Consider the following 49482-nt stretch of genomic DNA (forward strand, 5'->3'; position numbering starts at 1 on the left):
GATAAACTACCCAGCACCGCCCCCCGTCTCGGGGTGGGGGGGGAGGTTTGTCTGTGACAAGAACCCCTCAACCCCCGGAGGGGGGCGTGTCGGTTTCGCGCGAAACCGCCCTGATTTCCAGGCGGTCACGGACCGCACGTGCCCGCACCGCGTTCCTAAGGTGCGCGCTCCGGGGCGAGCGGGTGTGCGAGCTCGTCGGCGGGCAGCCTGCCCAAGACGCTCGCCGCCACGGCCGCGAGCGCCGGCACCGTTCCGGCGAGCAGGAAGGTCGCCGGCGTCCCGATCAGCTCCGCGACCGGGCCCGCCACCGCCATCGAGACGGGCAGGAACGCGATCGACACGAAGAAGTCGAGGCTGGTGATCCGGCCCAGCAGGTGCGGCGGAACCCGGCGCTGGAGCAGCGTTCCCCACAGGACCATCGGGCTGGAGAACATCGCACCGACGGCGAACGCGGCCGCGACGATGATCCAGAGCTCGCCCGCGAACGCGATGGCCACGAGCGGCAGGCAACTCACGCCCCACAGCCCGATCAGCACCGTCAGGTAGCGGCGGGGCATCCGCAGCGAGCCCATGACCAGCGAGCCGACGGCGCCGCCGATTCCCCACGCGGCCAGCACCAACGCGTGCTGCTCCGCCCCGCCGCCGAGCCGGTCCTTGATGAGGAACGGCAGCACCACCTGCAGCGGGCCCATCAGCATCATCACCATGAGCGAGGCGAAGAGCAGCGACGCGAGCAGCCACCGCGTGGCCACCATGTAGCGGAATCCCTCGGCGATGTCGGCGACGACGCTGCGCGCATCGTCCCGTCTGCGCACCGGAGTGCGCGGAACCGCCAGGAACGCGCAGAAGGCGGCGAAGGCCGTCGCCGCGGCCACGGCCATCGCCGCGCCGGGGGAGGCGGCGGCGATGATGACGCTGCCGACCGCGGGCCCGGCGGCCTGCTGGATGGTCGGCCGCAGCATTCCCTCGAACCCGTTGACCGCCATGAGCTCGTCCTCGGCCAGCAAGGCGGGCAACCACGCGGAGTACGCGGGGAAGTAGAACGCCGTGGCGGTGCCGCCCAGGAACGCGACCACGACGAGGTGCCACAACCGAAGCTGGTCGGTCAGCGCCAGCACGGCTGCGGTGGTCAGGACGAGCGCGTGGGCGCCCTGGACGACGATCAGGATCGTCTTCTGCGCCACCCTGTCGGCGACCGCGCCGCCGAGCAGGAGGGGCAGCAGCGCGCCGAGCGACGCCGCTGCCGCGACGAAGGACAATTCGCTGGCGCCGCCGCCGATCCGCACCACTTCCCAGACCTGCGCGACCACCCACAGCCCGCTCGTGCACAGCGCGAAGAACAGGGCGGCGGCGAGCCTGCGATATGAGGAACGGCGGAAGGGCAGCAGCACGCGGGGAAATCCGGGCGGCGCGGGCGTCGGTGCCACGGTGTCGTTCTCCATCATGGCCGCTCACGACCCCGGGAGTCCGCGGACAAGTTCTCGATCATGCGGTCGACGCTAGAACCTCGACATTGCTGGAGGTCAACATCGCGCCCCGGAAATCGGTCCGGTGGCAGGTGGGGCGGCGATTTCGCGCGAAATCGCGCCCCGCCCTCACATGGAGCGTCGATTTCGCGCGAAATCGGCGGCGTGGTCGAGGGCCCAGCGCCCGAAGGTGCCGGGCGGCCGGCCGGTCAGGCGCTCCACGTGGTCGGTGATGAGGCCCGACTCCGGGCGGTGCGCCGAAGCGGCGACCAGCGCCTCCACCAGGTGCTCGGGACGGCCGTCCGCGAGCATCCGGGATCGCGCCAGATCCGGGGGAACGGCCTCGAAGCGCAGGCGGCGCCCCAGCGCAGCACCGAGCAAGGCGACCTGATCGGCACGACCGAGGATCTCGGGGCCGGTCAACACGTGCGGTCCACGTTGCTCGTCGTCCCCGAGCAGCACGGCCGCAGCCGCTTCGGCCACGTCGCGCTCGTCCACGACGGCCGTCCGCGCGATGTCCGGGCCGGACACCACGTCACCCGCCTTCAACTGGGCCGCCCAGCCCCGGGCGTTGGACGCCAACGTGTCGCTTCGCAATGCCACCCACCGCAGGCCGGAATCTCCGAGCATGGCCTCAACGTCCGCATGCACCTGAACGATGGGATCGCTCTGGCGGGCGGCTTCGTCGTCGATGGCCGTCGAGGACACGTAGACGACGCGAGGCGCCGCAGCGGCGAGTTCGGCGACCAGGTCGTGGGCAGGGGCCGCATCGAGCAGCGGCCACACGAGGAGCACGGCGTCCACGCCTGCGAGCGCGGAGCGGACGACGGCGGGGTCGGTGAGGTCGCCGCGCACCGACTCGACTCCCGGCAGGGGACGGCGCGAAAGGCAGCGAACCCGCACACCGCGGGTTCGCAACCGGTCGACGACTTCCCGGCCGAGGTTGCCGGTGGCGCCGGTGACCAGGACCGATGAGGTCCGCTCGCCGACCGCGGGGAGAATGGTTCCTGACATGCCGCGGACACTAGGGGTTCAGGTCGACATGAAGGCAAGGTGCGCGTGGTGAGGACCATCGGGGAAGCGGCCGCGGAGCTCGGCATCGAGGCTCACGTGCTGCGGCACTGGGAACAGGCCGGCGCGTTCGCCGTGCCCCGCGACGGCAACGGCTACCGCATCTTCGACGACACCACCCTGGAACAGGCGCGCACCGTGCTGAAGCTACGGCGCGTGGGACTCTCGTTGCCGGAGGTCACCGCCGCCATGGCGCCGAAGAAGTCGGCGGCGCAGGCGGTCGTGCGGGCGAAGATCGCCGCCCTCGAAAGCGAAGTCCGCCGCACGCAGCAGGCCATCACGTACCTCCGGCACACCGCCGACTGCCGGCACCGATACCTGGACGAATGCCCGGACTGCGCGGCTTTCGCCCGCGAGCTCTGAGCCGTCAGGCGCCGACGACGCGCAGCGCGATCGCCACGTAGCGGTCGGCGAGTTCGGCCGCGCCCACATCGCTTTCCGGGTCGTACCACTGCGGGATCGCGTTGCAGGCGGCCTGGATCGCGCGGCGGGCCTCGGCGGGGTGCTCGCAGCGGAATTCCCCGCGTCGCACGCCGTCGTCGATGATGTCCTGGAACAGCCGGGTCGCCGACTCGCGCAGCGCGCCGAGCCGACGCGCGTGCTCGTCCTCCAGGTTGCGGATCTCCCGCACCGCGATGGTGCTTTCCACCCGCCGCCGCACCCGGTAGTCCACGGTGGCGCGCACGATCGCGCTCAGCCGCTCGACCGGATCATCGCCGCAGTCGTTCAGGGCCGCGTCGCAGGCCTGCACGTAGTCGTTGACGCTGTCCTCCAGCAGTCCGGCGAACAGCTCCTGCTTGCTGGAATGCCAGTAGTACAGCGCGGACAGGCTCAGCCCGGCCCGCTTGGCGATGTCCCGGATGGACGCGCCGTGGTACCCGCGTTCGGCGAAGATCTCGCGCGCCGCGACGGAAAGCGCGTCGCCGCCCTGGCCGCGCGGGATGGCGGAGCCGTTGTGGGCAGAGGATTCGGATGCCGCCGTCACGCCATCAGAATACGGGCTGCGGCCCGGCACCGGGCATGGTGCAGGGGCGGGCAGTCCGGCTTGCCCCTTCGGGCCGGTCCGAACCCGGGCAGGCGCGGTTCTGGCACGGTCGTGCACGTGGCCCTGCCAGCGCGCCTTTCCCTGCCCGAGGAGTTCGTCCTGCTCGCGCACCGCGACAACGGCACGGTGCACGACGCCGGCCAAGTCGTGGCCGGTTGCGCCGCAGCCGAACTCGCGGAGCTCGCAGTGCGCCGCAGGCTGCTCGGTCCGGATCCGGAAGAGCAAGAAGTTCGGCTTCGACGTCTACTTCCCGTCGGATGCCGCGATCCGGTTGCTCGACGCCTCGCCCACCGGCCTGGGCTGGGCGGACGCGCTGCTGGCCGAGCTGGCGCAAGGCAGCGCCGCCGAAGGCGGGTCGGTCCGCCTGCGCCGCTGGGTCCGGCGGCGGGGCCGCGCCGCCTTGACCCTGCACCGGTCCGCGCTGGTCGAGCGCGGTTTGTCGCGCCACGAGCCGGGCAAGGGCCTCGCCGGGATCTTCCGCGGCGAACGCCATTGCCCGGACCTCGCGGCGCGCGGCGTGCTGCTCGCCGCGGTCCAATCGGCCATCGGCCAGGACCGGTACGACGAGCGCATGCTGCTGTTGTGCGGCCTCGCCCAATCCGCCGACCTGGAGCTGGGGGTCCGGCCGACCGTTCGCCAGCGCCTGGACCGCGGCCGTGGCATCGGCGCGGTGGCGGCCTTTCCCGAAGAATTGCGCGACACCAGCGTGGCGCTCGACTCGGCGGTGCCGATGAGTTCCAGGGGCGGGTGACGGCGGCTCAGGCGGTGAGCTGCTCCCACAGCCCGGTCTCGCCCGCCGAGAGCGCCGCCCGACCCAGCTCCGCCGACCAGTGGCGCTCGCTGCCGTATTCGTCGCGCCACGCCCACAACTTCCGCGTGACGTGGTGCAGCGAGTGCTCGCGGGTCACGCCCATCGCCCCCTGCAGCTGGTGCGCGGCACGGGCGATGCTGGTGGCCGTCCGGGCTGCGGTGATCTTCGCGGCCGCCGACGCGGCGAAGGCGCGTTCCGCGGAGTCCTCCTCGTGGATCCGCACCGCCCGCGCCACCGCGGCTTCGGTGGCGACCAGGTGGGTGCTCATCTCGGCCAGCCCGTTGGCCACCGCCTTGAGCGCGACGAGCGGGCGACCGAACTGCTCCCGCTGCGTGACGTGCTCGCGGGTGCGCGCGTACGCGCCGCGCGCGGCGCCGAGCAGCGCGGACGCGTTGAGCACAGCGGCGCGGGCGAGCACGGCGTCGTGCGGGGGAGCGGCGGGGAGGGGAGTCGTGGCCCCCGAAACCCGGATCGTGTCGCGCGGTTCACCGGCGAGGTTCTGCCCTTGCTCGACGTCGCCGTTCGGCTCGACCAGGTAGGCGGATTCCCGCTCGGGGCACACCACGACGTGGTCGGCGTGCCTGGCCCACGGGACGTTGTCGACGCCGGTGGCCGCGACGACCAGCCCCGCCGGGAGCTGCTCGCCGAGAATCCACTGCGCCAACGACGTTTCCAGCAGCGGCACGCTCACGCCGCTCGCCGCCGTCGCGGCGATCAGCTCCGCCAGGTCGCCCAGGGTCCCGCCGGCTCCGCCGCGCTCCTCGGGGATGCCGACCTGCGGCCAGCCCAGTTCGACAAGCGTCGGCCACAGCGGGTGCAGCGCGCCTTCCGGCGCCTCCGGCGACGCCCCGGACAGCACGTCCGCGGCGACCTCGGTGATCAGCGAGTTGCTCAACGTCGGGCCTCCTGCTTGGCGAGGATGGACAGCAGCACCTCCGAGGAACCGCCGCGAATGCTGAAGCCGGGCGAGGCGAGGATGGCCTCGCCCAGTGTGCTCTCGGACGAGACGATCCCGGAATCCATTGCCCGGCGGGCGCATTCGAGCACGTCGCGTTCGAAAGCGGTGCCGAGGTACTTCAGCGTCGCGGCGGCCTGCACGGGAGCCTCGCCCGCGTCGACCGCCGCGGCGACCTGCGCGCACAACGACCGCAGCGTCGCCAGCCGGGCCACCAGCTCGCCGACCTCGGCCGCCATGTCTTCGTTGCCGCCGCCCAGCAGCTCTTCCAGCACCGGATACGTGGACAGCACCCGCTCCGGCCCGCCGCGTTCGTAGGCGAGCTGCTCGGTGACCTGCCGCCAGGCGTTGCCCTCGACGCCGATCACCCGCTCCTCGGGCACGAAGACGTTCTCGAACACCACCTCGTTGAAGTGGTGCGAGCCGGCCATGTCGACGATCGGCGACACCGACACCCCGGGATCGCTCATGTCCAGCACGAACTCGGTCAGCCCGGCGTGCTTCACCTCGGACTTCTCGGTGCGCACCAGCAGGTAGGCGTGCGTGGCGCGGTGCGCGTGACTGGTCCAGATCTTCCGGCCGTCGATGCGCCAGCCGCCCGCGACGCGGGTGCCGGTGGTGCGCACCGCGGCGAGGTCGGAGCCGGCGTCGGGTTCGCTCATGCCCAGGCAGAACACGAACTCTCCTGCGGCGATGTCGGGCAGGATCTCCTGCTGCAGCCGGGGCGTGCCGTGCCGCAGGATCGACGGGCCGATCTGCCGGTCGCCGATCCAGTGCGCGGCCACCGGCGCGCCCGCCCGCAGCAGTTCCTCGGTGACCACCAGCCGCGCCAGGTTCGACCGCTCGGCGCCGCCCACCGAACGCGGCCAGGTCATGCCCAGCAAGCCGCGCTCGGCGAGCTCCTTGCTGAAGTCGAGGTCGAAGGACCGCAGCCAGGCGTCCGGCCGCGGCCGGTACCGGCCGTCGGCCCGCCAACTCCGGCACAGGTCCCGCACTTCCTGGCGCAGGTCGGACAGCGGACTCATGCGACGGTCTCCTTTCCGCTGCTCTGCAGCTCCTGCTCGGCGCGGCTCAGCGCCGCGGTCCCGGTCTCCGGCATCAGCAGGTAGGTCAGCAGCGACACCAGGCCGCAGGCCGAGACGTAGAAGAAGAAGTAGTTCTCGACGCCCGCGTCGCGGAACGCCAGCGCCACGTACTCCGCGGTGCCGCCGAAGATCGCCTGCGCCAGCGCGTAGGGGATCGCGACGCCGACCGTGCGGATGCCGGTCGGGAACAGCTCGGCCTTCACGCAGGCGTTCACCGACGAGTACCCGGCCACGATCGTCAACGCCAGCATGGTCAGCGCCAGCGCGACGCCGAAGCTCGGCCAGCGCTGCATCGACGTCATGATGGGGTAGGTGCCCAGCGTGGTGCCGACGCCGAAGAAGATCAGCACCGGCCGGCGGCCGATCTTGTCCGAGATCGCCCCGCCCAGCGGCAGCAGGACCGTGAACACGCACAACGCGATGAACATGACCCGGGCCGCGTCGGGCTTGCTCAGCCCCACGGAGTTGCTCAGGTACTTCGTCAGGTACGTGGTGTAGGTGTAGAACGCCACGCTGCCGCCGAGGGTCAGCGCGAACACCAGCACCGCGGCGCGGCGGTGCTTCCACACCTCGCGCAGCGTGCCCCGGCGCATCTGCGCGTCGTGCGATTCCTCTTCGACGTAAGCCGACGTCTCGTGCATCCGGCGCCGCAGGTAGAACACCACGAGTGCGGCGATCGCCCCGATGACGAACGGGATGCGCCAGCCCCACGAGGTGAGCTGCTCCTCGGTCATGACGGCCTGCAGCACCATCAGCACGACGAGCCCGATCAGCTGCCCGATCGTCACCGACACGTACTGGAAGCTCGAACCCAGGCCGCGCCGGCCCCGCTGCGACACCTCGGTGAGGTACGCCGCGCTGGCCGCGTACTCGCCGCCGACGCTGATGCCCTGCATGATCCGCGCGATCAGCAGCAGCACCGCGCCGAGGTAGCCGGCGTGCTGGTGGGGCGGGGCGATGGCGATCAGCAGCGCGCTGAACGACATCATCGTCACCGACAGGGTCAGGCCGAACTTGCGGCCCCGCCGGTCGGCGATCCGGCCGAGCACCCAGCCGCCCAGCGGGCGGGCCAGGAAGCCCACCGCGAACACCGCGGCGGTGTTCATCAGCTGCGCGGTGGGATTGCCCTTCGGGAAGAACTGCCCGGCGAAGTACAGCGCGAAGTTCGCGTAGACGAACCAGTCGTACCACTCGACGGTGTTGCCGATCGACCCGCTGAGCACCGCGCGGGCGTGGGTGAACCGGCGGGGCTTCGTCGACCCGCGCATCTGCTACCTCCGGGTTCTTCCGGTCACGACGAGGTCGGCGGCGACCGCGCCGGACCCGTGGACCACGAGCGGGTTGATCTCCAGTTCGCCCAGCCGGTCGCCGAGTTCCACGGCCGCCTGGGAAATCGACGCGATGGCGGCGGCGGCCGCCGCCACATCGCAGCGCGGACGACCGCGGAAGCCGTCCAGCAGCGGCCAGCCGCGCAGCCGCCGCAACAACGCGGTGGCCTGCTCGGAGTCCACCGGGCCGAGGGCGGAGACGACGTCCCGGTACAGCTCGGTCGTCGTGCCGCCCATGCCGACGGTCAGCACCGGCGGGTAGCCGTCCTCGCCGCCCTGCACGCCGACCAGCAGCTCGACGCCACCGGGCAGGAGTTCCTGCACCAGCACGCCGTCGATGCGGGCCTGGGGCGCGTTCGCGGCGACGGTTTCGAGCATGTCCTCGGCGGCGTCGCGAACCCGCTCCGCCGGAACGCCGACCACGACGCCGCCGACATCGCTTTTGTGCGCCAGATCGGGGGATTGGACCTTCAGCACGACCCGGTCGCCGAGTTCCCCGGCGACCGCGGCGGCCTCGGCAGGGTCGGCTGCCAGCCGTCCGCGCGGCCGGGCGATCCGCATCGCGTCGAGCAGCTCCGCGCCACCGGCCTCGGTGAGCGCCGGCCGGTCCAGGAAACCGGCCAGGCCGCGCGGCGCGGCGACGGCGGCGCGCCGCTCGTCGTGGGGCACCAGGTGCGCGATGAGGCGCAGCGCGGCGGTCGTCGTGCCCAGCACGGAAACACCGTTGCGGCGCAACAACGAGGCCGCCTCGGCGATCTGGTCGTGGGAGTAGATCCAGGCCACGACAAAGGGTTTGGCGGAGCGCTTCGCGGCTCGCAGGATCGACTCGGCCACCGCCACCGCGGGCTCGCCGCCGATGGTCGTCAGCGCCACCAGCACGGTGTCCACCTCGGCGGATTCCGCGACGGCCTCGCACACCGCGCCCAGCTGCGCGTGGTCGTTGATGACCTGCGCGGTGACGTCCACCGGGTTGACGACGCTGCCGAACGACGGCACGAGCGGCGCCAGGGCCGCTTGCGTCGCGGCGTCGAGTTCGGGCAGCGCCAGGCCGTTGCCCTCGGCCTGGTCGGCGGCCAGCCCGCCCGCCCCGCCGGAGCTGGTGATGACGCCGATGCGGCCCGCCCGCAGGCTCGGGGCACCGGTCAACGCGACCGAGACGTCCAGCAGTTCGTCGAGGTCGTCGACCTGGATCGCGCCGGATTCCCGGGTGAGCAGGTCGAAAGCGGCCCCGGAGCGCACCAGCGCGCCGGTGTGCGAGGCGATGGCGCGCTCACCCGCCGAGGAGCGGCCCGAGCGCAGCACGACGATGTGCTTGCCGAGCTCGGCGGCGCGCGCCGCGAGCCGGGCCCACCGCGTCCCGTCGGGCAGTTCCTCCAGGTAGCAGGCCAGCACCCGGACGTTCGGGTCGGCCACCAGCAGTTCGGCGGCGTCGGTCGCGGTCAGGTCGGCCTGGTTGCCGACGCTGATCCAGGCGGTGAGCCCGATCCCGCGATCCCGCGCCAGCCCGAGGAAGCTGCCGCCGAGCGCGCCGCTCTGGCCCACGTAGGCGATGCCGGATTCGCCCGGCTGCTCCCCGTCGGCGGCGGCGGTGAACGTGGCGGTCAGCCCGGTGGGCCGGTAGATCAGGCCCTGGCAGTTGGGGCCGATGACCCGCAGCCCGTGCCGCTTCGCGGCCGCCACCAGCCGGTCCTGGAGTTCCCGGCCGTCCGCGCCGATCTCGGCGAACCCGGACGACAGCACCACCACGCAGGACGCGCCCGCGCGGCCCGCTTCCTCGACCACCGGCAGCACGCGCGACGCCGGAACCAGCACCAGCACCAGGTCGACCGGGCCGGGCAGTTCCAGCAGCGACGGGTAGCAGGGCAGCCCGTGGATCTCGCGGTGGTTCGGGTTGATCGGGTAGACGGCGCCGTCGAAGTCCCGCAGGTAGCGGGTGAGCCGCCCGGCCATCGCGGAGCGCTCCGAGGCGCCGACGATCGCCACGGACCGCGGCCGCAGCAGTCCATCCACAGTGGTCACCGGCCCCGGAACTCGGGCTTGCGCTTCTCCTTGAAGGCCTGCATCGCCTCTGCGGAGTCCTCAGTGGACTGAACGACGGCCATGTGCGAGGAGATCAGGTCCAGCGAGGTGCGCAGGTCGGTTCGCGCCGACTGGTACACGGTCCGCTTGATGGCCCGGATGGCCACCGGCGGGCCGTCGGCCAGGCGCCGGGCGAACGCGTAGGTCTCGTCCATCAGTTCGGCGTCGGGCACGCACCGGCTGGCGATGCCGATGTCCACCGCGGTCTTGGCATCTACGAAGTCGCCGGTCCACAGCAGCTCCAGCGCCTTCGCGGTGCCCACCAGTCGCGGCAGGTAGTAGCAGCCGCCGTCGCCGGGGACCAGGCCGACGCGGACGTAGCCCTCGGAGAGCCTGGCCGACTCGCCGACGAACCGGATGTCGCACATCAGGGCCATGTCCATGCCGGCGCCGACCGCGACGCCGTTGACCGCCGCGATGACCGGCTTGTCCAGGTCTTCCAGGGCGAGGGCGACCTGGTGGATCCGGTCGGTGAGGACGGTCTTGTGGTCCAGCACGGACTTCTCGCCCGAGGTGAAGGCGTCCAGGTCGACGCCCGAGCAGAACGCGTCGCCGGCGCCGGTGAGCACCAGGACCCGCACCTCGGGGTCGAAGCGAGCGGAGCGGATGGCCGCGGCCCACTCGTCGATCATCTCCATGGTGAAGGCGTTCTTGCGCTTCGGGCGGTTGAGCAGGATCGTCCCGATCCCGTCGCTGACCTGGTACTCGAGATCCGCCATGTCCGTCCCTTCCCGTCGCCTGCGTCGGGCCCGAGTTAAGCACTCGACGCGCACGGAGTCCATACAAAATTGTATTCAATTTCTGGGACCGCCTAGCCCGGCGGAGGAACCGGTCGCGCCCGCCCGCGATGCGCGCGGACATGGGCGTGGTCAGGTGGTGGGCAAGGTGTGCGTCGTCGCGGTCGCGGCGGCGGCGTAGTCGCCGAGCCGTGGCTTTTCCGGGCGGCGAGCGACCAGCAGTGCGAGCAGCACGCCCGCTGCGGAGAATGCCGCGAGCGCGATCGACGCTCGCGACAGGCCGGTCGCGAGGGCGTCCGCGAGCGGCTCGCCCCCGGTTGCGCTCTTCACGGCGACCTGCGCGTAGATCCCGGCGACGACGGCCGTCATCACCGCGCCACCCACGTAGCGCGCCATGTTCGAGATCCCGGACGCCGCACCCACCTGCTCGCGCGACACGGACGCGGTGGCGACCGACGACGCCGGGCTGTTGGAAAGGGCCAGCCCCACGGCGATGCCGAGCAGCGGGAGGACGAAAGCGCCGTAATCCCACGACGGCCGAACCGCCGCGAGTGCCACGAACGCCGCCGTGAGGATCGCGAAACCGGCCACGACGACCGGGCGCGCGCCGAAGTAGTAGGCCAACGGCGCGACCACCGGCGCCACGAGGACCACCACCGCGGCGACCGGCAGCGTCGCCAGACCCGCTTGCAGGCTCGTCATCCCGAGGGTTTGCGGGGCCTGGAAGTACAGGCTCACCAGGAAGCTGAGCGCGGCGATCGCCCCGGCCCCGATCAGGATCGCGCCGGTGGAACCCACCAGCAGGGCGTTGCGCAGCAGGCCCAGGTCGACCAGCGGGGCGGCCACCCGGCGCTCGACCACCACGAACCCGACCACGGCCAGCGCGGACAGGACCAGGCACAGCAAGGTGGGCGGCGACAGCCATCCCCAGGACGAGCCCTCGGTCATGGCGAACACGAACGGCACGAGCGCGGCGGCGACCAGCCCGGTGCCCGCCAGGTCGATCGTGCGGGCGCGGTTCGGGTCGCGGGATTCCGGCACCGCGCGCAGCGTGAACGGGATGCACACCAGCGCGATCGCCGCGTCGATCCAGAACAACCCCTGCCAGCCGGTGAGTTCGTTGAGCACGCCGCCGACCACCGGCCCCGCCGCGGCCCCGGCCGCGGCGGCAGCGCCCCACAGGGCGACGGCCTTCATCTGCGCCGCCCCGGACGAGTTCACCGAGAGCAGGCTCAGCCCGCTGGCCAGGATCGTCGCGCCGGCCGCGCCCTGGATCAGGCGCCCCAGCACGACCAGCACCCCGGTTCCGGCGAGGGCGATGAGTGCGCACGACACCACGAACAGCGCGAGACCGGCCAGGAACAGGCGCCGCCGACCGAAGATGTCGCCCAGCGCGCCGGAGGTGACGATCACGGCGGCCCCGACCAGGAGGTAGCCGGTCACCGCCCACTGCAGCACGTTGATCGGGGTTCCCAGGTCCGCGCTGATCGAGGGGATCAGGATGCTCACCGCGGAGGTGTTGGCGTTGACGACGAACGTGGACAGGCACGCGGTGGACAAGACACCCCATCCCGCGCGCACGCCGAATTCCGCATCACCCACCGGAGCGCTCATACCGCCACGATCGCCCGGAACCGGCGCCGCCCACAGAACCGAAGGACCCGGAAGGTGCTCACGAGGAGCCCGAGGATTTAGGCGAACTCCGCGCCGGACTGGGCGAGCCGGGCAGCGAGCTGCGCATCCGCCGGATCGCCGACGGCCGGATCCTGATGCGCTACTTCCCGGGCGACCACTTCAGCGGCATGGCGTGGTCGCCGGCTCGTCATCGGCCTGCCGCAGGAAGCCCCCGAGGACCTGCGACCGCCGAGCCGACGCTGGCTCGGTCTCGACCGCCGTCCATCAGTCCTAAGTGGACGTATCGGATTCGTCCACGGGACCGAGGAGTCGTTCCGGAAATGAGGGCGCGCGAGACGCGGCCGTCAGGAACGCGGGGCGCTGATTTCGCGCGAAATCGGCGACCTGTCAGGCGCCGGGCGCCTTCGGGATGAGCTTGCCCGGAGCCTGTGGAACGACCTCCGGCTCACCCCGGCAGCGGCAGGCTGACGCCGAGCGCGGGGGCGAGCTGGGCCGGGGTGGCGTCGCGGTGCGAGTCCATGATCTGGATCGCTCGCTCGGTCTGCCCGCGGCGCAGCGCGTTGATCAGCTGCCGGTGCTCGCGGACGATCCGGCGGCGCGCCGACTCGTCGTAGATGTACACCGCGCGGTACGCCTCCGTCATCTTCCAGATGCGTTCGATCTCGTCGACGATCAGGTTCAGCCCCGAACTGCGGAAGATGACGAAGTGGAAGTCGTGGTTGAGCTCGATGATCCGCAGGACGTCGACCGCTTCGGCCGCCTCCGCGATGCGCTCGTTGATCTCGGTCAGCTCGATGATCTGCGCCGTGCTCAGGCGCGGCAGCTCGCGCAGCACGACCGCCTCCAGCGCGGCGCGCATCAGGTACGCCTGGCGCAGTTCCTCCGCCGAAAGCCGGGCCACCGTGTAGCCGACGTTCGGCTGGTGGCGCACCACGCCCTCCGCTTCGAGCGCCTTCAGCGCCTCGCGGACCGGCACGCGGCTGACGCCCAAGCGTTCGGCGAGCGCCTCCTGGCGCAGCGGCTGCCCCGGCAGCAGCTCCTGGCTGCGCATCATCTGCCGGATCAGTTCGACGGCGCGGCCCACCGAAGTCTCCGCCATGCCCTCACCTCACGCTCCGCTGGATCGGTGCTCGCGAGAGTAACGCACCGTGGTGATCCGACTTCGGGCGCAACGTATTGACAATCCCGCTGGCCGGGCGCACCGTATCCCCCAACGCGGTGCGCAAATAGCGACAGCGTTGTGCATATCGCAACACTCTAGGTTTGGAGGCCGGTTTGGCGAGCTCGGGACTCCTGCAGACCGCGGATCGGGCCATGCAGGTGCTGCTCTCCTTCTCCGACCAGCGGCCGGAGTGGGGAGTCAGCGAGCTCGGGCGCGAGCTCGGGCTCGACAAGTCCGTCGTCCAGCGGCTGCTGGCCACGCTCGCCCATCGCGGCTTCGTCCTCCCCGACCCCGAAACCCGGCGGTACCGCCTCGGGCCGGCGATTTCGCAGCTCGCCCGGGTCGCCGAGCGCAGCGGCGCGCTGAGCCTGATCGCCAGGCCGGTGCTCGCGAAGCTGGCCCGGGAGACGGGGGAGAGCGCCGTGCTCAACGTCGCGCACGGCGGCTCCTACCGCACAGTGGCCGCGGTGGACGCGCGCGGGCCGTTGAGCTACTCGGCGATCGTCGGGCACGTGATGCCCGGTCACGCTGGGTGTTCGGGGCACGCGTTGTTCGCCGGGCAGCCGCTGGAGGAGGTCAGCGAGCTCTTCGGGCCCGAGCCGCTCACCCGGTTCACCCCGAACACCCCCACCACCTACGCCGAGCTGGCGCAGCGGTGGCAGGAGGTCGCCGACACCGGGATGTCGGTGTCCGACGGCGAGTTCGACGCCAACGTCGGCGCCGTCGCGGTGCCGCTGCTGCTCGCCGGCGCGACCGTCGCCTCCCTGACGCTGATCGGACCGGCCGAACGCGTGACCGGCCGGATCGACGAGCTGACCGCCCCGCTGCGCGCCGCAGGCGCCGACCTGTCCAGCCGACTCGCGCCCGGCGATGCCGGGTCGCCCAGCTGACCGACCGCTTTCCGGAAAGGCTGCTCATGACCATCAGCGACCCCGTGGCCGGCGCCGAACGCGCGCATCCGCGGGCCTTCGAGCCCACCGTGCTGGTGATCACCATCGTGCTCTCCGTGGTCGGGGCGATAATCGGCCTGCACCTCATCACCACGCTCGGGATCTCGGCCAACACGTCCGTCATCGGCGCGCTGATCGCGATGATCATCGGCCGGATCAACATCGCCGCGCTGCGCAAGATGCGCTCCGTGCACCGCCAGAACCTGGTGCAGAGCGCCGTTTCCGGCTCCACCTTCGCCGCCGCGAACTCGCTGCTGGCGCCCATCGCGGTGCCCTTCGCGTTCGGCCGAGCCGACCTCGTGTGGCCGGTCTTCGTCGGCGTCGCGATCGGGTTGTTCGCGGATTCCTTCGTGCTGTACCGGCTTTTCAACTCGCGGCTGCTGCCCGCGCAGGCCGCCTGGCCGCCCGGCATCGCCGCCGCCGACACCATCATCGCCGGGGACAAGGGCGGCCGGCGGGCCGCCGTGCTGGCCGGCGGTGCCGTCCTCGGGTTCATCGGCGCATTCTTCAAGCTGCCGGTCTCGGCGGCGGGCGTGGCCTTCATCGGCAACGTCTGGGCGCTCGCCATGTTCGGCATCGGGCTGCTGTTCAGCCAGTACAGCCCCACCTGGTTCCACATCAACATCGGCAGCCTCTACATCCCGCACGGCGTGATGATCGGCGCCGGCCTGGTCGCCCTCGGGCAGGCCGCCTACCTGATGTTCCGGAAGAAGGACGGGAAGGCCGAGCGCACCACGTCCATCGATCCGAGCGAGGTGCCGCAGGTCGACGAGAAGGCGCTGCGCAAGGGAGTCCTGCAGGGCTACGTGCTGTTCGTGATCGGTGCCGCCGTCGTCGCCCTGGCCGGCGGGTTGATCTCGGAGCTGTCGGTGCCGGCGCTGATCCTCTGGATCCTGGCCGCCGCGCTGGCCGCGATCATCCACGAGATCATCGTGGGCCTCGCCGCGATGCACTCCGGTTGGTTCCCGGCGTTCGCCGTGACGCTCATCTTCCTGGTGCTCGGCCTGATCCTCGGGGTGCCGCCGGTGGCCCTGGCGCTGTTCGTCGGCTACACGTCCGCGACCGGGCCCGCGTTCGCCGACATGGGCTACGACTTCAAGGCGGGTTGGCTGCTGCGCAAGGAACACCGGCCCTACGACGCCTTCGAGCGCGCCGGCCGGTTCCAGCAGTACCTCTCCTCGCTGGTGGGCTTCGCGGTGGCGACCGTCGCGGTCGCCGTGTCCTGGCAGGCGTTCTTCGGCGACGGACTGCTGCCGCCGGTCGCCAAGGTCTACGCCGCCACCATCCACGCCGGGCTGTCCGACCCGAACGTGCTGATGACGTTGCTGCTGTGGGCGATTCCCGGCGCGCTGATCCAGCTGCTCGGCGGCGCGAACCGGCAGATGGGCGTGCTGCTGGCCACCGGCCTGCTGATCGCCACCCCGCAGGCCTGCTGGCTGGTCTTCGGCGCCCTCGTGGTGCGGATCGTCTACCGCTGGCGGCGCGGCGACAAGGCGGACGAGGACCTCAACCTCGTCGGCGCGGGCCTCATCGCGGGCGACGCGCTCTATTCGACCAGCCGGATCTTCGAGTCCAAGTGACCCGGTCCGTTCGTGCAAGTGCAATGAGGTTTTCCAACCTCGTTCTGCGTGGCGGTGCGGGTAGCGGAACCTCAGAGGCTCCCTGGTCTGTGGGTGCCCTGACTTGTGTATGTCCAATACGCGGCGTCAGGGCCGTCCTCGCCAGGAAGCCTCTGAGAACCCGCGGCGGTGCCGGTTGCAAGGGTGGGCTATGCGCCTGCGGCGCATGCGACACCTCATCGACGTGCAGCTTTGCGACCCGCGGTTGCGGGCCGACCAGGATGAAAAACGCTCAATGAGAGAAGAGGAGTTGTCGTGGAGGTTGTGAGCCGAGTCGAGTCCCGGCCGGAGTACCTGTCGTGGGAGGCCGCGATCGGCGCCCGCAAGCTCGTCGAGCAGGTCATGCTGGTCAAGCCGGGGGAAGAGGTGGTGCTCACCGGTGACACCTCGACCGACCGGCGCGTCGTGGAGCTCACCGCGCAGGCGGTCGCCGCGGCCGGGGCCACGCCCACCGTGATCTGGTACGAGACGCGGCCGAGTTCGGCGATGGAACCGCCGGCCCCGGTGGCCGGCGCGATCGCCAAGGCCGACGTGTGGATCGAGTTCAGCGTCGCCTACATCATGCACAGCGACGCATTCCGCGCGGCCATCGCGAACGGCGCCCGCTACACCAACCTGACCGGCATGGACATCCCGATGCTGGTCGACACCGTCGGCAAGCCCGACTTCGAAGGCGTCATGCGGCTGGGCCGCGCGCTGGTCGCGCTGCTGGAGCAGGCCGACGAGGTGCGCATCACCGCCGCCAACGGCACCGATCTGGTCGGCCGCAACCAGGGACGCCCGATCAACCTGCGCGGCAAGCCCGCCGAGAAGCCGGGCGAGACCGTGATGCTCTCCGGCCAGATCTCCTGGAACCCGATCGAGGAGACCCAGAACGGCACCCTCGTGTTCGACGGCGCGCTGTGGCCGCCGGCCGAGATCGGGCTGCTGCGCTCCCCGGTGCGCTGCAAGGTGGAGAACGGCGTGGTCACCGAGATCACCGGCGACCGCGACGCCGAGGTGTTCCGGAACTGGATGGAGTCCTTCGACGACCCGAACATGTTCCGGCTGGCGCACTGGTCGCTGGGCTTCAACCCGGGCGTGCTGGTGCCCACCGGCCGCATCGTGGAGGACGAGCGGGTGTTCGGCTGCGTGGAGATCGGCATCGGGACCAAGGGCGCGTGGATCGGCGGCGAGCCGTGGGTGGCGGCGGCGCACACCGACGGCAGCGTGCTCGGCCCGTCGATCTACCTCGACGGCGAGGCCATCGAGCTCGACGGTCGTTACGTGCACCCGGAACTGGTGCGGATCTGCCGCGAGATCGGCGCCCCCGGCTACTGATCCGCGACCGGCCCGCACGACGGCGCGGGAGCGGATCCCGAGTCCTCCGCAATTTCCATTGAAATCGAACCTTCGGTTTCAATGGAAATTGCGGACCCCGGTCCGACGCGCGGTGCCGGACCGGCCTCGCCGGGAGATCCGCGGGCCGCTCCCGTGCCGCCCCTGGAATATTGGTCCACTGTGGAGGAATCGCGATGTCCGATGTCACGTACCGCCGTCCGGGCCTGGTGGCCCGGGACCACGTCTTCCGGGTGCCGTTGCGCCACGACGACCCGGGCGCCGGGGAGATCGAGGTCTTCGGCAGGGAGGTGGTGGCCCCCGGCAAGCAGGACCAGGCGCTGCCGTGGCTGGTCTACTTCCAGGGCGGACCGGGTGGCAAGGCGGAACGGCCGCTGAGCACCAGCGCGTGGCTGGGCCGCGCCCTCCAGGACTACCGCGTGCTGCTGGTGGACCAGCGCGGCACCGGGCGCAGCACGCCCGCCAACCGCCAGACGCTGGCGGGCCTGTCGGCGGCAGAGCAGGCCGAGCACCTGAGCCTGCTGCGCGCCGACTCGATCGTCCGGGACGCCGAGGTGCTGCGCAAGCAGCTGATCGGCGACGAGCCGTGGTCGGTGCTGGGGCAGAGCTTCGGCGGCTTCTGCGCGCTGACGTACCTCTCGCTGGCGCCGGAGGGGCTGCGCCAGGTGATGATCACCGGCGGCATCCCGACGCTGACCGGGCACGCGGACGACGTCTACCGAGCCGCGTATCCGCGCACGTTGCGCAAGAACGACGCCTACTTCGCCCGCTACCCGGAGGACGCCGCCATCGCGCGCCGCGTCGTCGACCACCTCGCCGAGCACGAGGTGATCATGCCGACGGGGGAGCGGCTGACCCCGGAGCGTTTCCAGGCGCTGGGCATCCAGTTCGGCCAGGCGTCGCGGTTCGACGCGCTGCACTACCACCTGGAGGAGGCGTTCGCCGGCGACGTCCTGTCGGACACCTTCCTGCGCGGCGTCGACGCGGCGCTCTCCTTCGCCGAGCGCCCGCTGTACGCGGCGCTGCACGAATCCATCTACTGCCAGGGCACCGCCTCGAAGTGGTCGGCGCAGCGGGTGCGCGCGGAGTTCGACGAGTTCGACTGGTCCCGGAGCGGTCGCGTCAACTTCACCGGCGAGATGATCTACCCCTGGATGTTCGAGCAGGACCCGGCGCTGGTGCCCCTGCGGGACGCCGCCGAGCTGCTGGCCGCCAAGTCCGACTGGCCGCACCTCTACGACCTCGACCGGCTGGCCCGCAACGGCGTGCCGGTCGCCGCGGCGGTCTACCACGACGACATGTTCGTCGACCGCGACCAGGCGCTGGAGTCGGCGCAGCAGGTGCGCGGCTCTCGGGTGTGGGTGACCAACGAGTACGAGCATGACGGGGTCAAGGCGTCACCGACCGTGCTGGACCGGTTGCTGGCGATGAACCGCGGCGACGCCTGACGAGCACGGTGGGCCACCACGCCGATGCGTGCCGCGGTCCCGCCCGCTATGGTTCGGTTCTCATGTCCCCCTCGGAGCCGAATTTCGCCGCTGGCGTGCCCTGGCAGCGCGTCTTCGACCAGGCGGCGTCCGCGATGGCGATCCTCGACTTGCAGGGCCGGTACCTGTACGTCAACGAGGCCATGTGCCGGATGCTCGGCTACCGGCGGGAGGAGCTGGAGGGCCTGGACTACCGGACGGTGACGCACCCCGACGACATCGACCCGGAGGGGCCGATGGAGTCCCCGGACCTGCTGGAGAAGCGCTACATCCGCTCCGACGGCAGCGTCATCTGGGCCCTGGTGGCGCGGTCGTTCATCCGGGACAGCCACGGGCGGGCGATCCACTTCCTGTCCCAGATCCAGGACATCACGCGGCGCCGGGAGGCGGAGCTGCTGTGGCAGCGCAGCTTCGCCAACGCCCCGATCGGCATGGCGCTGCTGGACCTCAAGGGCGCGTGGACCGCGGTCAACGACACGCTCTGCACCATGCTCGGCTACACGCGCGAAGAGATGCTCTCGATGTCGTTCACCGACATCACCTACGAGGAAGACGAAGAGCAGGGCATGGCGGTGCTGTCCGAACTGGTCGAGGGCCACGTGGACAGCGCCAGCGTGGAGAAGCGCTACCGGCACAAGCAGGGCCACCCGATCTGGATCCTGATCCGGGCGACCACGGTGCCGGGTGCCGACGGAACCCCGGCGTACGTGGTCAGCCAGTACGAGGACATCGGCGAGCAGCGCCTGGTGGACGCCCGCCTCGCGCACCTGGCGCTGCACGACCCGCTGACCGGGCTCGCGAACCGCGCGCTGCTGTCCGACCGGCTCGACCACGGCCTGCAGCAGCTGGCGCGCGGCAACGGTGTGCTGGCGGTGGTGCTGGCGGACCTGGACCAGCTCAAGCCGGTCAACGACCGCTTCGGGCACGCGCTGGGGGATCAGCTGCTGATCGCCGCCGCGCGGGAGTTGCAGCTGGCGGTGCGCGCCGGCGACACCGTCGCCCGCATGGGCGGCGACGAGTTCGTCGTGGTCAGCCTGCTGCCGGACGAGGACGCCGCGCGGGCGCTGCGGGATCGCGTCGAGCGGCACCTGAACACCGATGTGTCGGTGCACGGGGTCCGGATCCGGCTGCGCGCCAGCGTCGGCTACACCGCGACCGCCGACCCCGCGATCGCGCCGGACATGCTGCTGCACGCCGCCGACCGGGACATGTACGCCAGCAAGCGGCGCCGCCGCGAGTCGCACGGCGGCGGGGGCCGCTGACCGGCGCGTCAGGCGTCCAGCTCGACCAGGGCCGCTTCGATCGCCCGGTGGAACGTCGGGTAGGCGAAGATCATCTCCCGCAGCCGCCGCACCGGCACCTCCGCGTGCACCGCCACCGCGAGCGCCCCGATGATCTCGCCGCCCGCCGGCGCGACCACGGTGGCGCCGACCAGGACGCCCCGGTCGGCGTCCGCGACGAGCTTGATGATGCCCTCGTTGCCGACCTTGTGGATCCAGCCCCGCGTCGACGCGGGGATCTGGGTGATCGCGGTGCGCACCTGGATCCCGGCGTCCCGGGCCCGGGATTCGGTCAGCCCGACGGTGGCGACCTCGGGGTCGGTGAAGATGACCGAGGGCATCGCGCGGTAGTCGGCGACCTCGGTGCCCTGGCCGAGGACGTCGGCGGCCGCGATCCGCGCCTGGTAGACCGAGGTGTGCGTGAAGGCCCCGTGGCCGGTGATGTCGCCGATGGCCCAGACGCCGTCGGCGGCCCGCATCCGCCCGTCGACCGGGACGGTCCGCGCCTGCTCGTCCAGCCCGACGGCCGCGACGCCCAGCGCGCGCAGGTCGGTGCGCCGCCCGGTGGCGACCAGCAGGCTTTCGCCGGTGAACACCTCGCCGGACTCCAGGTGCACCTGGAACTGGTCGTCGTGCTTGACGCGGTCCACGGCGCAGCCGGTGCGGACCTCGATGCCGCAGGCGTGGAACGCCGCGGTCAGCACCTCGGAGGCCTCCGGTTCGGCCATCGCCAGCAGCCGCGGCCGCGACTCCAGCACCGTCACCGAGGCGCCGAAGCGGGCGAAGACCTGCGCGAACTCCACGCCGACCGGCCCGCCGCCGAGCACCAGCAGCGACTCCGGCACCCGGGTCGCGGGCACCGCGTCGCGATTGGTCCAGTACGGGCTCTCGGCGAGGCCGTCGATCGGCGGGACCAGCGGGTCGGTGCCGGGGTTGAGCACGATGCCGCGGCGGGCCCGGAACACCTGGTCGCCGACGGTGACCTCGCCGGGCGCGCTGATCCGCCCGACGCCGCGCACCAGCCTGCCGCCGGTGTCCTCGAAGCGCCGCACCGCGATCTCGTCGTTCCAGTCGGTGGTCGCCTCGTCGCGGATGCGGTTCGCGACCGGCGTCCAGTCCGGCCGCACGGTGGCCTGCCCGGCGAGCTCGGGCACCCGCTGCGCCTCGCCGAGAGCGTCGGCGGCCCGCACCATCATCTTGGTCGGGACGCAGGCGAAGTACGGGCATTCGCCGCCGACCAGCCGCGATTCGACCGCGATCACGTCCAGGCCCGCGTTCGCCAGCCGGGCCGCCACGTCCTCGCCGCCCGGGCCCATGCCGATGACGACGACGTCGACCTCTTCGGGCACCGCACCCACCCCTTTTCAGCTTCCGGTGTCGGTTCCAGCCCAACACCGCAGCCCCGCCCGCGCACGTCGAATGAGGTGAATGATCATCGCCGCTCCGGCGACCACGATTGTCCCGTGTGCGGTGATGGTCGCGCTGACGACCACTGCCACTCACGAGTGCGCACGGGGTGTTCCGCAAGCGCATCGGCACGAAGCACATCCGCGGTGCCCGGGCCCAGTGCCCGACGGTGAAATCGCGTGGCTTCCGGGTGTCAGCACCAGATCAGGGCCTCGTCGAGCGGCTTGCGGGTCAGGTCGGGCACCTCGCAGTCGGCGGCCGGGTAGCCGATCGGGAACACGATGTACGGGCGCTCGTTGGTGGGCCGGTCGAGGATCTTGGTCAGGAACCCCATCGGGTTCGGCGTGTGCGTCAGCGTCGCCAGGCCCATGGTGTGCAGCGCGGTGATGAACAGCCCGCAGGCGATCCCGACGCTTTCGTTGACGTAGTAGTGCTTCTGCCGCCCGGCTCCGGTCACGCCGTACTTCTGGGCGAACGCGACGACGATCCACGGCACCACGTCGAGGTAGTCCTTGTTCGCATCGGTCTCCAGCCGCGACAGCGCGCCGTGCCACTGCGGGATGTCCTCGCGTTCGTAGAACGACTTCTCCTCGGCCTCGGCGGCCAACCGGATCTGGTGCTTGAGGCCCGGGTCCTGCACCGCGACGAACGTCCACGGCTGCTGGTGCGCCCCGCTGGGCGCGGTGTTGGCGACGCGCACGGCCAGCTCGATCGCCTCGCGCGGCACCGGATCGGAGCTGAAGAACCGCACGCTGCGCCGGGCATCCAGGTGTTCGAAGAGTTCCTGCCCGCGGCGCAGGCCGTCCGCGATCGGCAGTCGTTCCGGGTGGTAGGGCACGAACGGATGGGAGTGCGGGCGCGGCGACGGTGCGGTCATTTCTCCTCCGGTATAAGAGCTTCCCGCAGCACGCGGTGCACCTCGGCCATCGCGGCGCCTGCGATCGGCAGCAGTTCGGCGCCGCCGGCGAAGCCGTGGAACAGCCCCGGGCAGTGCTGGACGCTGGTTGCCACGCCTGCCGCCTTCAGCCGCTCGGCGTAGCGCTGGCCTTCGGTGCGCAGCGGGTCGCGGCCCGCGGTGAGGACGTGCGCGGGCGGCAGCCCGGCGAGGTCGGCGGCGCGCAGCGGCGAGACGTGCGGGTGGTCGCGATCGGCGGTGCCGGGCACGTACTGGTCCCAGAACCACATCATGTGCCGCGCGGTCAGCAGGCAGTCCGGCCCGCTGTCCACATAGGATTCGGTGGTGAAGTCGTGGTCGGTGACCGGGTAGACCAGCATCTGGAAGGCGATGTCCGGGCCGCCGGTCTCGCGGGCCCGCAACGCCGTGACCGCGGCCAGGTTGCCGCCGGCGCTGTCCCCGGCGACGGCGAGGCGCGCCGGGTCGCCGCCGAGCTCCGCGGCGTGCTCGGCGGCCCACCGCGTTGCGGCGAAGGCGTCGTCGGCGGCCGCCGGGTAGCGGTGTTCCGGTGCGAGCCGGTAGTGCACGGCGATGACGATCGCGCCGACGCCGTTGGCCATCGCGCGGCAGACGCCGTCGTGGCTCTCCAGATCGCCGAGCACCCAGCCGCCGCCGTGGCAGTACACGACCACCGGCAGCGGCTCGCCGTCGACGCGCGGCCAGTAGATGCGCACCGGGATCTCGACGCCGGTCGGTCCGGGGACGAGCCGGTCCTCGACCCTTGCCACCGGCTGGCGCGGCCGCTCCGCGGCGCCCGCGTTCATCATCGCGCGGGCCTCGGCGGCGTCGGTGACCGCGCCGCCGAGATCGGGGAAGTAGTCCTGCATGAGCGCGACGAACGGTTCGGCGTCCGGGTGCAACGGCATTGTTTTCCTCCAGCGCGGATGGAGCGTCGCAGTGATGTAAACCGACGGCGAGGCGCCGAAGGTATCGGCCGTTCCGGCGAACGTGCTCTCGCATCATGGGAAACGTGGCGAAGTGGCACGGATCACACGACACTCGACGGATGGGGTATGGCCGAGGTCACACGGCCCGATTTCGGTTCCGCGGCCGGTTGTCCCGGTCGGACACCGGGTACCTCGATACAGGGGTCGCCACCTGCGGCCGAATCTGGAACGCGATCGTTCCGGTGAAGATCGAGGTGGTCGGGGGGATTGTGTGCGGGCGCGTGCGGACCGTGGCGGCGTGGGGCCCGGTTGTGATCGGAATAAAAACCGGGGCTGTATCGTTCGCCACAGGATGAGCGTTGCCTGCAGGTGAAGGGGAACGGGTCAATTGAGTACGACGAACGGGCACCGGCCCAACGGAACCCGGAAGCTGAACCGGGTCGTGATCCGGTTCGCGGGTGACTCCGGCGACGGGATGCAGCTGACCGGCGACCGGTTCACCTCGGAGGCGGCGGCCTTCGGGAACGATCTCGCGACGCTGCCGAACTTCCCGGCCGAGATCCGGGCTCCCGCCGGCACCCTGCCCGGCGTCTCCAGCTTCCAGCTGCACTTCGCCGACTACGACATCCTCACCCCCGGCGACCGCCCGGACGTGCTGGTGGCGATGAACCCGGCGGCGCTGAAGGCCAACATCGGCGACCTGCCGCACGGCGGCATCCTCATCGTCAACACCGACGAGTTCAGCAAGCGCAACCTCACGAAGGTCGGCTACGACGCCAACCCGCTGGAGACCGGCGAGCTGGAGCACTACGCGGTGCACCAGGTCGCGATGGCCACCCTGACGCAGGGCGCGCTCGAGGGCACCGGGCTGGGCAAGAAGGACGCCGAGCGCTGCAAGAACATGTTCGCCCTCGGCCTGCTGTCGTGGATGTACCACCGGCCGACCGAGGGCACCGAGCGGTTCCTGCGGGAGAAGTTCGCGAAGAAGCCGCAGATCGCCGAGGCCAACGTCCTGGCCTTCCGGGCGGGCTGGAACTACGGCGAGACCACCGAGGCGTTCGCGGTCACCTACGAGGTCGCGCCCGCGAAGCTGCCGGTGGGGACCTACCGGCAGATCACCGGCAACACCGCGCTCGCCTACGGCATCGTCGCCGCCGGGCAGCGCAGCGGCCTGCCGGTGTTCCTGGGCACCTACCCGATCACGCCGGCCTCCGACGTCCTGCACGAACTGGCCAAGCACAAGAACTTCGGCGTCACGACCTTCCAGGCGGAGGACGAGATCGCCGGTGTCGGCGCCGCGCTGGGAGCCTCCTTCGGCGGCGCGCTGGGCGTGACCACCACGTCCGGGCCGGGGCTGGCGCTGAAGTCCGAGACGATCGGCCTGGCCGTGACGCTGGAACTGCCGCTGCTGGTGTGCGACGTCCAGCGCGGCGGGCCGTCCACCGGGCTGCCGACCAAGACCGAGCAGGCGGACCTGCTGCAGGCGCTCTACGGCCGCAACGGCGAATCGCCGGTGCCGGTGATCGCCCCGCGCTCGCCCGCGGACTGCTTCGACGCCGCGCTGGAAGCCGCGCGGATCGCGCTGGCCTACCGGACCCCGGTGCTGCTGCTGTCCGACGGCGCGATCGCCAACGGCTCCGAGCCGTGGCTGGTCCCGCAGGTCGACCAGCTGCCCGACCTGGGCGTCGAGTTCGCCACCGAACCCAACGCCCCGGACGGATCCGGCGAGTTCTGGCCCTACGTGCGCGATCCGGAGACCCTGGCCCGCGACTGGGCGGTGCCGGGCACGCCGGGGCTGGAGCACCGCGTCGGCGGCCTGGAGAAGGCCGACGGCAAGGGCAACATCTCCTACGACCCGGACAACCACGACAAGATGGTCCGGCTGCGCCAGGCCAAGATCGACGGCGTGCAGGTCCCGGACCTCGCCGTCGACGACCCCGACGGCGACGCCCGCGTGCTGGTGCTCGGCTGGGGCTCGTCGTTCGGGCCGATCGGCGCCGCCTGCCGCCGGGTGCGCGCCCAGGGCATGTCGATCGCGCAGGCCCACTTGCGCCACCTCAACCCGATGCCGGGCAACCTCGGCGAGGTGCTGCGCGGTTACGACAAGGTGATCGTCCCGGAGATGAACCTCGGCCAGCTGGCGATGCTGCTGCGCGCCCGCTACCTGATTGACGTGCAGTCCTACACGAAGGTCGCCGGACTCCCGTTCCGGGCCGAGGAGCTGCAGAACGTGCTCACCGATGTTGTGCAGGGGGTGCCCGCGTGACCACGACCGATCTGGGAATCCCGGTCCTCGGCGGGTTGGCCGGCGTGCCGACCGCTGACGAACCGCAGAAGGCCAAGGACTTCAAGTCCGACCAGGAGGTCCGCTGGTGTCCGGGGTGCGGCGACTACGTCGTGCTCAACGCGGTGCAGAGCTTCTTGCCGTCGCTGGGGCTCAAGCGGGAGAACATCGTGTTCATCTCGGGCATCGGGTGCTCGTCCCGGTTCCCGTACTACATGAACACCTACGGGATGCACTCCATCCACGGCCGCGCCCCGGCGATCGCCACCGGCCTGGCCACCAGCCGGCCGGACCTGTCGGTGTGGGTGGTGACCGGTGACGGCGACGCGCTGTCCATCGGCGGCAACCACCTGATCCACGCCCTGCGCCGCAACGTGAACCTCAAGATCCTGCTGTTCAACAACCGGATCTACGGGCTGACCAAGGGCCAGTACTCGCCGACCAGCGAGGTCGGCAAGGTCACCAAGTCGACCCCGGTCGGCTCGCTGGACCACCCGTTCAACCCGGTGTCGCTGGCCCTGGGCGCGGAGGCGTCGTTCGTGGCGCGCGTGATCGACTCGGATCGCGCGAGCGTGACGGAGACGCTGAAGGCGGCGGCGGAGCACCGGGGCAGCGCACTGGTGGAGATCTACCAGAACTGCCCGATCTTCAACGACGGCGCGTTCGACGTGCTGAAGGACAACGACGAGAAGCAGCGCCGGATCGTCCCGCTCAAGCACGGCGAGCCGATCGTGTTCGGCCCGGAGGACGAGCGCTTCGGGGTGGTCCAGGATCGCGACGGCTTCCGCGTCTCGAAGCTGTCCGAAGTGGACGAAGCCGAGGTCGTGGTCCACGACGCGAACCGGGAGGACCCGTCCTACGCCTTCGCCCTGTCCCGCCTCGGCGGCCAGGACCTGAACCCGGCGGTGACGGGCATCTTCCGGGCGGTCCAGCGCCCGACCTACGACGACCTGGCCCGTGCCCAGGTGGAGGAGGCCCAGCAGGCGAAGCCTGCGGACCTCCAAAAGCTCCTCACGGGCAACGACACCTGGACGATCTGACCGGTCGGGGCATCGTTCGCACTGCCCGGGCATCCGCCGTCGTGAGACTGCGGATGCCCGGGCAGTGGCCGGTTGCTCCGGAAGTCGAGATCTCGTCCGGATTGCTGCGATAGCCTTCCCGAATGGGAGAAGGCCGCGACCCCGATGCCGTTGAGCCCGATATCGACAACACGATCTCGGGCGGGAATTTCAACGGTCCTGTAGGGCAGTTCGGCTTCGTCCACGGCGACGTGCACTTGAACCCCCCGAGAAGTCCTGAAGAGGCGGCGTTCCGCGCGCGCTACATGAAGAAGATGCAGGAAGAGTGGGACGCGCAGGAGAAGGCGAAGAGGGACGCCGAGAACAAGCCGGTGGTTGGGGGGTGCGCCATTCTCTACGGCATCGTGTTCATCGTGGCCTTCGGCTTCCTGGCCTGGAGTGCCTGGAAAGCTTACGACAATTTCCATCGCGAGAAGGAGTCGAGCTGCGTCTACATGGAGAACGGCGGCCCTCCGCAGGAGTGTCCGTGGTGAACGTCAAGCACACTGCCTTCGGGCACTAGCAGCTTCTGCGCGGGGCCGCGCTTGCCAGAATGGAAGCGCAAATCATGATTTCCGGTCGGCTGCGGCGTGCCGCTCGGAGATCGACTCGTCGCGTGCGCAGCGCAACTCGACCTCGTGTTCGTCGAGGCAGGCCATTTCAGTTTCCGGCAGCAACCAGCGGTGCGGGCAGACCGTTGTCACACCGCGACTCCAATCTGCCCGCAGGCAAGCGTGTTCCGCCCAGGCTCGTGAGTGTTTTGGGTCGCTGTAGCAGGACAGGGCGCTGTAGCACCTCAAAACACTCACGAGACGGGACGCTACGGCCGGTCGAAGAGCCCGGCCTTGAGTCCACAGATGAAGCCGTTCCATAACTCCTGGTCGAACGCGAGGATCGGCCCGCGACCACACTGCTTGGAGTCCCGGACACCAGTCGTGCCCAGCGCCGAAGCAACTTCGACGCAGGCGTTCGCTTCGTTGCTATAGGTGCTCTTGCGCCAGCGGGCGCTCGTGAAGTCTGGCGCGGCCATCCTGTGACTCCTCGTCTCTACTTCAAGTGCTCCCGGAGTTCCGCGATCCGCTGGATCGATGCCTCCGGGCTGAGCGCTCTTTCCGCTAGACGCTCGAAAGTCAGCGTATAGACCTGGATCTCTGCGTCATCCTCCAAGTAGAGGCCGTCGTGCAGGTTTTCCAGATACACGCCTTGGACGTCGTCCGGGCCGGATGTGACCAGGTGGTACGCGGATCCGAGACCTGGGTACGCGCCCACGTCGATCGGAAGGACTTGGAGCGTTACGTTCGGCAGTTCGTTCCGGGTGAGCAGGTGCTTTAGCTGATTTCGCATGACGTCGCGGCCGCCGATCGGCAGGCGTAGCGCCGACTCGTGGACGATCGCGTGGTAGCCCAGCGGACTATCCGCATCGAGTCTGGCTTGCCGTTCCTGGCGAAGCTGGCGACGTGCGTTCAACAGCGCTTCGTGCGAGCCCTTGACTGCTTCTCGAAGGATCGCCTCGTAGTAATCGGTGGTTTGCAGAAGCCCGGGAACGAGGTGAATTTCGAAGGTTCGCAGGAGAGTCGCTGTTTCTTCGACTTCGAGGTAGTCCTCGAAATCTCCGCGCACGGCGTCGGGTGCATAGGTGTTCCACCAGCCGGTCTCAAGCGACGCGACCGCCAGTTGGACCAGGCGGTCTCTTTCTGCTTCTTCGACACCGAGAACCGTGCCGATGGCGATGATCTCGGCTGGGCCTGCGATTGTGTCGGCGCGTTCGAAGCGGCTGAGCTTGGGTACCGACCAGCGGAGCGGTTTGGCTACTTCCTCCTGCGTCGCGCCTTTGGATCTGCGCCAGTCGCGTAGCGTGCGAGCGACTCTGCGCTGCCGGACGTTCGCGACGTTCTGGGCCACCCGACACCTCCGTTGGCACCTGCTGCTGGTGATCAGCTGATACGCCGTGCGCAGCCTACCGTGCGTCCGTTCGGCGGATCGTGTGAACGGCGAGCCTGATCGAGTGCGTCTGGTTGTAGTGATGAAAATTATCGCTGACGATAATTTTCGTGATCGCTGGCGTGGCCCGGGCCGCGCCGTGAAACCGCTTCAAATGCTTCAGTTCGAATCCGTTTCGCAGCAGGTCGGAGAAGGAAGGTCGGACATGAGTCGGTTTGAGGTTGCTGCTTGGGTCAGGATCGAGGACTGCTCGATGGACTACGCGGTTCTCGGCGACGAGGTGGAGTTCCGCATCGGCAGTCAGATGGACGGGATGGACATCGTCTTCACCGAGCCGGGCCTGGAAAGGCTTGTCACGCAAGGAGGACGCGCTCTTCGCGAGCTCCGGGCGAATCAGGAGCACGGCTAGGTCAAGGCCTCTGCGGAGTCGTGAGCGGATTTGGTCACTGGGGCGGCCATTTCCGCTCACGACTCGTGTGGGTTACGGGGGCTGGGTTTCGGGCGGCGGTGGGCTCGGGGCGGGGTGACTCTGGGGTCGTCGTGTTCGGAACCGTTCTGCGGCCGTGCGGGGCCGGCCGCTTTGCGGGGAGGAGACCACTCATGAGCCGTGCGCAGTCCACCTCTGATCGCGTTCACCTCTGGCCCGTCGACGATCTCGACGGGCTGGCCTTCGATCCCTTCCTCACCGGGCTTCTCCGGGAGGAGCCCGTTGCGCGGATCCGGCTCCGCTTCGGTGCGGGGGACGCTTGGCTGGTCACCCGGCACGAGGACGTCCGGGCCGTCGCCTCGCATTCCGGGTTCAGCCGCGCCGCCACCGTCGATCGGCCCATCACCAGCATGACCCCGCACGTCGTCGGGCTTCCCGGCGGGATCGGGCGCACCGATCCTCCCGACCACACCCGGCTGCGGCGGCTGCTCTCGCAGAGCTTCACCCCGCGCCGGGTCGAAGCGATCCGGCTGCGGACGGAGCGGATCGCCGACGAGCTGCTCCAGCGCATGGCCGTGCCGGGCCCGCCCGCGGACCTGGCCGGTTCGTTCACCGGGCCACTGTCCACACAGGTCATCAGCGAGCTCATGGGAGTCCCGCGCCCGGACTGGTCGCGGGTGCACTCCTGGCGGCAGATCCTGTTGTCCAGCAGCCATTCCCGCGCCGAGGCGGACGCCGTCAAGGCCGAGCTCCGGCAGTACTTCGCCGAGCTGGCCGAACGCCTGGACGCCGCGCCGGGCGACGACGTGTTCAGCGGACTGGTCGCCGCTCGGGCCGCAGGCGAGCTCAGCCAGGCCGAGCTGATCTCCCTGGCCGTCATCCTGCAGCTCAACGGCATGGACGCGGTCCGCAACAACAGTTCGAACATGATCTACGCGCTGCTCACCCATCCCGAGCAGCGCGCGCTGGTCGACGACGGCTCGCTGAATCATGCGGTGGAGGAGCTGTTCCGGTACGTGCCGCACCGCAACGGCGTCGGCCTGCCGCGCATCGCCACGGAGGACATCCGCATCGGCGACGTCACCATCGGCGGGGGAGAAGCGGTGTACGTCTCCTACCTCGCGGCCAACCGCGATCCGGGGATCTTCGCCGACCCGCACCGCCTGGACGTCGAACGCGGCGACAACCCGCACATCGCGTTCGGGCACGGCACCCACTTCTGCGCCGGGGCCGCGCTCGCCAGGATGGAAGCGCAAGTCATGATTTCCGCCGTGCTGCGGCACTTTCCGCGACTGCGCCTGGCGTGCCGTCCCGAGGAGATGCGCTGGCGTCGCGGAACGATCAACCGCGGCCCGGAATCCCTGCCCGTCGCCTGGTGATCCCGCCCGCGCTCAGTCGGAGGTCTCATCGCTCACTGTTGTCACACCGCGACTCCGATCAGCCCGGCCCGTGGGCGTTCTGGTGCCCAGAACACCCACGGGCTTTCCGCCTGCTTCCCGGTTCAGCGGCTGGCCACGACGTCGGCCAGGCGGTGGACCTGGTCCGGGTCGGGGGACCAGCAGTAGAGGATCGCCTCGTCGGCTCCGAGATCTTCGAGGCGTTGCAGCTGGGCCTTCAGGTCGGCGGTGGTGGAGACCATGGCGTTGGCGAAGCCCGGATTCCCGTAGTACTCCGTCATTTCCGCCCGCGCTTCGTCGGCCACCGCGTCCGGGCCGATCGCCGCGTTGAGCTGGCCGATCAGGCGAGGCCTGCCCGGCCGGTCGTGGGCCTGCCAGGACTTCTCGGCCAGGCCGAAGGTCGTTTCCATGTACTCCGGCGGGCCCGCCGCCAGGAATCCGTCACCCCAGCGGCCGACCCGGTCGATCGCCGCCGGGACGAAGCCGCCGAACACGACCTCCGGGCGGACCGCCGGGCCGATCGGGCCCGCCTGGTCGGAGTGGGGTTCGCCGGCCCAGAGCCGGTGCATGACCTGCATCTGCTCGTCGAGGATCCGGCCGCGACGTTTGATGTCCGTGCCGGCGGCCACGTGGTCGTCGTCGCGGCCGCCGACGCCGATGCCGAGCGTGAAGCGGTTTCCGCTCAGCTGGGCCAGCGTCGCGCTCTGCTTGGCCAGCAGCGGGGCGTGGCGCAGCGGGGCGAGCAGGACCTCGGTCTGGACCCGGATGCGCCGCGTCGCGCCGGCGAGCGTCGCGAGGGCCACCAGGGGTTCGGGGTTGTCGTACACCAAGCGGTCCAGCAAGCCGAGCGTGCTGAACGGGCCGTCATCCGCCCGTCGAGCCCACGTCAGCAGGGCGGTGGGGTCGGCGATGGGCAGGCCTAGGCCGATCTTCATGACTTGCGCCTCCAGAAAAAGGGCAGGGTGAACACCTGTGCCGCCCCCTCGTTTCGCGCAAGCGGGTTCCCGTTCTGCGGCGCACTCCTGGGGAACCTGATCAGAGTGCCGGCACCCTATCGCGGCGGTCGCCCGGCGCGCACCTGGTTTTCCGCCATGTGTGCGAAAGCGCCACCCGGAACTCGGATGGCGCTTCGCACACGGGCCTCAGCCGGCGTAGACCGCGGCGTAGGGCTTCGCGTCGTCCCGGCCGGAGTTCGCCGCACCGACGGCGAGCAGCTTTCCGCCGTCCAGCACGACCCCGCTGAAGGTGACCACCCACCTGCCCTGCGGCGGGACCGGATCCGGCACGTTCTGCCAGCTCTGGCCGTCATGCCGCAGCACGTACGGGCTGTTCGAGTCGTACCCGACGGCCCAGAGCGCGCCTTCGCCGGCGACGACGTCGTCGATCTCACCCAGTTCATCCGGCACTTGCCCGGGCGACCACTGCTTGCCGTCCCAATGCAGCGCGACCGGGCGCCGGGCGATGGTGCCCTGGTCCCGGAAGCCGACCGCCCACACGTCGTCGGGCGCCAGCACGAGCGCGTCCTCCAGGCTCACGCTCCAGTCCGGCACGTCGGCCTGCGGCTGTTCCTGCCACTGCTTGCCGTCCCAATGCAGGATCAGCCCGACCACCTTGCCCTTGCCGTCGACCGTGACGTGCTTGCTGCCCACCGCCCACAGGTCGTTCGGCGAACTGCCGTCGATCGTCGACACCTTCCACCAGTCCCCGAGATCGAGCTGCAGTGGAACCTCGTTCCACGCCTTGCCATCCCAGTGCTGGATCGAGCCCCGCCGCCAGGCTTGGTTCGCCTCGGTCGCCGATCCGGCGGCCCACACGTCAGCGGCGCCGAACACCTTCGTCCCGTGGTACTGGGTGTAGGTGTTCGGTGGGGACGTGAGCGGCACTTCCTGCCACTGCTTGCCGTCCCAGTGCATCGACCTGCCGTCGCCGACCGACCACACGTCGTCACGATTCACCACGGCGGCGGTGTTCACCCGGCCGATGTTGGGTGCCGGCACCTGCTCCCACCCCTGCTGACCGCGGCGGAAGGCCTGCGTGCGGAACTCCTGCCCGTCGAAGTCGATGCCGAAGGACCACGTGACGCCATCACCGCCGGCGGCGGTATGCAGGGACGACTGGTACTGCTGCGGCGGAATCGGCTCCTCCGCCCAGGTCCCCGCGGCCGACGCGGACTGCCCGAGCAGCAGCGCGGTGGCGCCCACCGCCCCGGCGATTGCCAGATGCTTCACCCAATGCCTCCTCGGAGAAAGAATTCACGCCAGGTACCCGCCGGAACGGAGAAAGGGTTTACCCCTCGGCGGAAGTTGCGCCGAATGCTCCAGCCCTGGTCGGCATTGGTCGCAAGGACGGTGATCTCCGAGGCGCACCAGGGCTGTGGCTCAGCGCAAGGAGGTGTGCGGATCGGGTCGCATTACCCTCTGGCAGTTGATTGACCGATCAAGGACTTCGAATTACGTTGCCTGGCAGATGATCAACCGAGCGCGACCACCGGAGGTCGGCGATGTGTCAGGAGTGCTGTCGTCCTTCCCCCCAACCTCGGATGTCCCGGGCGCAGTTCCTGAAACTGGTCGGGCTGGCCACCGCGGGCGCGGCGTTCTCCGCCGGTTGCGCGAGCGGTGACACCGGCGCCGGGCAGCCGGGCGGGCGGAAGCTGATCGACAACGTGCGGGGCTTCACGCTGACCGCCGACGGGCCGCGCGAGTTCGGCAGCCTGCTGGTCGAGGCGGACGGCCGCGTCGGCGGGCTCGACGTCGGCAGCGCCGGCGGCGCGGAGCGCATCGACGGGCGGGGCCGGGTGCTGATCCCCGGGCTGCACGACGCGCACGGGCACTTCGGGCAGCTCGGCGCCAACGTCTCGCAGCTCAACCTCGCCGGGACGAAGTCCCTGCAGGAGGCGATGCAGGCGCTCAAGACCTTCGCCGCGCAGCACCCGGAGCGCCAGTGGATCCTCGGGCGCGGCTGGAACGACGTGATCTGGGGGCTCGGGCGGCTGCCCTCGGCCGCCGACCTGGACGCGGTGGTGCCCGACCGGCCGGTGTGGCTGGTCCGGGTCGACGGGCACGCCGGGGTGGCGAACTCGGCCGCGCTGCGGCAGGTCGGCGTCACCCGCGACACCCCGACGCCCCCGGGCGGCGAGATCGTGCGCGGCGCGGACGGCGCGCCGACCGGTGCTTTCGTCGACGCGGCGCAGGACCTCGTCGAGCAGCACCTGCCGAAGCCGACGGTCGACGACCTCAAGCAGAACTTCCTCGCCGCGCAGCGCAAGCTCAACGAGGTCGGGCTCACCTCGGTCAGCGACGCGGGCACCAGCGCCGCCGAACTCGCGGTGCTGCACCAGCTCGCGGGCTCCGGCGAGCTGACCATCCGCACCAACTCGTTCCTGACCTACGACGCGTTCCGCGAGCTCGGCGCGAAGGCCCGCACCGACTCGGTGGCGGGCGACATGCTCCGGGTGCGCACCGTGAAGCTCTACATCGACGGCGCTCTCGGCAGCCACGGCGCCGCGATGCTGCAGCCCTACGAGGACGATCCGGGCAACTCGGGGTTGCCGCAGCTGGACGCCGCCGAGCTGCGGAACCGGGTCTCGCAGGTCATGCGGGAGGGCTTCCAGGTCGCCACGCACGCCATCGGCGACGCCGGGAACCGGATGGTGCTCGACGCCTACGAGGCCGCCGCGGCGGAGTCCGCGAGCGGCATGCGGCACCGCATCGAGCACGCGCAGGTCCTCGCGGTGGAGGACATCCCGCGGCTGCGCGCGCACGGCATCATCGCGTCGATGCAACCGGTGCACGCCACCGACGACATGAACATGGCCGAGAAGCGGGTCGGGCACCGCCGCATCGCGGGCGCGTACGCGTGGCGGACCATGCTCGACCAGGGCATCACCATCGCCTCCGGCTCGGACTTCCCGGTGTCGTCGGAGAATCCCTTCGACGGCCTGCACGCCGCGGTGACCCGCACGGACCGGGACGGGCAGCCGGTCGGCGGGTGGTACCCGGACCAGGCGATGAGCCCACACGAGGCGCTGCGCTCGTTCACCCTCGACGCCGCGTTCGCCGCGCACCAGGAGCGGGCGCTCGGCAGCCTGGAGCCGGGCAAGTGGGCGGACTTCGTCATCCTCGACCAGGACCCGCTGGAGCCGCCGCCCGGCCGGGCCCGCTGGCAGACCGGGACCCTGCAGACCTGGGTGGCGGGCCGCCGCGTCGGTGAGTACGGATCGCTGTGAGGCGCCGTTCACCCGGGTGACGGAAGTGGTGACGCTCCGTTGTCGCCAGACGCGGGGGTGCGTGATTTCGCGAGAAATCGGTGTTCACCCGGGTGGCGGTGAATTTCTCGCGAAATCGCGGGCCCTTCGGGTGAGGATCGTACGGGTGGGGTAGCGGGCTTACCGCAGCGGACGGATCCGGATGGGGTACGGCGTCCTTACGTTGGCAGGGACTGCTGCCGAGGAAAGCGGCGACGCCATGACGCAGACCGTTACCAGGTGGGCCCGGAGCGAGACCGAGCGCCCGTACCCGTACGTCCTGATGTACCACTCGGTGGCCACCTACTCCCGCGACCCGTACCTGGTGACGGTCGACCCGCAGCGCTTCGACCGGCAGTTGCGCTGGCTGCGCCGCAACGGGCTGCGCGGGGTGTCGATGCGCGAGCTGATGCAGGCGCGCCAGGAGGGGGACGCCGGCGGCCTGGTCGGGCTGACCTTCGACGACGGCTACGCCGACTTCGTCCACAATGTGCGGCCGTCGCTGGAGAAGTACGGCTGCACCGCGACCGTCTTCGTGCTCGCCGGGCGGCTCGGCGGGCACAACGCCTGGGACGCCGAGGGACCGCGCAAGCGGCTGGTGACCGCGGAGGAGGTCCGCGGGATCGTGGCGGCCGGCCTGGAGGTCGGCTCGCACGGGATGCTGCACCAGCAGATGTCCGAATTGGACGATGACGAGCTGCTCGTCGAGATCGCCGAGAGCCGGGAGCGGCTGCGCGACCTCACCGGCCAGGACGTCGGCGGGTTCTGCTACCCGTACGGCGACGTCGACCTGCGGGTGCGGAACACGGTCGAGGCGGCCGGCTACGACTACGCCTGCGCCATCTGGCGTTCCCCGATCTCCGGCCGGCACGCCCTCCCGCGCACCTACGTGGGTGACCGGGACGGTGGGCTGCGGCTGCTGGCCAAGCGCCTGCGCCACGCGCTGACGGCCAACCGCTGACCCCCACCGGAATTCCTTCTCCTGGCGCGACCTCCGCTGTCGAGGTGCGATCGCCTGTGCCTGGCCCGGGTCGAGCGGGCGAGGCGAACGGCCCGTTCGTCCCGTCCAGCACAGCGATCGGGCCGTTGACTCCACCCCACGAACGGGTGACGCTCCCCGATCGTGCCATTTTCGTTGGGGCGAACGGGGTTTCGCCGGGAAAGATCGCGCGGGCTCGTCCGGATTCGGTAAGCGCGCTCCCCCCGCTGTGGGAGAACCCGTCGGTAATCGGATGCGAGGGTTCTTCCGAGCAGCACGGCGAACTGGGGGAGGAACCGTGACTGAACATCCGCTCGCCTTGGCGGTCAACGGCCGCGAACGCCTGTTGGCGGACCGGCTGATCGCGTTCGAGCCGCGGCGGCCCGAACGCGCCGAGTCGGTGGTCGTCGTCGGGCTGGGCTACGTCGGCTTGCCCACCGCGTGCGCCCTGCAATCACCGACCGCGCAGGTCACCGGCTTCGACATCAGCGAGGACCGGCTGCGGGCCATCAAGACCGGCGAGGTGGACCTGCCCGAGCCGGAGCGGCGCGCGCTGTCGGCGTCGCTGGCCGCGGGCAGGCTGGAGCTGTCCTGCGATCCGTCGGTGCTCGCCGACGCGGACGCCGTGATCGTGTGCGTGCCGACGCCGGTGGACGCCGCGCACAAGCCGGACCTGGCCGCCTTGCGGGCGGCGTGCGAGACCGTGGTGTCCTTCGCGCGCCGCGGCCAGGTGATCATCCTGACCTCGACGACGTTCGCCGGCACCACCCGGCAGCTGCTGGTCGAGCCGCTGGCGCAGCGGGGCCTGCGGGTGGGCACCGACGTGCACGTGGCGTTCAGCCCGGAGCGCATCGATCCCGGCAACTTCGACCACGTGCAGCGGGAAACGCCGCGCGTCGTCGGCGGTGCCACGGCGGAGTGCGCCGAGCGGGCCGCCGCTGTCGTCCGGCGGATGACCGATTCGGTGTACCTGGTGAGCTCGCCGGAAGCCGCCGAGCTGACCAAGCTCTACGAGAACATCTTCCGCGCCGTGAACCTGGCGCTGGCCAACGAGATGGCCGACGCGTGCGCGGTGCTGGGCCTGGACCCGATCGAGGTGACCATCGCCGCCGGCACCAAGCCGTACGGGTTCCTGGGCAGCTTCCCGGGCCCGGGCGTCGGCGGGCACTGCATCCCGTGCGACCCGCACTACCTGCTGTGGCAACTGGGGCAGCAGGGGCTTTCGGCGCCGGTCATCGAGCAGGCGATGCGGTCGATCGACCGGCGGCCGGGCCAGGTGGTGCAGCGGGTGGTGGAGCTGCTCGCCGAGGCGGGCCTCGACCACGCGGGCGCCCGGGTGCTGGTCGCCGGGGTCAGCTACAAGGCGGGCGTGCGGGACCTGCGGGAGTCGCCCGCGCTGCCGATCCTCGCCGGGCTGCGGCGGATCGGGATCGATGTGCACTACTTCGACCCGCTGCTGCCGGAGATCACCCTGCCGGACGGCACCCGGATGACCAGCGAGCCGGCGCCGCACGGCCGCGACTGGGACGTCGCGGTGCTGCACACCGTGCACCCCGGCGTCGACTACGGCTGGGCGCGGGAGTGCCCGCAGGTGCTCGACGCGACCTACCAGTTCGACGCCGTGCCGCACCGGCGCGTGCTGTGAGGGGGTGGGCGCCGGTGTTCGACACGTCCATGCCCGCGGTCGTCTTCAAGCTCGACCCGAACGTCCTGCACCACGGCGGGCTCGGGGTGATCCGCAGCCTCGGCCGGGTCGGGGTCCCGGTGTACGCGGTGCAGGAGGATTCCCTCGCCCCGGCGGCGCATTCCCGCTACCTGCGCGGGCGCTGGTTGTGGAGCCCGGACCCGGCGGACACCGACGAGCTGCTCACCGGGCTGGTGGAGCTGGCCGACCGGATCGGCCGGCCGTCGGTGCTGATCCCCACCGACGACGCGGGCGCGATCTTCCTGGCCGAGCACGGCGGTCCGCTGCGGCCGTACTTCCGGTTCGCGCAGCCGCCGCGGGACCTGCCGCGCCGGTTGGCCGGGAAGTACTCGATGTACGAGCTGTGCAGGCAGCTGGACGTGCCGTGCGCGGCCGCGTGCCTGGTCGGCAGCTGGGACGAGGCGCAGGATTTCGCCGCCCGGGTGGGATATCCGCTGGTGGCGAAGCTGGCCGAGCCGTGGGTCACGACGAAGGGCAAGGTGCGCAGCACCACGATCGTGGGCGACGCGGAGGAGCTGGCCGCGCTCTACGAGCGCTGCGGGGAGGCCGCGGTCGGCGGGCTGATGCTGCAGGAGTTCATCCCGGGCGGGCCCGGCGATGACTGGTTCTTCCACGGCTACTGCGACGCCGCCGCGGCGTGCCTGCCGGCCTTCACCGGCGTCAAGGAGCGCTCCTACCCGGCGCACGCCGGGCTGACCAGCCTCGGCGCCTGCGCCGAGAACGAGGAGCTGCAGGGGGAGGCCACGAAGCTGCTGGAGCGGTTGGCTTTCAACGGCATCGTGGACCTGGACTTCCGGTGGGACGCCCGCGACCGGCGCTACAAGCTGCTGGACTTCAACCCGCGGCTGGGCGCCCAGTTCCGGCTCTTCCGCGACAGCGCGGGGATGGACGTCGCGCTCGCGGCCTACCTGGACCTCTCCGGGCAGCGCATCCCGGCCGGCCGGCAGCCGGTCGGCCGCCGCTTCCTGGTGGAGAACTACGACCCGATCGCCGCGGTGCGGTACTGGCGGCGCGGCGAGCTCGGGTTGCGGTCGTGGGCGTCATCGGTGCGCGGCGTGGACGAGACCGCCTGGTTCGCGCGCGACGACCTGCTGCCGTTCTTGCTGATGTGGCTCTGGATGGCCTGCCGGGTGGTGGCCCGGCCGTGGCGCCGCCGGACCCGCCATCCGGAGCTGCACCGGCCCGAGTACGTCCCCGGGCGCAACTGCGCACCGGGCAAATCGACAAGACGCCGCCAGAAGCGGCTGTTCGAGGAGTACAGATGAGCGATCTCGTCGATGTGGCCATCGTCGGCGCCGGGCCGTACGGCCTGTCGCTGGCCGCACACCTGCGTCGGACCGGCCTGTCCTTCCGGCAGTTCGGGTTGCCGATGAACCTGTGGCGCGCGCACATGCCGCGCGGCATGTACCTGAAGTCGCAGGGCTTCGCGTCGAACCTGTCCGACCCGGACGGCACCCACACGCTGCGCAACTTCTGCCTGGAGACCGGGCGCCGCTACGCGGACTACGGCATCCCGGTGTCATTGGAGAACTTCGTCGAGTACGGCGAATGGTTCCAGCAGGGCCGCGGCCTGGACGTGGAGGAGCAGCTGGTCGCCAACATCGAGCAGCGGCCGGGGCGCTTCGAGCTGACGCTGGCCGACGGGGAGCGCGTCGAGGCGAGCCAGGTGGTCGTCGCGGTCGGCGTGGAGTACTTCGCGCGGGTGCCGGGCGTGCTCGCGGACCTGCCCGCCGAGATTTCCACGCACAGCTCGGTGCACGACGACCTGAGCGGCTTCGACGGTCAGGACGTGATCGTCCTGGGCGCCGGGCAGTCAGCGCTGGAGACCGCGGCGCTGCTGCACGAAAGCGGTGCCAACGCGCGGCTGGTGGCGCGCGCGCCGGGCATCGCGTGGAACGGCAAGCCGCTGCTGCCCGATCGTCCACTGTGGAACCGGATGCGCGAGCCGGAGGCCGGGCTGGGCTCGGGCCTGTCGACCTGGTTCTACTCCGAGCACCCGAAGCTGTTCCGGCACCTGCCGCGCTCTACCCGGATCTACCGGGCGCGCACCGCGCTCGGGCCGGCCGGCGGCTGGTGGCTGCGGGAGCGGGTCGAAGGCCGCTTCCCGGTGCACGTCGGGCACCGGCTGGACTGGGCCAAGGCCACCGGGGACCAGGTCCGGATCGGGGTGCGGGTCGGCGGCGGGGTGCGCGAGTTCACCGCGGACCACGTCATCAGCGCCACCGGCTACCCGCCGGACCTCAGCAGGCTGCCGATGCTCTCGCCCGGGCTGCGCGCGGCGATCCGCACCATCGACGCCACGCCGCGCGTCGGCCGTGACTTCGAGTCGTCGGTGCCGGGCCTGTACTTCGCCGGGCCGCTGGTGGCACCGAGCCACGGTCCGGTCATGCGGTTCGTCTACGGCGCCGACTACGCGGTGCGGATGATCACCGACCGGCTCGTCGCGACCACGGCTCGCCCGATCGCCGTCGGAGGTGCCGGATGAGCATGACCGACCCCGCCGTCGCGCAGCCGTGGCCGCTCGCGGCCGGCAATCCCGGGCTGCAGGTGCGGCGGCAGGTCGGAGGCTGGGTGCTGCCCGCGGTCGACCTCGTCGCGCTGGTGCTGCTGATCCCGGTCGCCGGGGCGAACTGGCTGCTCGACGCGGGATACGCGCTGGCGGCGTTCGCCGGGCTGGCCGCGCAGGGCCAGCACCGGCTGCGGATCTGCCTGCGGGTGTCAGACCAGCTGCCGCAGCTCGCGGTCGCGGCGGCGGTGCCGTTGGTGGTGCTGCTGCCGTGGCTGCCCGGTGGCGCCGTGTTCCTGACCGGCGCCTCGGCGTTCGCGGGCCTGGCCGTGGCGCGCGGCGGCCTGTACGCGCTGCTGCGCGGCGGGTACCGGCGCGGAATCCTGGGCGAGCCGACGCTGATCGTCGGATCGGACCCGGTGGCCGGGGAGATCGCCGAGATGGCCGCGGAGCACCCGGAGTTCGGGTTGCGGACGCGACTGCTGGAACGGCCCGGTGAGCTGGCGGAAGTCGTTGCCGCGCAACGCATCACGCGGGTTCTGGTGTGCGGCGACGGCCCGGACCTGGTCACCGCGATCCGGGCCGCCCGCCCGCTGCCTGCGGACGTGTGCGTCGTGCCGCGCCTGCACGAGCTGGGCATGGCGCTGCCGCGCGCCGGGCTGGACGAGTTCTGGGGCGTGCCGCTGATCCCGTTGCGCCGCTTCGGCCACGGCCGGGCGGGCGAGCTGGTCAAGCGCGGCACCGACTTCGTCATCAGTGGACTGATGCTGCTGGTGTTCGGGCCGCTGCTGCTGGTGCTGACCGCGCTGGTCGCCCTCGGCGGCCGGGACCGGGCGTTCTTCCGCCAGGTCCGGGTGACGCGGGCCGGCCGGATCAGCGAAGTCATCAAGCTCCGCACCGTAGACGGCGACCTCGGGGAGACCTGGGCGGTGACCGCCGACCAGTGCACCGCGCTCGGCCGTTGGCTGCGCGGCACGCACCTCGACGAACTGCCGCAGCTGATCAACGTCCTGCGCGGCGACATGTCGCTGGTCGGGCCGCGCCCGGAGCGGCCGTACTACGCGGTGCGCTTCGGGCGCGAGATCCCGCGCTACGCGGACCGGCACCGGGTGCGCGGTGGCATGACCGGCTGGGCGCAGGTGCAAGGCCTGCACGGGGACACCTCCATCCCGGACCGGGCGCGGTTCGACAACCAGTACATCGAGTACTGGTCGCCGTGGTGGGACGCGGTGATCGTGGCCCGGACGGCCGGGATCGTCCTGCGGGCCGGCCTCCGGCGTGCGCACCGGTGCGGGAAATGACCTGGAAATCCGAAGAGGGGAACGTGATGAAGGTATTGCACGTGATCACCGGGCTCGGCGTCGGCGGAGCCGAGCTGCAGCTGCGGTCGATCCTGCAGCACACCAGGCACGACGCCGACGTGGTCTCGCTGTACAACCCGGGCGACGTGGCCGGGATGATCACCGGCGACGGGGTGCGGGTGCGCGATCTCGGCATGACCCGCAACACGCAGATCGGCGCCGTGCTGCGGCTGCGCGAGGTGATCCGCGACGGCGGCTACGACGTGGTGCACACCCACCTGTACCGGGCGTGCGTGTACGGGCGGCTCGCGGCCCGGCTGGCCGGCACCAAGGTGGTGGTCTCCACGGAGCACTCCATCGGCGAGACCCACCTGGAACGCCGCCGCATGACGCTCGGGGTGCGGGCGCTCTACCTGGGCACCGACCTGTGCTCGGACGCCACGATCGCGGTGTCCGACACCGTCGCCGAACGGCTGCGCAACTGGGGCATGCCGGCGCGCAAGATCACCGTCATCCCCAACGGCGTTGACTTCGGCCGGGTCGAGTTCGACGGGGCCGCGCGCGCCCGGGTGCGCCGCGAGCACGGCATCGCCGACGGCGCCTACGTGGTCGGCGTGCTCGGCCGCCTGGACCCGAACAAGCGCTTCAACCTGGTGATCGACGCGATGGCCCCGATGCTGGGCCAGGAGACCAAGCTGCTGATCGTCGGCGACGGGGCGGACCGGCCGCGGCTGGAGGCGCTGGCCCGCGAGCACGGCGTCGCCGAGCACGTGATCTTCGCCGGGCAGCGGCACGACGTCGCCGCGATGCTGTCCTCGCTGGACCTGTTCATCGCCTCCTCCGAGCAGGAGACCTTCGGCCTGTCGGTGCTGGAGGCGATGGCCAACGGCATCCCGGTGCTCTACACCACCTGCCCGGCCCTGGAAGGCATCGAGACCGACCGGGCCCGCCAGGTGCCCGGCAACGCGGAGCGGATGCGCGCGGAGATCGCCTCCGAGATCCTGGCGGCCCGGCCGCGCGCCGACGAGCCCGCGATCCGCCGGGCCTACGGCATCGAGGCCGTCACCGACCGCATCGACGACCTGTACACCCGGCTGTGGCAGCGCCGCGGCCACGCGGTGCCCGCGGGGAGGTCGTGATGCGCGCACTGGTCACCGGCGCCGCCGGTTTCATCGGCTCGCACCTGGTCGAACGGCTGCTCGCGGACGGCCACGAGGTGGTAGGGCTCGACGACCTCAGCACCGGCCGGACCGCGAACCTGCCGGTCGGCGACCCGAACCTGCGGATGATCCCGGGCACCATCCTGGACGCCTCCCTGGTGGACGAGGCGATGGCCGGCGCGGACGTGGTGTTCCACCTGGCCGCCGCGGTCGGCGCGTTCGTCATCCAGGAACGCACCCTGCAGGGGCTGCTGACCAACATCCACGGCACCGAGAACGTCCTGGACGCCGCCCTGCGGCACGGCGCGCGGGTGCTCGTCGCCTCCACCAGCGAGATCTACGGCAAGAACGGCAAGATCGGGCTGTCCGAGAGCGACGACCGGATCATCGGCTCGCCGCTGAAGGCCCGCTGGACCTACTCCGAGGCCAAGGCCATCGACGAGAGCATCACCTTCAACTACGTGCGTGAGCTCGGGCTGCGGGCGGTGATCGTGCGGCTGTTCAACACCGTCGGGCCGCGCCAGAGCGGCCGCTACGGCATGGTCATCCCGCGGCTGGTCGCGCAGGCGTTGCAGGGGCGGCCGGTGACGATCTTCGGCACCGGCAAGCAGATCCGCTGCTTCTGCCACGTGGCCGACGTGGTGCCCGCGCTGATGCGGCTGGTGCAGCTGGACGGCGCGGAGGGCATGGCGATCAACCTCGGGAGCACCGAGCAGGTGACCATCGAGGAGCTCGCGGACCGGATCATCGCGATGACCGGTTCGTCCAGCGGCACCGTCCACGTGCCCTACGAGGTGGCGTACGGGCCGGACCACGAGGACATGCAGCGACGGGTGCCGGACTGCACCCGTGCGCTGGAGCTGATCGGCTTCCAGCCGCAGCGCACGCTGGACGACATCGTCCGAGATGTGATCGACGAACAGATGCGGGCCGGACAGGCCGTGACTGCTTGAGGCGAGAACGGGATGAAGCAGAGCACTGAGAAGAAGCACTGGCTCGTCGAGTGGGTCCGGCCCGCGGGGAACGCGCGGCGGCGCGGCGGCGAGCGCAGGAAGTCCACTTCGGACCGTCCGGCCGCGGCTCGCCGCACCCGGACCCTCAGGAACCTCGGCGGCTCCCTGTGGTTCCTGGTGCTGATCGCCGTGGCGGTGCTGGTGGTCGTGGTGACGGTGACGCCGCGCGGCGCGCCGCCGACGGCCGGCTCGCTGGTCGTCGCGTCGCTGCCGTTCTGGAACTTCGACAACGGCACGTCGATGGTGGTGCAGAACCAGAAGGCGGTCAACGAGGTCTCGCCCTGGATGTACGGGGTGGGGCAGGACGGCGGGCTGACCAACCAGTACCCGCCGGAGCAGACCGCCGAGGTCGCCAGGCGGATCGAGCAGCTGCGCGAGGCCGACGTCCCGATCGTGCCGTCGATCGCCAACATCACCGACGGCGTCTGGGCCTACGAGCCGGTCGCCCGGATGCTGCACGATCCGGCGAAGCGGCGCGACCACATCGCCCAGATCGTCGAGCTCGTCAAGCGCGAGGACTACGCGGGCATCGACATCGACTACGAGAACCTGCGCGCCGGCGACCGGCAGGTGTTCAGCGACTTCGTCACCGAGCTGGGCAAGGCGATGGACGACGAGGACAAGACGCTGTCGGTCGCGGTCTTCGCGAAGGCCACCGACGCCGGCTACGACGAGCGCAACGTGGCGCAGGACTACGCCGCGATCGGCCGGGCCGTCGACGAGGTCCGGCTGATGGGCTACGACTTCCATTGGGCGACCTCGGATCCGGGGCCGGTGGCGCCGATCTCCTGGGTGCGGGAAACGCTGAACTACGCCAAGAGCCAGATCCCGCCGGAGCGCGTCGTGCTCGGCGTGCCGCTGTACGGCTACGACTGGGTGGACGGCCACGGCACGGCGGTGACCTGGCTGAAGGCGTTCCAGCTGGCCACCGAGCACCGGGCGAAGGTCGGCTACGACGCGCAGACCCAGTCGCCGTGGTTCCGCTACACCGACGGCCAGGGCCGGGAGCACGAGGTGTGGTTCGAGAACGCCGCCAGTTCGAAGGCGAAGTTCGAGGCGGCGCGCGGCTCCGGCATCCGCGGGGTCTACCTGTGGATGTTCGGCTACGAGGACACCGAGACCTGGCGGGAGCTGAAGCACAGCCTCCCGCTGGACGGCTGAGCGGGTCGGTCCGCTGTGGAGGATTCGGATGATTCCCTGGTGGGTGCTGGCGATCGCGGTGTTCGGGACCAACTTCACGCTGTGGGGCCTGATCGGGCTGATGCGCCTGCTCGAGAGCTCGACGCGGCGATGGTGGCGGCAGCGGGGCGGGGTGGCCTCGCCGGAGCAGGACTTCCTGGTGGGCCGCCACCGCGTCCAGCGCCGGCGCGCCCGCCCGGTGCGGCTGGGCGTCGCCGACGTGGCCGTGCTGATGGCCGCGCACAACGAGGAACGCGTCATCGTCGACAGCATCCGGGCGATCACCGCCCTGGTGCCGCCGGAGAACGTGCACGTGGTCTCCGACGGTTCGACCGACCGCACGGTGGAACTCGCGGAGGCGGCCGGGGTGAACGTGATCAGCACGACCCGCAACGTCGGCAAGGCCGGCGCGCTGCAGGAGGCGATCCGCCGGTTCGGGCTGGTCGACCGCTTCGAGGTCGTGATGCTGCTGGACGCCGACACGCACGTCGAGCCCGGGTACTTCCGGGCGGCGCTGCCGCTGTTCGACGATCCCGCGGTGGTGGCGGTGGCGGGCTGCGTCCGGACCTCGTGGCGGGACCGCGCGCTCGGGCCGGTCGGCAAGCTGGTGGCCTTCCACCGGCAGCGGATCTACACCATGACGCAGTACCTGCTGAAGTTCGGCCAGACCTGGCGGCGGGTCAACGCGACCCACATCGTGCCCGGCTTCGCCAGCATGTACCGCACCGAGGTGCTGCCGCGCATCGAGGTCAACCCGCCGGGGCTGGTCATCGAGGACTTCAACATGACCTTCGAGGTGTACCAGAAGCGGCTCGGCAAGGTCGGTTTCACGCCGTCGGCGGTGGCGACCACGCAGGACCCGAGCAGCTTCGGGGACTACGTGAAGCAGTGCAAGCGCTGGGCGCTGGGCCTGTGGCAGACGGTCCGGCGGCACCCGCCGCGGACCAACCTGTTCACCGCGATGCTGGCGTTGCTGCTGCTGGAGATGCTGGCCAGCAGCATCATGCTGGTGCTGCTGCCGTTGGTGGCGCTGGTGCTCGTCGTGCCCGCCGTGTTCGACGGCGTGCTCGCGATACCGGTGGTGCACGAGGCGCACGACTTCGTCGCCGGGTTCGCGTCGCTGGAGACGCTGCTTTTCGGCGTGGTGATCCCGGATCTGCTGCTCACCTGCATCGTCGCCGTGCTGCAGCGGCAGCCGAGGTTCCTGCTGTTCGCCTTCTTCTTCCTGGCGCTGCGGGTGCTGGACGCGGGCATCGCGCTGTACGCGATCCCCGCGGCCTGGCTGTCCAGTTCGTCCGGCCGGTGGCGCAGCCCGGATCGCCGCCCGGTCGGCTCGGCCGCGCCGAGCACGGCACCGACGCGATGAGACGTGAAGGGCCTTTTTCCCCGTTGTGCGGGGAAAGGTGGACATCACCCATCAGACCGCCATGCGGGTGCGGGAGGGTGCTTTCGTGCGATTGGAGGAGGCCCGGACGGTCCGGGGAGTTCAGGCTGGGGGGCGTGGACGTGGTGCGGCTGCTCATGGTGGATGACCACCTCATGCTGGCCGAGGCGCTCAGCGCCCGGCTGGCCGAGGTGCCCGACCTGTGGGTCGTGGGGCACTGCCCGACCGGCGACCCGCGGCTGCCCGATCTGGTGCGGCAGTCCCGGCCGGACGTGATCACGCTCGACTTGGAGCCGGCCGGTGCCGGGCGCCTGGTGCGGCGCCTGCAGGAGGTCCGGCCGGCCGCGGAAGTGGTCGTGCTTACCGGGATCCGCGACGTCCGGAAGGCCGTCGAAGCCGCCCGGGACGGCGCGGCCGCGTGGGTGCCGAAGGAACGGGGGATCGAACGCCTGACCGAGGTGTTGCGCGGCGTGCGGCGCGGGCAGAGCTGGTACCCGCCGGACCTGCTCGGCCCGGTGCTGCGCGAACTGCGCGAGGACGTCGTGCGGGCGGGGCAGCGCAACGGCCCGCTGGACGCGCTCAGCGACCGCGAGCGGGACGTGCTCGCCGGCATGGTCGCCGGCAAGCGGGGCGCGCAGATCGCCGGGGAACTGCTGATCTCCACCGAAACGGTCCGCACGCACACGCGCAGCATCCTGGCCAAGCTCCGGGTGCACAGCCAGCTGGAGGCGGTCAGCGTCGCCCGCGCCGCGGGCCTGCGCGGTGAGCCGGACGGCGAATCGTGACCGCCGGGCCGCTGCGGGTGGCCACAGTGATCACCCGCTTGGCGGGCGGTGCCGGGGTGCTGGCGCTGCGCGGGGCGAAGGCGCTGGACCCGGCAACCCACCAGGTCGCGGTGATCACGGGGTCCGGCGGCCTGCTGCCGGACGCGGAGGCCGCCGGGCTGGAGGTGATCGTCGAACCCGCGCTGCGCGCGCCGATCTCGCCGGGCCACGACCTGCTCGCCCTGCACCGCCTGACGACGCTGCTGAGGCGGCGACGCTTCGACGTCGTGCACACCCACTGCTCCAAGGCCGGTGCGCTGGGCCGCATCGCTGCGCGCCGCGCCGGCGTCGGGCGGATCGTGCACACCTACCACGGGTTCGGGTTCCACGAGTTCCAGAGCGGAGTGCGGCGGCGTGCCTACGTCGAGATCGAACGCGGCCTCGGCCGGATCACCGACCTCGCGCTGTGCGTGGGCAGCGGCGTGGCGGTCGAGGCGGTGCGGCGCGGCCTGCTCGCCCCGGACCGCATCCGCGCCACCGGGGTGGCCGTCGACCACGACGTGCCGATGCGCAACGCGCGGGCCAGGCGGCGCGCCCGGCAGCGGCTGGGGCTGGCGCCGACCGACGTCGTGGTCGGCGCGGTGGGGCGGCTGACGTACCAGAAGGCGCCGGAGGACTTCGTCGCGGCGCTGCGCGCGCTGAACCGGCCCGGCGTCGTGGGGGTGTGGATCGGCGACGGCGAGCTGGCCGAGCCGATGCGCGCGTGCGTCGCCGCGAGCGGCGCCCGCGTGGTGCTGGCGGGCGAGCGCGACGACGTCGCGGAGCTGCTGCCCGCGTTCGACGTGTTCGCGCTGCCCAGCCGGTACGAGGGGCTGCCGCTGGCGATCGTCGAGGCGATGATGTGCGGCGTGCCGGTGGTGGCCACCGCCGTCAACGCGGTCGGCGACGTGGTGGCGCCCGGCGAGACCGGGCTGCTGGTGCCGCCCGGGCGGCCCGAACTGCTGGCCGCCGCGATCGCGCACCTGCTGGACTCGCCCGGCGTCGCCGACCGGCTCGCCACGGCGGCGCGTGCCAGGGTGGATGGCAGCCACCGCATCGAGGCGCTGGCCGGAGCGCTCGTCGAAGCGTACGGAGCCCGGTGACCGACGGTAGCCGGGTTACCGCGGGAACAGTACTTCCGCGTGCCTGACCCTCGGGCATCTGCTGCACGTGGAGTAGTCACCCTCCTCTTTTCGCGGCAACTGCAACGCTGCGCGCGCGGCATCCGATTTGCCGGATAGCACAAGACTGCCGTTGGGGGAGAGGAGTCGAGGTGCACATGATTGCCGATACGGCGATACCGCGCGGGCGCCAGCGGAGGGCGAACTCGCGAGGTGGCGCGGAGTTGCACAGCCTGCTGCACGATCTCGGGCACGGTCTTGCGACGCTGTCCTACCTCGCGGACGGCCTGCGCACCGACCCGGCGCTGCCGGGCGACGCGGCGCACCGGCTGCAGCTGATGGAACTGGAGCTGGACCGGCTGCTGGAACTGGTGGACCTGAGGGCCGCGCAGCGCAGTGAGGAGACCTTCGCGCCGCGCGAACTGCTGGCCCAGCTCGTCGCGGTGAAATCGCTGTCCGGGACGGCCGAGATCACCCTGCACGCCGACGAGGGCGTCCGGCTGCGCACCGACGAGACGCTGCTGTGGCGGATGGCGTCGAACCTGCTGGACAACGCGGTGCGCGCCGCCGGGCGCGGCGGCCGGGTCGAGGTGGCGGTGCGCCACGCCGAGCCCGGCGGGGTGCGGATCGAGATCACCGACGACGGGCCGGGGTTCGGCCGCGGGCCGCGCGGATCGTCATCGCTCGGGCTGGGCATCGTGCTGGCGCTGGCGCAGCGCTGCGGATCCGACCTGCGGATCGAGCCGGCACCGGGCGGGGGCACCCGCGCGCTGCTGGTGTTCCCGTCCGGCTGCGCGGCCTGAGCGGGGGGAACGCCGAACATGGTCGATCTGGTACTCGGCGACGATCACGCGATCTTCGTCGACGCGCTGGCGGCGACGCTGCCGCGGCACGGCTGCCGCATCGTCGGGACCGCCGACAACGTGGCCGGGGTGGTCGGGGTGGTCCGGGAGCACCGGCCGGACATCTGCCTGCTGGACCGGTACTTCGGCGACGGCGACGCGCTCGACGTCATCGGCGAGATCCTCGACGCGGGCGGGAGCACCAAGGTCCTGGTGCTCACCGCGGACGGCGACGTGCAGGGCATGCGCGACGCCCTGGCCAGGGGCGCGGCGGGATACGTGAACAAGATGTGCGGGCTGTCGGTGCTGGCCGGAGCGATCCGCGGGGTCATGGACGGCGAGGTCGTCGTCGAACTGGCGGCGGCGCGGGCACCGCGCCTGGCGGGCACCACGGATGCCCGGCGGCTCGCTTCGCACCTGACCGCACGGGAACGGCAATGCCTGCGGATGCTCGTCGAAGGCGCGCACACGACGGCGATGGCGAAGCAGCTCGGGGTGGCGTCGACGACGGTGCGCACGCACGTGCAGTCGGTGCTGACGAAGCTGGGCGTGCACTCCCGGCTGGAGGCGGCCTCGTTCGCGATGCGCCACGGCTTGCTCGACGACGAGCGAATGCCCGTCGCGGGCTGATCACTGGGGGTCCGTGAGTCCCTTTGGATTGGGGGCCAAAGGGACTCGCGGTCAGTTCCCGCGCCCGGTGCTCGGTGAGTGCTGGTGGTCGTTCCAACGGCCACCAGCACTCTCACCCGGGATGCTCCTATAGATGTCAAGCGGCAGGAGCAAGGTCGTTTTGACTGGTTCGTTCGGTTGGTGTGGTGGTCAGGGCGCGGTAGACCTCGCGG

44 protein-coding genes are annotated in these 49482 nt (G+C 71.1%); 26 read left to right on the top strand and 18 right to left on the bottom strand.

What is annotated here, in order from left to right; genetic code table 11:
- Positions 1-155: 155 nt before the first annotated feature.
- On the bottom strand, positions 156-1445 hold the full coding sequence (locus AC07FN_RS30170) for an MFS transporter (RefSeq protein ID WP_478398643.1): 1290 nt from the start codon (positions 1443-1445) through the stop codon (positions 156-158).
- A 150-nt stretch (positions 1446-1595) separates the two neighbouring features.
- Positions 1596-2480, bottom strand: a complete 885-nt coding sequence (locus tag AC07FN_RS30175) for an SDR family oxidoreductase (RefSeq protein ID WP_478398644.1) — start codon at positions 2478-2480, stop codon at positions 1596-1598.
- Between the two features lie 48 nt (positions 2481-2528).
- On the opposite strand from AC07FN_RS30175, the gene AC07FN_RS30180 reads away from it, so the two are divergent.
- Positions 2529-2900, top strand: a complete 372-nt coding sequence (locus AC07FN_RS30180; RefSeq protein WP_478398645.1) for a MerR family transcriptional regulator — start codon at positions 2529-2531, stop codon at positions 2898-2900.
- A 4-nt stretch (positions 2901-2904) separates the two neighbouring features.
- On the opposite strand, the gene AC07FN_RS30185 is transcribed toward AC07FN_RS30180, so the two are convergent.
- A complete protein-coding gene (locus AC07FN_RS30185; protein ID WP_478398646.1) occupies positions 2905-3807 on the bottom strand; it encodes a TetR/AcrR family transcriptional regulator in 903 nt (300 codons plus the stop codon).
- Between the two features lie 46 nt (positions 3808-3853).
- On the opposite strand from AC07FN_RS30185, the gene AC07FN_RS30190 reads away from it, so the two are divergent.
- Positions 3854-4333 carry a GPP34 family phosphoprotein gene (locus AC07FN_RS30190; protein ID WP_478398647.1) on the top strand — a complete coding sequence of 160 codons (480 nt, stop codon included), beginning with the start codon at positions 3854-3856 and terminating at the stop codon, positions 4331-4333.
- 7 nt (positions 4334-4340) lie between these two features.
- Here the strand turns inward: AC07FN_RS30190 and AC07FN_RS30195 are convergent, their stop codons facing one another.
- The 7 genes from AC07FN_RS30195 to AC07FN_RS30225 form a co-directional block, all read right to left on the bottom strand.
- Entirely contained in the window at positions 4341-5288 is a 948-nt protein-coding gene (locus AC07FN_RS30195; protein ID WP_478398648.1) for an acyl-CoA dehydrogenase family protein, read from the bottom strand.
- Entirely contained in the window at positions 5285-6373 is a 1089-nt protein-coding gene (locus AC07FN_RS30200; protein WP_478398649.1) for an acyl-CoA dehydrogenase family protein, read from the bottom strand. The genes AC07FN_RS30195 and AC07FN_RS30200 overlap by 4 nt, the downstream gene beginning before the upstream one ends.
- Entirely contained in the window at positions 6370-7701 is a 1332-nt protein-coding gene (locus AC07FN_RS30205) for an MFS transporter (RefSeq protein ID WP_478398650.1), read from the bottom strand. Before AC07FN_RS30205 ends, AC07FN_RS30200 begins: the two co-directional genes overlap by 4 nt.
- A gap of 3 nt (positions 7702-7704) precedes the next feature.
- On the bottom strand, positions 7705-9780 hold the full coding sequence (locus tag AC07FN_RS30210; RefSeq protein WP_478398651.1) for an acetate--CoA ligase family protein: 2076 nt from the start codon (positions 9778-9780) through the stop codon (positions 7705-7707).
- The gene (locus AC07FN_RS30215) at positions 9777-10559 is read right to left on the bottom strand and encodes an enoyl-CoA hydratase/isomerase family protein (protein WP_132486835.1); all 783 of its coding nucleotides are present in this window, start codon (positions 10557-10559) and stop codon (positions 9777-9779) included. Before AC07FN_RS30215 ends, AC07FN_RS30210 begins: the two co-directional genes overlap by 4 nt.
- A 150-nt stretch (positions 10560-10709) precedes the next feature.
- The gene (locus tag AC07FN_RS30220) at positions 10710-12191 is read right to left on the bottom strand and encodes an MFS transporter (protein ID WP_478398652.1); all 1482 of its coding nucleotides are present in this window, start codon (positions 12189-12191) and stop codon (positions 10710-10712) included.
- A 466-nt stretch (positions 12192-12657) separates the two neighbouring features.
- Entirely contained in the window at positions 12658-13311 is a 654-nt protein-coding gene (locus tag AC07FN_RS30225; protein WP_358569137.1) for a GntR family transcriptional regulator, read from the bottom strand.
- Between the two features lie 176 nt (positions 13312-13487).
- On the opposite strand from AC07FN_RS30225, the gene AC07FN_RS30230 reads away from it, so the two are divergent.
- From AC07FN_RS30230 to AC07FN_RS30250, 5 genes are all read left to right on the top strand, one after another.
- Positions 13488-14264 (top strand): IclR family transcriptional regulator, encoded by a 777-nt coding sequence (locus AC07FN_RS30230; RefSeq protein ID WP_478398653.1) that lies wholly within the window; start codon positions 13488-13490, stop codon positions 14262-14264.
- 26 nt (positions 14265-14290) lie between these two features.
- Complete coding sequence (locus tag AC07FN_RS30235; protein WP_478398654.1) at positions 14291-15904, top strand: OPT/YSL family transporter; 1614 nt, start codon at positions 14291-14293, stop codon at positions 15902-15904.
- Between the two features lie 294 nt (positions 15905-16198).
- The gene (locus AC07FN_RS30240) at positions 16199-17263 is read left to right on the top strand and encodes a 2,5-dihydroxypyridine 5,6-dioxygenase NicX family protein (RefSeq protein WP_397528635.1); all 1065 of its coding nucleotides are present in this window, start codon (positions 16199-16201) and stop codon (positions 17261-17263) included.
- 194 nt (positions 17264-17457) lie between these two features.
- Positions 17458-18729 (top strand): alpha/beta fold hydrolase, encoded by a 1272-nt coding sequence (locus tag AC07FN_RS30245; protein WP_478398655.1) that lies wholly within the window; start codon positions 17458-17460, stop codon positions 18727-18729.
- A 62-nt stretch (positions 18730-18791) separates the two neighbouring features.
- Positions 18792-20030 (top strand): PAS domain S-box protein, encoded by a 1239-nt coding sequence (locus tag AC07FN_RS30250; RefSeq protein ID WP_478398656.1) that lies wholly within the window; start codon positions 18792-18794, stop codon positions 20028-20030.
- 8 nt (positions 20031-20038) lie between these two features.
- Here AC07FN_RS30250 and AC07FN_RS30255 read toward each other — a convergent pair whose 3' ends face one another.
- The 3 genes from AC07FN_RS30255 to AC07FN_RS30265 form a co-directional block, all read right to left on the bottom strand.
- Positions 20039-21406 carry a dihydrolipoyl dehydrogenase family protein gene (locus tag AC07FN_RS30255; protein WP_478398657.1) on the bottom strand — a complete coding sequence of 456 codons (1368 nt, stop codon included), beginning with the start codon at positions 21404-21406 and terminating at the stop codon, positions 20039-20041.
- A 242-nt stretch (positions 21407-21648) separates the two neighbouring features.
- Positions 21649-22332, bottom strand: coding sequence for a nitroreductase family protein (locus AC07FN_RS30260; RefSeq protein WP_478398658.1), 684 nt, complete (start codon positions 22330-22332; stop codon positions 21649-21651).
- Complete coding sequence (locus AC07FN_RS30265) at positions 22329-23276, bottom strand: alpha/beta hydrolase (protein WP_478398659.1); 948 nt, start codon at positions 23274-23276, stop codon at positions 22329-22331. The genes AC07FN_RS30260 and AC07FN_RS30265 overlap by 4 nt, the downstream gene beginning before the upstream one ends.
- A gap of 409 nt (positions 23277-23685) precedes the next feature.
- Here AC07FN_RS30265 and AC07FN_RS30270 point away from each other — a divergent pair, with 409 nt between their 5' ends.
- The 3 genes from AC07FN_RS30270 (at position 23686) to AC07FN_RS30280 (ending at position 27133) form a co-directional block, all read left to right on the top strand.
- On the top strand, positions 23686-25563 hold the full coding sequence (locus AC07FN_RS30270) for a 2-oxoacid:acceptor oxidoreductase subunit alpha (protein WP_478398660.1): 1878 nt from the start codon (positions 23686-23688) through the stop codon (positions 25561-25563).
- On the top strand, positions 25560-26621 hold the full coding sequence (locus tag AC07FN_RS30275; protein ID WP_478398661.1) for a 2-oxoacid:ferredoxin oxidoreductase subunit beta: 1062 nt from the start codon (positions 25560-25562) through the stop codon (positions 26619-26621). The genes AC07FN_RS30270 and AC07FN_RS30275 overlap by 4 nt, the downstream gene beginning before the upstream one ends.
- Positions 26622-26743: 122 nt before the next feature.
- Positions 26744-27133: a hypothetical protein gene (locus AC07FN_RS30280; protein WP_478398662.1), complete on the top strand. Its 390-nt coding sequence runs from the start codon at positions 26744-26746 to the stop codon at positions 27131-27133.
- A 72-nt stretch (positions 27134-27205) separates the two neighbouring features.
- On the opposite strand, the gene AC07FN_RS30285 is transcribed toward AC07FN_RS30280, so the two are convergent.
- From AC07FN_RS30285 to AC07FN_RS30295, 3 genes are all read right to left on the bottom strand, one after another.
- Positions 27206-27343, bottom strand: coding sequence for a hypothetical protein (locus AC07FN_RS30285; RefSeq protein WP_478398663.1), 138 nt, complete (start codon positions 27341-27343; stop codon positions 27206-27208).
- A 116-nt stretch (positions 27344-27459) separates the two neighbouring features.
- On the bottom strand, positions 27460-27669 hold the full coding sequence (locus tag AC07FN_RS30290; RefSeq protein ID WP_478398664.1) for a DUF397 domain-containing protein: 210 nt from the start codon (positions 27667-27669) through the stop codon (positions 27460-27462).
- Between the two features lie 17 nt (positions 27670-27686).
- Positions 27687-28541, bottom strand: a complete 855-nt coding sequence (locus AC07FN_RS30295) for a helix-turn-helix domain-containing protein (RefSeq protein ID WP_478398665.1) — start codon at positions 28539-28541, stop codon at positions 27687-27689.
- Between the two features lie 103 nt (positions 28542-28644).
- Between AC07FN_RS30295 and AC07FN_RS30300 the strand changes: the two genes are divergently transcribed.
- Positions 28645-28989 carry a hypothetical protein gene (locus tag AC07FN_RS30300; protein ID WP_478398666.1) on the top strand — a complete coding sequence of 115 codons (345 nt, stop codon included), beginning with the start codon at positions 28645-28647 and terminating at the stop codon, positions 28987-28989.
- Positions 28990-29180: 191 nt separating this feature from the next.
- On the top strand, positions 29181-30386 hold the full coding sequence (locus AC07FN_RS30305; protein ID WP_478398667.1) for a cytochrome P450: 1206 nt from the start codon (positions 29181-29183) through the stop codon (positions 30384-30386).
- A gap of 122 nt (positions 30387-30508) precedes the next feature.
- Here AC07FN_RS30305 and AC07FN_RS30310 read toward each other — a convergent pair whose 3' ends face one another.
- Positions 30509-31339 carry an LLM class flavin-dependent oxidoreductase gene (locus AC07FN_RS30310; RefSeq protein ID WP_478398668.1) on the bottom strand — a complete coding sequence of 277 codons (831 nt, stop codon included), beginning with the start codon at positions 31337-31339 and terminating at the stop codon, positions 30509-30511.
- A 207-nt stretch (positions 31340-31546) separates the two neighbouring features.
- On the bottom strand, positions 31547-32632 hold the full coding sequence (locus AC07FN_RS30315) for a hypothetical protein (RefSeq protein WP_478398669.1): 1086 nt from the start codon (positions 32630-32632) through the stop codon (positions 31547-31549).
- 311 nt (positions 32633-32943) lie between these two features.
- Between AC07FN_RS30315 and AC07FN_RS30320 the strand changes: the two genes are divergently transcribed.
- From AC07FN_RS30320 to AC07FN_RS30385, 14 genes are all read left to right on the top strand, one after another.
- Positions 32944-34629, top strand: coding sequence for an amidohydrolase (locus AC07FN_RS30320; protein WP_478398670.1), 1686 nt, complete (start codon positions 32944-32946; stop codon positions 34627-34629).
- Between the two features lie 238 nt (positions 34630-34867).
- On the top strand, positions 34868-35608 hold the full coding sequence (locus AC07FN_RS30325) for a polysaccharide deacetylase family protein (RefSeq protein WP_452613973.1): 741 nt from the start codon (positions 34868-34870) through the stop codon (positions 35606-35608).
- Between the two features lie 316 nt (positions 35609-35924).
- Positions 35925-37271: a nucleotide sugar dehydrogenase gene (locus AC07FN_RS30330; RefSeq protein ID WP_478398671.1), complete on the top strand. Its 1347-nt coding sequence runs from the start codon at positions 35925-35927 to the stop codon at positions 37269-37271.
- Between the two features lie 14 nt (positions 37272-37285).
- The gene (locus AC07FN_RS30335) at positions 37286-38596 is read left to right on the top strand and encodes a carboxylate--amine ligase (RefSeq protein ID WP_478398672.1); all 1311 of its coding nucleotides are present in this window, start codon (positions 37286-37288) and stop codon (positions 38594-38596) included.
- Entirely contained in the window at positions 38593-39816 is a 1224-nt protein-coding gene (locus AC07FN_RS30340; RefSeq protein WP_478398673.1) for an NAD(P)-binding domain-containing protein, read from the top strand. The genes AC07FN_RS30335 and AC07FN_RS30340 overlap by 4 nt, the downstream gene beginning before the upstream one ends.
- The gene (locus AC07FN_RS30345; protein ID WP_478398674.1) at positions 39813-41138 is read left to right on the top strand and encodes a sugar transferase; all 1326 of its coding nucleotides are present in this window, start codon (positions 39813-39815) and stop codon (positions 41136-41138) included. Before AC07FN_RS30340 ends, AC07FN_RS30345 begins: the two co-directional genes overlap by 4 nt.
- A gap of 26 nt (positions 41139-41164) precedes the next feature.
- A complete protein-coding gene (locus AC07FN_RS30350) occupies positions 41165-42277 on the top strand; it encodes a glycosyltransferase (protein WP_478398675.1) in 1113 nt (370 codons plus the stop codon).
- The gene (locus AC07FN_RS30355) at positions 42277-43251 is read left to right on the top strand and encodes an NAD-dependent epimerase/dehydratase family protein (RefSeq protein WP_478398676.1); all 975 of its coding nucleotides are present in this window, start codon (positions 42277-42279) and stop codon (positions 43249-43251) included. Before AC07FN_RS30350 ends, AC07FN_RS30355 begins: the two co-directional genes overlap by 1 nt.
- A 12-nt stretch (positions 43252-43263) precedes the next feature.
- Positions 43264-44472, top strand: coding sequence for a glycosyl hydrolase family 18 protein (locus tag AC07FN_RS30360; RefSeq protein WP_478398677.1), 1209 nt, complete (start codon positions 43264-43266; stop codon positions 44470-44472).
- 28 nt (positions 44473-44500) lie between these two features.
- Positions 44501-45856 carry a glycosyltransferase family 2 protein gene (locus tag AC07FN_RS30365; protein ID WP_478398678.1) on the top strand — a complete coding sequence of 452 codons (1356 nt, stop codon included), beginning with the start codon at positions 44501-44503 and terminating at the stop codon, positions 45854-45856.
- 134 nt (positions 45857-45990) lie between these two features.
- Entirely contained in the window at positions 45991-46659 is a 669-nt protein-coding gene (locus tag AC07FN_RS30370; protein WP_478398679.1) for a LuxR C-terminal-related transcriptional regulator, read from the top strand.
- Positions 46656-47780, top strand: coding sequence for a glycosyltransferase (locus tag AC07FN_RS30375; RefSeq protein WP_478398680.1), 1125 nt, complete (start codon positions 46656-46658; stop codon positions 47778-47780). Before AC07FN_RS30370 ends, AC07FN_RS30375 begins: the two co-directional genes overlap by 4 nt.
- Before the next feature lie 242 nt (positions 47781-48022).
- Positions 48023-48601, top strand: coding sequence for a sensor histidine kinase (locus AC07FN_RS30380; protein WP_452613984.1), 579 nt, complete (start codon positions 48023-48025; stop codon positions 48599-48601).
- Between the two features lie 18 nt (positions 48602-48619).
- Positions 48620-49270 carry a LuxR C-terminal-related transcriptional regulator gene (locus AC07FN_RS30385; RefSeq protein ID WP_478398681.1) on the top strand — a complete coding sequence of 217 codons (651 nt, stop codon included), beginning with the start codon at positions 48620-48622 and terminating at the stop codon, positions 49268-49270.
- The last annotated feature ends 212 nt before the right edge of the window (positions 49271-49482 follow it).

This window comes from Saccharopolyspora sp. NPDC045941, assembly GCF_056431445.1.

Excerpts from the sequence above, each read along its gene's own strand:
- AC07FN_RS30220 (WP_478398652.1), bottom strand. The coding sequence starts at position 12,191 with ATGAGCGCTCCGGTGGGTGATGCGGAATTCGGCGTGCGCGCGGGATGG.
- AC07FN_RS30290 (WP_478398664.1), bottom strand. The coding sequence starts at position 27,669 with ATGGCCGCGCCAGACTTCACGAGCGCCCGCTGGCGCAAGAGCACCTAT.
- AC07FN_RS30340 (WP_478398673.1), top strand. The coding sequence starts at position 38,593 with ATGAGCGATCTCGTCGATGTGGCCATCGTCGGCGCCGGGCCGTACGGC.
- AC07FN_RS30325 (WP_452613973.1), top strand. The coding sequence starts at position 34,868 with ATGACGCAGACCGTTACCAGGTGGGCCCGGAGCGAGACCGAGCGCCCG.
- AC07FN_RS30365 (WP_478398678.1), top strand. The coding sequence starts at position 44,501 with ATGATTCCCTGGTGGGTGCTGGCGATCGCGGTGTTCGGGACCAACTTC.
- AC07FN_RS30215 (WP_132486835.1), bottom strand. The coding sequence starts at position 10,559 with ATGGCGGATCTCGAGTACCAGGTCAGCGACGGGATCGGGACGATCCTG.
- AC07FN_RS30355 (WP_478398676.1), top strand. The coding sequence starts at position 42,277 with ATGCGCGCACTGGTCACCGGCGCCGCCGGTTTCATCGGCTCGCACCTG.
- AC07FN_RS30175 (WP_478398644.1), bottom strand. The coding sequence starts at position 2,480 with ATGTCAGGAACCATTCTCCCCGCGGTCGGCGAGCGGACCTCATCGGTC.
- AC07FN_RS30345 (WP_478398674.1), top strand. The coding sequence starts at position 39,813 with ATGAGCATGACCGACCCCGCCGTCGCGCAGCCGTGGCCGCTCGCGGCC.
- AC07FN_RS30170 (WP_478398643.1), bottom strand. The coding sequence starts at position 1,445 with ATGATGGAGAACGACACCGTGGCACCGACGCCCGCGCCGCCCGGATTT.
- AC07FN_RS30350 (WP_478398675.1), top strand. The coding sequence starts at position 41,165 with ATGAAGGTATTGCACGTGATCACCGGGCTCGGCGTCGGCGGAGCCGAG.
- AC07FN_RS30235 (WP_478398654.1), top strand. The coding sequence starts at position 14,291 with ATGACCATCAGCGACCCCGTGGCCGGCGCCGAACGCGCGCATCCGCGG.
- AC07FN_RS30360 (WP_478398677.1), top strand. The coding sequence starts at position 43,264 with ATGAAGCAGAGCACTGAGAAGAAGCACTGGCTCGTCGAGTGGGTCCGG.
- AC07FN_RS30310 (WP_478398668.1), bottom strand. The coding sequence starts at position 31,339 with ATGAAGATCGGCCTAGGCCTGCCCATCGCCGACCCCACCGCCCTGCTG.
- AC07FN_RS30200 (WP_478398649.1), bottom strand. The coding sequence starts at position 6,373 with ATGAGTCCGCTGTCCGACCTGCGCCAGGAAGTGCGGGACCTGTGCCGG.
- AC07FN_RS30225 (WP_358569137.1), bottom strand. The coding sequence starts at position 13,311 with ATGGCGGAGACTTCGGTGGGCCGCGCCGTCGAACTGATCCGGCAGATG.
- AC07FN_RS30265 (WP_478398659.1), bottom strand. The coding sequence starts at position 23,276 with ATGCCGTTGCACCCGGACGCCGAACCGTTCGTCGCGCTCATGCAGGAC.
- AC07FN_RS30260 (WP_478398658.1), bottom strand. The coding sequence starts at position 22,332 with ATGACCGCACCGTCGCCGCGCCCGCACTCCCATCCGTTCGTGCCCTAC.
- AC07FN_RS30250 (WP_478398656.1), top strand. The coding sequence starts at position 18,792 with ATGTCCCCCTCGGAGCCGAATTTCGCCGCTGGCGTGCCCTGGCAGCGC.
- AC07FN_RS30205 (WP_478398650.1), bottom strand. The coding sequence starts at position 7,701 with ATGCGCGGGTCGACGAAGCCCCGCCGGTTCACCCACGCCCGCGCGGTG.
- AC07FN_RS30305 (WP_478398667.1), top strand. The coding sequence starts at position 29,181 with ATGAGCCGTGCGCAGTCCACCTCTGATCGCGTTCACCTCTGGCCCGTC.
- AC07FN_RS30280 (WP_478398662.1), top strand. The coding sequence starts at position 26,744 with ATGGGAGAAGGCCGCGACCCCGATGCCGTTGAGCCCGATATCGACAAC.
- AC07FN_RS30320 (WP_478398670.1), top strand. The coding sequence starts at position 32,944 with ATGTCCCGGGCGCAGTTCCTGAAACTGGTCGGGCTGGCCACCGCGGGC.
- AC07FN_RS30385 (WP_478398681.1), top strand. The coding sequence starts at position 48,620 with ATGGTCGATCTGGTACTCGGCGACGATCACGCGATCTTCGTCGACGCG.
- AC07FN_RS30245 (WP_478398655.1), top strand. The coding sequence starts at position 17,458 with ATGTCCGATGTCACGTACCGCCGTCCGGGCCTGGTGGCCCGGGACCAC.